This is a genomic window from Egicoccus sp. AB-alg2, from assembly GCF_041821065.1.
GTDB lineage: Bacteria > Actinomycetota > Nitriliruptoria > Nitriliruptorales > Nitriliruptoraceae > Egicoccus.
Genome location: NZ_JBGUAX010000008.1, coordinates 283108 through 340778 on the forward strand (window position 1 = coordinate 283108; position 57671 = coordinate 340778).

Annotated in this window: 47 protein-coding genes and 1 pseudogene (2 of these 48 only partly in view); 31 read left to right on the forward strand and 17 right to left on the reverse strand. The window is 69.7% G+C overall.

Going from position 1 to position 57671, the window contains the following annotated elements:
• From ACERM0_RS17480 to ACERM0_RS17505, 6 genes are all read right to left on the reverse strand, one after another.
• Window positions 1–460: the 5' portion of a hypothetical protein gene (locus tag ACERM0_RS17480; RefSeq protein ID WP_373679900.1), read on the reverse strand. Its footprint begins 173 nt before the window's first position; 460 of the gene's 633 nt are visible here — the first part of the coding sequence; it begins with the start codon at window positions 458–460; its stop codon lies off the left edge, out of view.
• Between the two features lie 451 nt (window positions 461–911).
• Window positions 912–1364, reverse strand: coding sequence for a HepT-like ribonuclease domain-containing protein (locus tag ACERM0_RS17485; RefSeq protein WP_373679901.1), 453 nt, complete (start codon window positions 1362–1364; stop codon window positions 912–914).
• A 2003-nt stretch (window positions 1365–3367) separates the two neighbouring features.
• Complete coding sequence (locus ACERM0_RS17490) at window positions 3368–5053, reverse strand: AAA family ATPase (RefSeq protein ID WP_373679902.1); 1686 nt, start codon at window positions 5051–5053, stop codon at window positions 3368–3370.
• Window positions 5054–5329: 276 nt separating this feature from the next.
• Window positions 5330–5536 (reverse strand): hypothetical protein, encoded by a 207-nt coding sequence (locus ACERM0_RS17495; protein ID WP_373679903.1) that lies wholly within the window; start codon window positions 5534–5536, stop codon window positions 5330–5332.
• Window positions 5533–6525, reverse strand: a complete 993-nt coding sequence (locus ACERM0_RS17500) for a hypothetical protein (RefSeq protein WP_373679904.1) — start codon at window positions 6523–6525, stop codon at window positions 5533–5535. Before ACERM0_RS17500 ends, ACERM0_RS17495 begins: the two co-directional genes overlap by 4 nt.
• A gap of 34 nt (window positions 6526–6559) precedes the next feature.
• Complete coding sequence (locus ACERM0_RS17505; protein ID WP_373679905.1) at window positions 6560–6844, reverse strand: hypothetical protein; 285 nt, start codon at window positions 6842–6844, stop codon at window positions 6560–6562.
• A gap of 297 nt (window positions 6845–7141) precedes the next feature.
• Between ACERM0_RS17505 and ACERM0_RS17510 the strand changes: the two genes are divergently transcribed.
• On the forward strand, window positions 7142–8818 hold the full coding sequence (locus tag ACERM0_RS17510; protein WP_373679906.1) for an NERD domain-containing protein: 1677 nt from the start codon (window positions 7142–7144) through the stop codon (window positions 8816–8818).
• 311 nt (window positions 8819–9129) lie between these two features.
• On the opposite strand, the gene recD is transcribed toward ACERM0_RS17510, so the two are convergent.
• The 4 genes and pseudogenes from recD to recC form a co-directional block, all read right to left on the reverse strand.
• A complete protein-coding gene (gene recD, locus ACERM0_RS17515; RefSeq protein WP_373679907.1) occupies window positions 9130–11046 on the reverse strand; it encodes an exodeoxyribonuclease V subunit alpha in 1917 nt (638 codons plus the stop codon).
• Window positions 11047–11120: 74 nt separating this feature from the next.
• A complete protein-coding gene (locus ACERM0_RS17520) occupies window positions 11121–13634 on the reverse strand; it encodes a 3'-5' exonuclease (protein WP_373679908.1) in 2514 nt (837 codons plus the stop codon).
• A 46-nt stretch (window positions 13635–13680) separates the two neighbouring features.
• Window positions 13681–14574 (reverse strand): annotated as a pseudogene (locus ACERM0_RS17525) (UvrD-helicase domain-containing protein); the annotation flags it as partial.
• On the reverse strand, window positions 14571–18062 hold the full coding sequence (gene recC / locus ACERM0_RS17530) for an exodeoxyribonuclease V subunit gamma (RefSeq protein ID WP_373679954.1): 3492 nt from the start codon (window positions 18060–18062) through the stop codon (window positions 14571–14573). The pseudogene ACERM0_RS17525 and the gene recC, both read right to left, overlap by 4 nt.
• Window positions 18063–20065: 2003 nt before the next feature.
• On the opposite strand from recC, the gene ACERM0_RS17535 reads away from it, so the two are divergent.
• From ACERM0_RS17535 to ACERM0_RS17550, 4 genes are read left to right on the forward strand one after another with little or no spacing between them, the layout of a single operon-like run.
• Window positions 20066–20722: a cysteine hydrolase family protein gene (locus ACERM0_RS17535; protein ID WP_373679909.1), complete on the forward strand. Its 657-nt coding sequence runs from the start codon at window positions 20066–20068 to the stop codon at window positions 20720–20722.
• A 14-nt stretch (window positions 20723–20736) separates the two neighbouring features.
• A complete protein-coding gene (locus tag ACERM0_RS17540; protein ID WP_373679910.1) occupies window positions 20737–21801 on the forward strand; it encodes an ABC transporter substrate-binding protein in 1065 nt (354 codons plus the stop codon).
• A gap of 28 nt (window positions 21802–21829) precedes the next feature.
• Complete coding sequence (locus ACERM0_RS17545; RefSeq protein WP_373679911.1) at window positions 21830–23524, forward strand: thiamine pyrophosphate-dependent enzyme; 1695 nt, start codon at window positions 21830–21832, stop codon at window positions 23522–23524.
• A gap of 39 nt (window positions 23525–23563) precedes the next feature.
• Window positions 23564–23749, forward strand: a complete 186-nt coding sequence (locus tag ACERM0_RS17550; RefSeq protein ID WP_373679912.1) for a twin-arginine translocase TatA/TatE family subunit — start codon at window positions 23564–23566, stop codon at window positions 23747–23749.
• Here the strand turns inward: ACERM0_RS17550 and ACERM0_RS17555 are convergent.
• Window positions 23746–24552 (reverse strand): IclR family transcriptional regulator, encoded by an 807-nt coding sequence (locus tag ACERM0_RS17555; RefSeq protein ID WP_373679913.1) that lies wholly within the window; start codon window positions 24550–24552, stop codon window positions 23746–23748. The genes ACERM0_RS17550 and ACERM0_RS17555 overlap by 4 nt on opposite strands.
• Window positions 24553–24685: 133 nt before the next feature.
• Between ACERM0_RS17555 and ACERM0_RS17560 the strand changes: the two genes are divergently transcribed.
• The 7 genes from ACERM0_RS17560 to ACERM0_RS17590 all read left to right on the forward strand — a co-directional run bounded on the left by ACERM0_RS17560 (window position 24686) and on the right by ACERM0_RS17590 (window position 32387).
• A complete protein-coding gene (locus ACERM0_RS17560) occupies window positions 24686–25498 on the forward strand; it encodes a cyclase family protein (RefSeq protein ID WP_373679955.1) in 813 nt (270 codons plus the stop codon).
• A gap of 16 nt (window positions 25499–25514) precedes the next feature.
• The gene (locus tag ACERM0_RS17565) at window positions 25515–26708 is read left to right on the forward strand and encodes an MFS transporter (RefSeq protein WP_373679914.1); all 1194 of its coding nucleotides are present in this window, start codon (window positions 25515–25517) and stop codon (window positions 26706–26708) included.
• A gap of 142 nt (window positions 26709–26850) precedes the next feature.
• A complete protein-coding gene (locus ACERM0_RS17570; protein ID WP_373679915.1) occupies window positions 26851–28476 on the forward strand; it encodes an ABC transporter substrate-binding protein in 1626 nt (541 codons plus the stop codon).
• 38 nt (window positions 28477–28514) lie between these two features.
• Entirely contained in the window at window positions 28515–29510 is a 996-nt protein-coding gene (locus ACERM0_RS17575; RefSeq protein ID WP_373679956.1) for an ABC transporter permease, read from the forward strand.
• Window positions 29507–30388: an ABC transporter permease gene (locus tag ACERM0_RS17580; protein WP_373679916.1), complete on the forward strand. Its 882-nt coding sequence runs from the start codon at window positions 29507–29509 to the stop codon at window positions 30386–30388. Before ACERM0_RS17575 ends, ACERM0_RS17580 begins: the two co-directional genes overlap by 4 nt.
• Complete coding sequence (locus ACERM0_RS17585) at window positions 30385–31413, forward strand: ABC transporter ATP-binding protein (protein WP_373679917.1); 1029 nt, start codon at window positions 30385–30387, stop codon at window positions 31411–31413. The genes ACERM0_RS17580 and ACERM0_RS17585 overlap by 4 nt, the downstream gene beginning before the upstream one ends.
• Window positions 31413–32387 carry an ABC transporter ATP-binding protein gene (locus tag ACERM0_RS17590; protein ID WP_373679918.1) on the forward strand — a complete coding sequence of 325 codons (975 nt, stop codon included), beginning with the start codon at window positions 31413–31415 and terminating at the stop codon, window positions 32385–32387. Before ACERM0_RS17585 ends, ACERM0_RS17590 begins: the two co-directional genes overlap by 1 nt.
• Window positions 32388–32411: 24 nt before the next feature.
• Here ACERM0_RS17590 and ACERM0_RS17595 read toward each other — a convergent pair whose 3' ends face one another.
• Window positions 32412–33104 carry a hypothetical protein gene (locus ACERM0_RS17595; protein ID WP_373679919.1) on the reverse strand — a complete coding sequence of 231 codons (693 nt, stop codon included), beginning with the start codon at window positions 33102–33104 and terminating at the stop codon, window positions 32412–32414.
• On the opposite strand from ACERM0_RS17595, the gene ACERM0_RS17600 reads away from it, so the two are divergent.
• Window positions 33078–33608, forward strand: coding sequence for a heme-binding protein (locus tag ACERM0_RS17600; RefSeq protein ID WP_373679920.1), 531 nt, complete (start codon window positions 33078–33080; stop codon window positions 33606–33608). The two genes, ACERM0_RS17595 and ACERM0_RS17600, sit on opposite strands and share 27 nt — an antisense overlap.
• A gap of 41 nt (window positions 33609–33649) precedes the next feature.
• Here the strand turns inward: ACERM0_RS17600 and ACERM0_RS17605 are convergent, their stop codons facing one another.
• The 3 genes from ACERM0_RS17605 to ACERM0_RS17615 all read right to left on the reverse strand — a co-directional run bounded on the left by ACERM0_RS17605 (window position 33650) and on the right by ACERM0_RS17615 (window position 37305).
• Complete coding sequence (locus ACERM0_RS17605) at window positions 33650–35083, reverse strand: FAD-dependent oxidoreductase (RefSeq protein WP_373679921.1); 1434 nt, start codon at window positions 35081–35083, stop codon at window positions 33650–33652.
• Window positions 35084–35099: 16 nt separating this feature from the next.
• On the reverse strand, window positions 35100–35909 hold the full coding sequence (locus tag ACERM0_RS17610) for an alpha/beta fold hydrolase (RefSeq protein ID WP_373679922.1): 810 nt from the start codon (window positions 35907–35909) through the stop codon (window positions 35100–35102).
• A gap of 64 nt (window positions 35910–35973) precedes the next feature.
• A complete protein-coding gene (locus ACERM0_RS17615) occupies window positions 35974–37305 on the reverse strand; it encodes an amidohydrolase family protein (protein WP_373679923.1) in 1332 nt (443 codons plus the stop codon).
• A gap of 122 nt (window positions 37306–37427) precedes the next feature.
• On the opposite strand from ACERM0_RS17615, the gene ACERM0_RS17620 reads away from it, so the two are divergent.
• Genes ACERM0_RS17620 through ACERM0_RS17635 form a run of 4 tightly spaced genes read left to right on the forward strand, consistent with a single transcriptional unit; the run spans window position 37428 to window position 41112 of the window.
• Entirely contained in the window at window positions 37428–38528 is a 1101-nt protein-coding gene (locus ACERM0_RS17620) for a class I SAM-dependent methyltransferase (protein ID WP_373679924.1), read from the forward strand.
• Window positions 38525–38848 (forward strand): hypothetical protein, encoded by a 324-nt coding sequence (locus ACERM0_RS17625; RefSeq protein ID WP_373679925.1) that lies wholly within the window; start codon window positions 38525–38527, stop codon window positions 38846–38848. Before ACERM0_RS17620 ends, ACERM0_RS17625 begins: the two co-directional genes overlap by 4 nt.
• Entirely contained in the window at window positions 38841–39680 is an 840-nt protein-coding gene (locus tag ACERM0_RS17630; RefSeq protein ID WP_373679926.1) for a cupin domain-containing protein, read from the forward strand. Before ACERM0_RS17625 ends, ACERM0_RS17630 begins: the two co-directional genes overlap by 8 nt.
• A gap of 25 nt (window positions 39681–39705) precedes the next feature.
• Complete coding sequence (locus tag ACERM0_RS17635; RefSeq protein WP_373679927.1) at window positions 39706–41112, forward strand: aldehyde dehydrogenase family protein; 1407 nt, start codon at window positions 39706–39708, stop codon at window positions 41110–41112.
• A gap of 60 nt (window positions 41113–41172) precedes the next feature.
• Here the strand turns inward: ACERM0_RS17635 and ACERM0_RS17640 are convergent, their stop codons facing one another.
• Window positions 41173–42639 (reverse strand): dihydroorotase family protein, encoded by a 1467-nt coding sequence (locus ACERM0_RS17640; RefSeq protein ID WP_373679928.1) that lies wholly within the window; start codon window positions 42637–42639, stop codon window positions 41173–41175.
• Window positions 42640–42746: 107 nt separating this feature from the next.
• On the opposite strand from ACERM0_RS17640, the gene ACERM0_RS17645 reads away from it, so the two are divergent.
• The 13 genes from ACERM0_RS17645 to ACERM0_RS17705 all read left to right on the forward strand — a co-directional run bounded on the left by ACERM0_RS17645 (window position 42747) and on the right by ACERM0_RS17705 (window position 55964).
• A complete protein-coding gene (locus ACERM0_RS17645) occupies window positions 42747–43721 on the forward strand; it encodes a carbon-nitrogen hydrolase family protein (protein WP_373679929.1) in 975 nt (324 codons plus the stop codon).
• A gap of 81 nt (window positions 43722–43802) precedes the next feature.
• The gene (locus tag ACERM0_RS17650; RefSeq protein WP_373679957.1) at window positions 43803–44999 is read left to right on the forward strand and encodes a CaiB/BaiF CoA transferase family protein; all 1197 of its coding nucleotides are present in this window, start codon (window positions 43803–43805) and stop codon (window positions 44997–44999) included.
• Complete coding sequence (locus ACERM0_RS17655; protein ID WP_373679930.1) at window positions 44908–45876, forward strand: CoA ester lyase; 969 nt, start codon at window positions 44908–44910, stop codon at window positions 45874–45876. The genes ACERM0_RS17650 and ACERM0_RS17655 overlap by 92 nt, the downstream gene beginning before the upstream one ends.
• 33 nt (window positions 45877–45909) lie before the next feature.
• The gene (locus ACERM0_RS17660) at window positions 45910–46962 is read left to right on the forward strand and encodes a class I SAM-dependent methyltransferase (RefSeq protein ID WP_373679931.1); all 1053 of its coding nucleotides are present in this window, start codon (window positions 45910–45912) and stop codon (window positions 46960–46962) included.
• A 41-nt stretch (window positions 46963–47003) separates the two neighbouring features.
• Window positions 47004–47324, forward strand: coding sequence for a hypothetical protein (locus ACERM0_RS17665; protein ID WP_373679932.1), 321 nt, complete (start codon window positions 47004–47006; stop codon window positions 47322–47324).
• Between the two features lie 166 nt (window positions 47325–47490).
• Window positions 47491–48318, forward strand: a complete 828-nt coding sequence (locus ACERM0_RS17670; RefSeq protein ID WP_373679933.1) for an ABC transporter ATP-binding protein — start codon at window positions 47491–47493, stop codon at window positions 48316–48318.
• Window positions 48305–49183 carry an ABC transporter permease gene (locus ACERM0_RS17675; RefSeq protein WP_373679934.1) on the forward strand — a complete coding sequence of 293 codons (879 nt, stop codon included), beginning with the start codon at window positions 48305–48307 and terminating at the stop codon, window positions 49181–49183. The genes ACERM0_RS17670 and ACERM0_RS17675 overlap by 14 nt, the downstream gene beginning before the upstream one ends.
• Window positions 49184–49234: 51 nt before the next feature.
• The gene (locus tag ACERM0_RS17680) at window positions 49235–50347 is read left to right on the forward strand and encodes an ABC transporter substrate-binding protein (protein ID WP_373679935.1); all 1113 of its coding nucleotides are present in this window, start codon (window positions 49235–49237) and stop codon (window positions 50345–50347) included.
• A 113-nt stretch (window positions 50348–50460) separates the two neighbouring features.
• Window positions 50461–51267, forward strand: coding sequence for an LLM class flavin-dependent oxidoreductase (locus tag ACERM0_RS17685; protein WP_373679936.1), 807 nt, complete (start codon window positions 50461–50463; stop codon window positions 51265–51267).
• A 40-nt stretch (window positions 51268–51307) separates the two neighbouring features.
• Window positions 51308–52723 (forward strand): aldehyde dehydrogenase family protein, encoded by a 1416-nt coding sequence (locus ACERM0_RS17690; protein WP_373679937.1) that lies wholly within the window; start codon window positions 51308–51310, stop codon window positions 52721–52723.
• Between the two features lie 10 nt (window positions 52724–52733).
• Complete coding sequence (locus tag ACERM0_RS17695; RefSeq protein WP_373679938.1) at window positions 52734–53954, forward strand: FAD-dependent oxidoreductase; 1221 nt, start codon at window positions 52734–52736, stop codon at window positions 53952–53954.
• Between the two features lie 34 nt (window positions 53955–53988).
• On the forward strand, window positions 53989–54735 hold the full coding sequence (locus ACERM0_RS17700; protein WP_373679939.1) for an arylmalonate decarboxylase: 747 nt from the start codon (window positions 53989–53991) through the stop codon (window positions 54733–54735).
• Window positions 54732–55964 (forward strand): MFS transporter, encoded by a 1233-nt coding sequence (locus tag ACERM0_RS17705; protein WP_373679940.1) that lies wholly within the window; start codon window positions 54732–54734, stop codon window positions 55962–55964. Before ACERM0_RS17700 ends, ACERM0_RS17705 begins: the two co-directional genes overlap by 4 nt.
• On the opposite strand, the gene ACERM0_RS17710 is transcribed toward ACERM0_RS17705, so the two are convergent.
• Window positions 55921–56520, reverse strand: a complete 600-nt coding sequence (locus ACERM0_RS17710; protein WP_373679941.1) for a cysteine hydrolase family protein — start codon at window positions 56518–56520, stop codon at window positions 55921–55923. The genes ACERM0_RS17705 and ACERM0_RS17710 overlap by 44 nt on opposite strands.
• 174 nt (window positions 56521–56694) lie before the next feature.
• Here ACERM0_RS17710 and ACERM0_RS17715 point away from each other — a divergent pair, with 174 nt between their 5' ends.
• Window positions 56695–57671: the 5' portion of an MmgE/PrpD family protein gene (locus ACERM0_RS17715; protein ID WP_373679942.1), read on the forward strand. The gene runs 460 nt beyond the window's last position; the window shows 977 of its 1437 coding nt (coding positions 1–977); the start codon lies at window positions 56695–56697; its stop codon lies off the right edge, out of view.

The window sequence follows — 57671 nt, forward strand, 5'->3', positions numbered from 1 at the left end:
GGGGGGCGGCGACCCCGCCGCCGTAGCGGGCGACGTTGCGGATCAGCCGGTCCTGACGGACGGCGGTCGACAGTGCGGAGCGCAGGGTCTCGCGCATCCGGTTGACGGGGGCGGGGGCGTAGCCGGCGGTGAGCTTGCGGTTCGCGAACGCGTCGAGCTCGCGGACGGTGAGCTGGCCGACCTTGCGGTTTCCGAGTTCGGGGTTGGGGTGGTGCTCGACGACTATCCGGTAGTGAGCCAGCGTGGTCCGGGCGAGCGGCCGGCGGCCGGGCTTGCCCTTCGGCGCTTCGACGGTGCGCCACCAGCGCAGGTAATCAGCGAGCCGCTCGTCAGTGACCGGGTTTGTGAGCTGGCCGTGCTCGAGTTGCTGCGTGGCGATCCAGGCCTCGGCCTGCGCCCGGCTGTCGAAGGTTCTGCTGCGGCGGATGCGTCGGCCGCTGAGGTCGGTGCCGAGGCTCACTTGCGCTTGGAGCCGCCCGCCGCGAGCCGTGATGGTGCCCGTGCCGCGTCGAGCCCGTACCCGTCGTGCAGCTGCCACCTGCCTTCTACCGCTCGCTCGCCTTGACGGTAGGCAGCGGGCCGCAGCGGTAGCCAACCGATAGGCAGCGCGATGCTCCGGCAGCGTCCTCGACGGAACTCCTCGACACCGTGATACGCCGAGAACCGGCCACGATGGGCCGGTTCTCGTGTGTGCGCCGCCAGGGACTCGAACCCCGAACCTGCCGGTTAAGAGGGGGTCGAAGGCGTCCACCGCACACCACGTTCGTCCAGAAAGCCACTCTGACCAGTGCAAGCGCTCGGTCGGGGGTCCACTGATGTCCGCCGTCGTTCATCGAGTTCGCTGGAGTTAGGGCGCAGTTAGGGCACACCCTCCCTCGTTCATCGATCGGCGTCCGCACGCGGTGGTTTCGTCAGCAGAACGTCGAGCAGCGACGGGCGGTCCTCAGTGATGGTCCCCACAGCACGTCGGGGTCGAAGTCGAAGTAGTGGTGTGTGAGCCGGTCTCGCATCCGCGCCGCGCCCGACCACGGCACGGGTGCGCGTTGCGGTCGGTTCGCTGACCCGCTTGGCGGCCTCACCGACGATCTCGACCAGCTTGGTGACGGCCAGCCGCAGGATCTCGTCGCCCTCGAGGCCCTGACGAGAGCTGCCCTGCGAGTAGCGCAGCGCCTTCTCGACGGCGTCGCGCGCGTGACGGATGCGGATCCGGGGATCTGGAGTTCGGCCCGGGCGACGAGGACCGGCGCTTTGTCGCCCGTGATGAGCTGCGGCATCGGCTCGAGCGGTGTCTGGACGCGCGAGGGCGAGTTGCGGGCGGATGCGCAGCTCATGCTGGGCTTTAAGTGGGGATACCTCGCGGACATATCGGAGGTTGGAGCACTACCAGTCGGCAGGGAGGGTTGTATCCTTGCCTTCACAGCATGGACAGTTCACCCAATATGCTGAACTAGAGTTCGCGTCCGGAACGTGGAAGCCCCGCCATCCAAGCTTAATGAGTTCGTGCTTTGTCCCCGCACCGTTGCAGTGGCTGACGACCCAGAACTGACCGCACGGTATGCACTCGTATGGCCGTCCTTTCCCGTGCTGCTTGGGCGTGATCTCGCGACCGGTTACGCGCGAGAACGGGATCACTTCGGCGCCCGGTTGCCCACACGACCAGCATCGGCTGCGCAATCCGGCCTTGTACCCGAAGAGTATCCAGAAAAGTCGTGTTAGTTCTCGCCGTTCCTTATCGTCCGGATGTAAGCGAAGAGCACCGAAGTCGTGTTTCGGCCAGGCGTCGTGTACTTCTCTCGACGTTCGAACTTCGGGGTGGTCTCGGAGCTTCCGTCCTCCTGTTACGGTATACCGGCGGCCCGGCGTGGGGTGGACTATGAAGGATGCCTGAGCGATGATGGCTTTCGACGATTCTGTGAGGTGAGACCGCCGGTACTTCGTGGCGGCGGTTCCTTCTAGAACAAGAAGGAACCACGAATCATCGCAGGCCCCGGCATCTTCGGCGTACTTGCCGGGTGGGGGAAGCTGGTAAGCGTGGTATTTCGCGTCGATAATGCACCGTATCATGCCCTCGTCGGTGGTGATGTCGAGGACTATGTCCGGACGCATGCGCCGCTCGTCCGCAGTCGGGTAGGTGAGCTCGAGCCAAGGTTCATACCAAAGAGATACGCGCACCCCATAGGTATCTTGGAGCTGAATGGGGGGGGCAGACCGCATGCGTTCCGGTTCGAAAAGGTCAGCGTGGTCCATCCCGCGACTCACGACTGCGAATCCACGTTTCAACAGTCCGACGTAGACGGACCAGAGCACCCACCACTCGTACATCTCGCTCGTATGGCGAAGCGAAGCACCTTCTGGCAGAGACCTCTCCCACCCGGGTTTGATGTAAGGGACAACCGCGCGATACTCCCGCAGCGCCTTTCTAAGTAGTGCGCCTCTCGGATTGAAGATCCAATCGTTGGTCTCGCGCGGTGGCCGGACGGTCTCCTTGTAGGGGCCGAGCTTCGTAAGCACAGACTTGATGTCGCCTAGGTCTCCTCGCGCCGTGGATGTGTCGCGCGGTTCCTCGGACCCCCGTATCGCGTTTTTGAAGACGCGAGCTTCAGCGGCGAACTCCTGGAAGGCACTCTCCCGTTGTTCAGCGGCTCGCTGTTGGCGGTTCACCAGTTCCGTAAGGGCGCGCTCCAGTCGGTGGTGCTCACGAGCGACGATGGTGCAGATGTGGTCGATCCACTCCGTGACGGGCGAACTAGGCATCTCGGCCAGACGCGTGACCCGTACGTGGCGATGGCCAGGACGGCGCGCGATGGCGCGTGCCATCCGAGCGTCAGTGGCTCCCCTGTCAGTGGGCACAACGGCGGTCTGTCGCCCGAAACGTCTCGCCGCCGACCGGCGGACTTCACCAGCATGCTGGCCTAGCGCAGTGGCCAGCTTCGCCAGCGCTGCCACCTGCAGCGAGACCGCGTCGCCACGTGTACGAGGCCGCTGCAGGTCTCGCGCCCCTACGCGGTAGACCGATGCGTCGAGTGCCAGCCGACCGAGATCTTCGATCATCGCGTGATAGTCGTCGAGGGGCAGTTGCGAGGCCGCGACGAGAACCGCCGGAGCTAACGGCGGTCCCTCACGAGAGGCGTGCAGGGAGACCCAGCCAGCAGCTGGAGGACCGCCGCGTGGAAGCTGCCACCAACGGCGCTCCGGGTTGTATTCGAGTTCCCGCCAGACATCGCCGTCGCGCACCCAGGGGGGTGACCTATCAAGCTCGTCTTCTCGACGTACGCCCCACTGTCGGTACTGGGACGGGATCTCAACGAAACCCTCAGGACTGAGCTCCAGCGGCCGATCGCTCAAGCAGACCTGAACTTCTTCCACGTCAGTTCAGCCAAGACACTGGTCGCATGCGCCTCTCTGCTCGGCTCTCAAGCGCTTCGAGTTCCTTACCAAGGCTTGTTAGCTTCCAATCGTTCTTGGCCTTCTTCGCAACGTCGCCTACGGCGCTGCTGCCAGGTTCGGCTCTGACAGCGGGTAGAAGCCTCATTATGAGGACGTCTTCGACCGTCACTGCTGCCGGAGCCGGGATGTTCGGAAGCACATGGACCGCTGCGCGCAGAGCGTTATAGAGCCTACGGCTCGGATAGACGTCCACCTGCTCAAGAAGTGAGCTCCCCTCCTTACCGGTGATTATCCTCCAAACCCGTTCAACCTCTTCGACGACCGCTGCCTCGGAGGGTCGAACGGCGTCTCCCCAAGGCGGCTCTTGAGCGCTCGGTTGCTGGACGTCACCGGCGACCGGCGGGAAAACAGCTGCTGGCGGGAGGTGCTCGACGCGGAGGCCCAGGGATCGGTCGAGTACCTTCGGTGAGAGTTCCTTCGTGGTGGCGTCGTCGTTCAAGGTTCCCATCAAGCACAAAGACTTCGGGAGTAGAACGGTCTCGCGAACACGCTCCCGCAGAACCCGCAGCGCCGTCGATTCGGCGCTTCCCGCTCCAGCTGCGAGGGCCCTATCTTCCAGGTGTCGTAGCTGCTCCGGGCTATAGAGACGTATCCTGCCATCTTCCCGGGATTGCTTTGAGCGTTCGAACTCGCCTAAGACGTCCGCCGCGTAGTTCTCTATCCGAGCGATGTTGAGTTCATCAAGCACCACAATCTGCGTAGGGACGCCTTTTCTATCCCCTCTTAAGAGTATGTCGAGAAAATCAGTCGTGCTGTAGATCGCTTGACCTGGCATGAGGAAACCGAGCAGGTCTGCCGTGTCGAGCCACTCCGGACGAACAGCGATCATCTCCGCTGAGCGCCCCGTCAGTCCGTTCGAGAGCGCATTCGCGAGAGTGGACTTCCCCGACCCTGGCGGACCTCCGAACAGTAGAAGCTGGCCAGTCAATCGTGCAATGAGAGTGCCGATTGTTGCACGACGTAGCAGGGCCGGATCGAAGTCCGACTTGAGAGTTGCTGACGAGGAAAACACCTTCTCCAGCGGGGAGTCGGACACGACCTCATGCGATGAGAACGTGATGACGTTTTGTTCCTGGTTTCGTAGACCGAGGAGTTCTACGACTCGCTTCGCTTCAGGGGACTCCACGGCTTCGATCAACTCGTTGAGGCGCGCCTCATGGGCCCGCTGCTCGGAGATGAGGTCACGCAGTTCCGACCGGTCCTCCGCAATCTTCTTCGACTGTGCGGCGAGTTCTTCCTGCTGACCGTGGTACGTCGCCTCGAGCAAGGCCTTGCTGTCCTTGAGTGCAGATCGCACTTCCTCGAGGGCCTCCTTGACCGCTGTGTCAACGACCCCAAAGGACGCCTCGAGGTTGACCCGAGCGAGAAGGAAGTCTTCCCAGCTAGACCCGGGAACCCACTGGCCCTGACCCCGTGAATAGCCCTTGGCTGGCGGAACCAACCCTCTAGCGAGTCCGTACTGGCCCTTTTCCAGCGACTCGACCCTGCCGACGATGAACTCGTCGTACTCAGCGCCGTCCGCTAAGCGGATAGTGACCGGCGACCTCACGATGCAACTGTCCTTGAGGACCTGCTCCACCCAGACGGGCGCCTCAATATCGGACATGAATTTCCCCGTACTTCTGTCGACCCTTCCGCACGTTCATCCTCCCCGCCGGGATACAGCCAACCCCGGAGATGCGCCAACGCCTGCTCAGACCGAGACCGTAGTCGGGCGTCACTTCCGGTGGTGCACCGTCTGGGTTGGTAATGAGCCTGTCGCCCGCAGGGAGGCAACCCTCAGCACCACCTGCCGGTGAAAGCCGCCCCCGTGAGGGATGAGGACAGCGTGCCGCGGCGCCGCCAACCACAAGATGTTGTGGTCAGAACGGCCATTCTCCGGTCACTTGATCCTCCGTGCTCGCAGGCGGGTTATGACCAGCACCGTCAGGACCGTCAGCTTCACGAGGAGAGCGAAGGGTCCGGAGAAGAGGATCAGTAGCAGCACCCACCAGGCCGCGAGGAGCAGGACGATCGCGCCGAGAGCCCAGCCCGCCCATCTGATGGGCTGGGCCCCGCTCCGGCGGTCGTCGCGTGTCGGCTCCGTCATCTGGTCGCCGGCAGGTCGAGGAGCCGTGCCCGGAGCACCCGTTCGCGCTGCGCGGCCTGACGCCAACTGCGCCGGGTGGCCACCGCTGCCTGTGCGGTCCATGCTCCCACGAGGGCGAACGGGATGGCGGAGAGGGTGGACCCGGTTGCCAACGCGGCCAGCTTGCCGCTGGTGGACGCGGCTCCGGCCACGGCCGCGTCACCGGCTCCTAGCGTCCGGACCGTCGCCCGGTCGGCGCCCGCAGCGAGGCGCCGTACGGCCCGGATCCCGACCCCGGTGAACCCGAACCACGGGACGAGCTGCCACAGCGGCGTGGACGCGTCCACCACCGTCCCGGCCAGGGCCCCACGGACCTGCTCGTCGAAGCTGGCAGTCGGTGACCCGAGATCGACGATGACGGGGCCTTCGGCGGGGATGACACCGGAGGGACCGACCACCTCGAAGCCCATCCGAGCGAGCCTCTCGGCAGTGTCCGTGGGCGCATAGACCAGCCGTACGTCCGGGTGGCGTCCGAAGTGGCGGAGGGCCACGTCCGGATCTGCCGCGATCTTGACGTTGGCGGTATCTACGATGGCGCCACCGGCATCGTGGAACGCGAGGTCCACGCCGGGATGGTGGTGCGCGATCAGTTCCGCGTGGACTGCCCTGCCCGGCGCCGGGAGCCTGCCATCGTTGAGCGCTTCGAGGGTGAGGAGCTCCCCGGCGGTGCCGCGCAAGGCGGAGACGAACCCCTGGAGGGCGGGCTCGTCCGCTTCGGTCGCTGCAGCGAGGTCGATATGCGCGCGTGCGGCCGCGGCGGCGAGCTCGTCGGTAGTCAAGACGTCGATGCGCGGCTGACCGCCCAGGACGACCGCGTCGAGGCTGCCGGCGGCCGTCACCGTCAGGGGTGGACGGGCTGCCCACATCGCCCGCCCTGCCGCCGCGCTGATGAGGAGCTTCGCACCCTCGTCACGCAGCGCCCGGCCCCGCTCGCGCGGATCCTTCCCCATCCGACGCACGGGGCGCGGTGCCCGTCGGCTCCGCTCACCCACGGTCGCTCTCCGATCCACCGAGGTCGCCGCGGGTGCCCCCACGCTGGAGCTCGGCGAGCCGCCGGTCCCGCAGCTCGATCTCGCGGGTCGCCCAGGCGAGCTGTTCCTGCAGGACCGTCTGGGTGGCATCGACCTCGTCGAGGTAGCGAACCACCGGACGGCTCCGCCAGCGCTCGATGCTCCGGCCGGCCCACGCCGAAACGCTGGCGACCAGCATCAGCACCGTCAGCGCGACCCAGAAGAGGCCACCGGCCAGGACGACGAGCACGAGCACCACCACAGCGACGGCTCGGAAGCCGCCCGAGGGCCGGCGCCACACGCTCGCGAGGCGCGTCGAGCCCCACCTCACCATCCCCGACCGCTGCATCCGACCCCGCCTCTGACCTCGAACTGCCGGTACCTCTGAACTGCCACCCAGTTTGTCGTTCGGGTGTGACAGCCGTGCTGACACGAAGGGGATGCATCGCTGGTTGGCACACAGGGTCGACGCGTCCCTGATTCGCTGGCCGCCCGCCGCCGTCGTTGGTATCGCTAGCATCCCACGGCGGCGGCTGACCGCGAGCTGAGGAAGAGGGTGGGCACCTCGGTACCGCAGGACCCGCGGTGGGCTCCGGAGTCCTCACCGGCCGAGCAGACGCTGTGGCGCTGGTGCGTGGAGCAACTGCCCGACCGGGTGCTTGTGCTGCCGCAAGTGGTCATGACGGTCGGAGCGAGCGGGCGGCTTGAGGAGGCGGAGGCGGACCTGGTCCTCATCGATCCCGATCATGGTGTCACCGTGGTGGAAGTGAAGGGTGGGACGCTGTCCTACGACGCGACGCGGGCGGTCTGGCGTCGTTTCGAAGGCGGGTCCCGCGAGGTGCGCGATCCGGTTAACCAAGCCAAACGCTCGCGATCGGTTCTGCGGGCGGCTCTGGGTGCGTGCGGGGTCGACACCGCACGCCTGGCGATGCGGTGGCTCGTCGCGATGCCGGAGTGTCGGCTCGCGGCCCCGGGTGAGCCCGTCCTGCGTGAGGGGCAGCTGTGGGATGCCTTGGTCGAGGACCAGCTTGCGGTCCGGTACGCCAGGAGCTGCGGGCCGCTCAGCCAGGGGGAGCAGCCGCTCGGGGAGGCTGGCGCGGCGCGCGTTGCGTCGATCCTGCGCGGGCGGAGCCAGCAGGGTCGGCCGGTCGCTGCGGCGGCGGTCGATGCTCACGAGGCTCAGGTCCGTATCCACACCGAGTCGCACCGCAATATCCTGCGGCGGTTCGTCACTCACCCCCACGTCCTGGTTCGGGGAGCGGCCGGTACTGGCAAGACCATCCTCGCGCTCGAGGCAGCCCTGCAGTTCTCCTCACTCGGCGACCGCGTGCTGCTGACCTGCTGGAACGTGATGCTCGGGCGGTGGCTGCGGGAGTCACTCCGTCAGGAGCTGCACCGGATCGGGAGCCCGGTGGCCGACCAGGTCACCGACGATCCGCGCGGGCAGGTCGTGGTGACCGACATCGCCGACGTCGCACGCCACGGGACTACGGGCGAGGCGGGAGACGATCTCGGCGAGTGGTACTACGAGCGACTCCCGGAGGTGCTGACGCCCGAGATCACCGGCGGCGAGTTCGACGTGGTCGTGCTCAATGAGGCCCAGGACCTCTCCGAGCTGTGGGCCATCGCCATTTCGAGCCTGGTGGCGAGAGACGGCCGTTGGTACGCGTTCGCGGACAGCCAGCAGGACCTGTTCGACGCGTCGGCCGCCTTACCCGACTTTCTCGACGTCCAGCACGAGCTTCGCGAGAACTTCCGCAACTCGCGGTACGTCGCGACCTTCGCGGCCCGGTTCGGCGACCTCGAGCTCGACTGCGTCACTGGCGACGGACCACCGGTGCGGTTCGTCGCCGTACCGGGTGAGCACGTCATCGCCCGGACCGCCGAAGTCGCGAGGAAGCTTCAACGCGACGAACGCATCACCGACGACGAGATCGCGGTGCTGTGGCTGTTCCACAACCCCGCCAAAGGCGCCACCGCTGAGCTCGCGACGGCCGCACTGGCAGGCGAACGGGTGGAAACCAACAGCGCATCGTTCAAAGGGATGGAGCGACCGGTCGTCGTGCTCGGTCTCGACATGGACCCGCAGAAGCCGAAACGGCTCGAAGAGGTGAAGCGGTCCATCTACGTGGCAGCGACCCGCGCACGCTCGCTCCTCGTGGTGGTCGGCGACCCCGACGTCGCCGAGCGGCTTGGGCTCCGCAAGCTTGCCGACGATCTGCGGGGCCGGTAGCCCCCGTCCTAGATTCATCGCACGCGGCGGATGCTCTCAACTCACCACGATCGCGGAGGGCCGACCACCAGCCCGTCCTGATGAACGCATTTACGATCTCAGCCGTGACGTGCCCTATGGATGGCCGCTAGGTCAGCTTCGCGTCGCTCAACTTCATCGCTGAGCCCTGGACACCTAGGGCGCCCGCTTGGGTCGAGCCTTCGGGCGATGGGGCTGTCGTGACGCTTGTCCCCCCGGCTTCCGATGGGGCCGTGGCCGAACGGGAGCGGCTCTCACGCCGCGAGGGCAGATTCCGTCGACGAAGCGAGAGCTCAGGCAGTTGGCCAAAGCGTGGAGCGAAGTCCCGAGGCTCGCGAGACCCGACGTGCGACCGCGCACCGCACCGCCGCCTCGGTCCCCACAAGCGTCACGCCGTCCTCCGCGCGGGTGACAGCCGTGTAGAGCAACTCCCGGGTCAGGACTTGCGAGGTTTTGTCGGGGAGGACTATGACCACGTGCTCGAACTGCGAACCCTGGCTCTTGTGGATGGTCATGGCGTGGACGCTCTCGATGTCCTCGAGCCGGCCCGGGGCGAAGGTCCGCAGGCCATCAACGCCGTGGAAGGCGACGGCCACGCCGTCGCCCGCCCGGACGACCACGCCGACGTCGCCGTTGAACAGGTGCAGGCGCGGCTCGTTACGGGTGACGAGCACCGGACGGCCGACGTAGAACCGTCCCGTGGGGTCGAAGCCGTCGACCGCTCCGGTCAGCCACCGCTCGACGAGCCGCACCCAGCCGGTCACACCCACCAGCCCACGCCGGTGTGCACACAGGACCCGCAGCGTGTCCATTGCCGCCAGCGCCGCGCCCGCGTCCCCATCTCGCGCCGCCCCGACCACGGCCCGCCCCGCTGCGACGACACGATTTCGCACGACTGCGAGCTCGGCAACGTCGCGGGCATCACCCGGCGCTTCGACCCATTCGAGGTCGGCAGGCCCGGACCGCAACACCGTCACCACCGCGTCGGCGTCACCGGCGTGGATCGCGGTCGCCAACCGGGCGATGCCCGAGTTCGCCCCGAACCGCCGCCCGGTTCCGAGCACCAACACCGCATCGTCGATTCCGCCGTCGTCGGCACGTGTGACCACCTCGGCCCCGAGCGGTTCACCAGTGGTCGCCTCCAGCGCCGCACGGTTGTCCTCGCTCATGCATAGCGCCGTCCCTGATGGCCCGACGATGTCGCCAAGGACCGCCCCCGCTTCCACCGACGCCAACTGGTTAGGGTCACCCACCAGCACCAGCCTCGCATCCGGGCGCATCGCCTCCAGCAGCTTGGCCATCAGCGGCAGGTCGACCATCGAGGTCTCGTCGACCACCACGACCTCGTGCGGCAGCTTGTGATGGCGGTCATGCCGGAACCGCGTCGCGCTGCGGGGCGTCCACCCAAGCAGCCGGTGCAGCGTCGAGCCCTGCAGCTCCCCCAGGCGCACCCGTACCTCGTCCGAGACCTGCAGCCCCGGATCCGCCACCGCCTGCCGCAGCGAGGCGGTGAGCCGGTCCGCGGCCTTGCCCGTTGGTGCAGCCACCGCGACCTGCGGCCAGCCATCGCCGGGCGCAAACGCGCCGCCAATACCCGCGAGCTCGTGCAGCAGCGCCAGCAGTCGCGCAACCGTGTGAGTCTTGCCCGTGCCAGGTCCACCGGCGATCACCGTCAATGCCCGGCGGGCGGCAGTGGCCACGGCCAACCGCTGCCGGTCGGGGCGCTCCTCGTCGGGAAGCAGCAGCCGGTCGAGGACCTCGCGGACCCGGGCGAGGTCGACGCCCTCGTCCACCCGCCCCGCCCGTGCGCGCAGGATCGCGGCCACCCGCCGCTCATAGCGCCAGTACCGGTCGAGGTAGAGCCGATCGTCCACCAGCACCAGCGGCCGGTCGAGCTCGGGTTGCAACTGGTCACGTGACGGGGTGCCCTCGGGGCGCACGCGCACCAGGGGGCTGTCCTCGAGCACCGCCCGCCACGCCGCCGGGTCAGGCCACGGCAGCGCGGCGACGTCCCAGTCGGTCTCCTCGCCGGCGGCGATCGTGCCGACCACGTCGTCCAGCTCGACGCACACGTGCCCGTGCTGCGGCGCCCTCACAGCCAGCGCAGCCGCCAACAGCACCTCGGGGCGCCCGTCCCCGCAGACACGGGCCAGCGTCACCGCCCCGTGCACGTCGGCCGGGCTCAGAACTCCGCATCGGTTGAACGCCACCAGCGCGTCCGGGGCACCTGTGGCCAGCCGCACATCGTGCGGATCTCTGTCCAAGCTGGTGGCCTCGGACGCACTCATACCGGCACGCCGTGGAGCAGGTCGCTGGTCGTGGTGATCAGCGAGGTGGGCGGCGACCACGCGAACACCCCGCACGGCCGGCCGTCAGGCGCCGGTGTTTCTGGCCCGGCCATGCCGCGCAGGAACAGATACAGGACGCTTCCGAGGTTGGTTGCCGGGTCGTAGTCCTCGCCCAGCCGCCACCGCAACATCCGGTGCGCCGCCACCGCGTACAGCAGCGCCTGAACCGGGTAGTGGGTGCGGGTCATCGCATCGGCCAGTGCCTCCTGGCGGTAGTCGAAGGCGGTCAGCGGCTCGCCCCACACGCCGAGCCGGTTGGTCTTGTAGTCGATCACGTGGAACACGTCACCGGCGGCGCCCCGGCGGCGCACCACGAGGTCGATGAAACCGCCGAGGAAGCCACGCAGCGGTCGGTCCAGCAGTGAGGTCGGCACCGCGTCCGGGTAGCCGGCCAGCGGGTCGTCGGCGGGTAGGTGCTCGCGCAGCAGCCCCACCAAGTCGCCGACCGTCGCCGGGTCGCCACCCGCGCGGTCCAGCGGCAGCTCGAACGCCATCTCGTCCTGGCGATCCCGCAGCCCCACGTCCCGAAGCGCCAGACCGCCGGCGGAGTCCCCTAGCGGGGTCTCGAGCACCGCCCGCAGTCCTGCGACGAGCAGGCCGGTGTCGAGGTCGAGTCGGCGCCGCCGCAACTGACCCGCGACCGCCTCGCTGAGGGCCGCGTCGAGATCGGCTGCGGCGAAGTCAGTGTGCTCGAGCACCCCGTGCACGAAGGTGCCAACGTGCCGGCCGCCGGGCAGCTCGGCTAGAGGCAGTGTCACCTCGCGTAGGCCGTGTGCGTCGGCCCAGACCGGCTCGCCCGTCGGCACGTGATCCTCCTCGCCCTCGAGGTCCGGGGCGGGTTCGTCGTCCTTGACCCGTTCGTCCGGCTCGGACCCCACGCGCGGGTCGTCAACGTCCAGCGCAGTCAGGGCGCTGTAGGAGGTGCGCCGCCACGTCTGGTCGAGGGTGCGGGTGAAGCGTGCGCGGTCGAGCGCCACCTCGGCGACTGGCTCTTGCTCCCACCGGTCACTCGCCGGTGCCGGCGGCACGGTCTCGACCGCGATCGTCCCGTCGCTGCCGGCGGCCACCGCGTCAAGCGCAGCAAGGATCTCGGCATCGCCCGGCAGGGGGGCGGGCTGATCGCAGTCGGGCACGCCGTCCCCGTCCCGGCAAAGGAGCACCCGCCCCAGCCCCGACCACTCCGGCACACCGGCCGGCGCGTACCACGCCACCACCTGGTGCTTGGCCCGGGTCATCGCCACGTACAGCAGGCGAAGCTCCTCGCCCCGAGCCTCCTCCTCGGCGGTGGCGACGTGGGCGCCGAACGTGTCGTCACCGGAGCCGCCGACATCCAGAAGGCGCGTCCCGTCGGCGTCGTGGAAAACCGGCGTGGCGGAAGCCGACGCACTCGAGGACCACAGGAACGGGCAGAACACGACGGGGAACTCGAGGCCCTTGGAGCCGTGGATCGTCATGATCTGCACGGCGTCGCGGTCGGTCTCGAGCCGTCGGAGCCGGTCGTCGTCGCCCTCGCGCCCCGCCTCGGCGCACCGGTCGCGGAACCACGTGACCAGGCCCGCGGTGCCGAGGTGTTCGCCGGTAGCGGCGGCGTGGGCGAGCTCGGCGATGTGTTCGAGGTCGGCCAGCAGCCGCTCGCCGCCCTCGACGGCCAGCAGCCGTCGGCGCACGTCACGCTGCAGCAGGATCGACCGGAAGGTTGTCGCCACGCCGTAGACGCTCAGTGTGTGTGCCCACCGGTTGACCTCGTCGTGGAGGCGGTCCCAGTCGTTTCCGGATGCCCCCGCGAGCCCGTCGGCGGTCCATCCGACCCACAAGGTCAGCGCAAGCGCGCGCACCCGCGACGCCGCGGCGGGGCGTTCCAGCGCGTCCAGCAGTCGGCGCCAGGCGGTGGCGGCCGGGGTCGCGAACACGCTGCCCGCCCCGCCTACCACGGCGGGGACGCCAATCGTCTGCAGTGTGTCCTGCACCAGGCTGGCCTGCACGTGCGAGCGCACCAGCACCGCGACGTCGCCGGGTACCACCGCCCGCCGGCCGACTTCGCGACCGTCCCGGTCGCGGTCGACCAGCTCGGTGCCGGTCGAGAGCAGCCGCACGACGTCGGCGGCCAGGTCCCGGGCGATGAGGTCGCGCACCTGGTCAGCGTTGGGCTTGTTCTCCCATATGCGGAAGGCGTCATACCGCGGCACCACCCGCAGCCGCAGCGGCTCTGGGTGGTCGGCGACCCGGAAGCGAGGCGCGTCGTGACCCGGGGCGGCGTCGACGGGGCGGTGGGCGATCTCGGGGTGCCCGAACGCGACCCCGTCGAACAGCGCCCTGAACGCCTTCAGCAGCCCCGCGTCGGCGCGCCAGCTCGTGCCCAGCGTGCGGCGCCGCTCGGCGATTCGGACGGCCTGCAGGTAGGCGTGGACGTCGGCGCCCCGGAAGGCGTAGATCGCCCTGCTTTGGGTCACCGATCAGCACCAGTGCCCGGCCAGCGGTGTCGGCGTCGTCCGGGGTGTCGGTGAACGCGCGGGACACGATGCGCCACTGGACCGGGTCGGTGTCCTGAAACTCGTCGATGAGGGCCACCCGGTAGCGCTGGCGCAGCGACGCCCGGGCGGGCTCGCCCTGGTCGGAGTCGTGCAGGGTGGCGTCCAGCCGGGTGAGCAGGTCGTCGTAGGAAAGCAGCCGTCGCTGCCGTGCGCGGCGGGAAACCTCGGCACGGATACGGTGGGCGAGCTCGAGTTGCAGTTTGGCGACCGGGTCGCTCGGGGCGTCGGGCACGAGCGGTGTCGCGGGGCTGGCGACCACGGCACGGCCAAGCCCCAGCAGGGTGTCGCGGTCGATCCGTGGCCGGTCGGATGGGACGACGTACGTGGTGACGAGCAGGTCGTCTACGACCTCCTCAACGAGCTCGGCGACGTCGTCGACCAGCTCGGCATCGCGGTCGAGGTCGCTGGCGATCCCGAGCCCATCGAGCACGTGCTGGCAGAACCCGTGGATGGTGGAGATCGTCGCCATGTCAATATCGGCCAGGGCGCGGATCAGCCGGGCTTGCCGGTGCAGCAGCTCATTGTCGTCGGCGACATCGGCGACTGAGGCAAGCACGGGGTCGTCGCGGTCGGGCTCAATGTCGCGCCGCAGCACCGCCTCGACGTGGTCGGCGGTCTCGACCAGCCGGGAGCGGACCCGGTTGCGCAGCTCGGCGGTGGCTGCCCGGGTGAAGGTCACGACCAGCAGCTGGGAAAGACGCAGGTCGGTCTCGGCGACCCATCGCGTCGCCAGCCCGGCGATGGTGAAGGTCTTACCAGTGCCGGCCGAGGCCTCTAGCACGACCGTGCCCGCCGGCAGGTCACCACGCAGGTCGAACGGCGTCGAGCCGTCGAGCGGGGTGCCTATCGTTACGGTCATGACTGCTGCCGTCGCTGCTCGGCAGCCAAGACCGGTTCCCACAGCCGCCACGCGTACGCGACGAACCGGCGGTGGTCGTCGGCCCAGGATTCCTCTTCGGCGTCGCGGCAGACCTCGGCGAGAAGATCGTCGGTGGCCATCTGCCGGCCGAGCACCAGCAGGTGGTAGGGGTCGAGGTCCTCGCGGGCCAAAGGCGCAAAGGCGTCGGTCTCCCACACCTTGGCCACATACTGCTCGGCGGCCTGCACCCTGTGGAGGTTGTCGGCGACCTTGGCAGACGCCTCGCAGAACAACGGCAGCGGCGACCGCATGCCGCGGTCGTACAGGTCAACCAGGCGACGCAACTGAGTGGTCGCGTAGGCGGCGACGTCCTGGGCATCGTCGGCGGGACGGCGCAACAGCACGGCCTGGGCGGTGTTGCGCTGCCACGGGTGCCGTCCGATCGTGACCGCTCCAACCTCGGCGGTCGGGTCGTGGGCCGACAGCGCCAGCCACCGCGTCCACGCAGCCAGCCGCTGCTTGGGCTTGACCTTCGAGTAGCCGACAGCGGTCAGCATCCGGCTGGCTCCCGTCGCCAATACATCGGGGACGCTGCCCACCAGCAGCCGCCCATCGGGCAGGGTGACCCGGACATCGACGGTGTCCCGGTTGCCGCGCTGCACGCCGATCCTTCCGCACAGGGCGATGATGCGGTCGACGTGCCCACGGATGCGGTCGATGTCGACATCGGCCAGCGCCCCGGGCGGAACCAACCCGCGGGCGCGCACGACCGCGAGGGTCCGCTCGGGGTCGTCGCCGTCGCGCCATCCCTGCACGATCGAGTCGCCGACCTTCCACTCGTCCAAGCCCTCCAACGACGCAACGATCTGGTCCACGGTCGCGTCCTCGCCGGTGGGCAGGGTCACCTCCAGGCGTTGCCGCACGAACGCTTCCGCGGGGTGTTCGAGGAAGGCGACGAGGTCGCCGAGCTCGATCACGTCGATGTCCAGCGGAGGCAGTGGCGTGGCGAGAAACGGTGCGGGGGGAGCAGGTGAGGAGCGGGCGGCCTCGGCGGCGGCGAGTGTGGCGGGGTCGAAGCCCCACGGCCCCGCCTGTTGCAGCAGCGCCCCGGGGGTGAAGTTGCGCTGGTCGTGCTCGGCCAGGGGGTGGCGCACGACCAAGTGGTGGCGCGGCCGGCGGTCGTCGAGCCTGGCGACGGTGCGGTCGATCACGTCAAGCAGCTCGTCGACGGGTACGGCCGGGGAGCGATCAGCGTTGGTGCGCACGTCGCGGCCGGACCAGGTGACCACGAGCGTCTCGGTAGCGGCCAGCAGGGCGTCGAGCAGTAGCTGGCGGTCCTCGGAGTGAGCGTCGTGGTCGCCGACTCGGGGTGCGGCCGCCAGCAGATCATCGCTGTCGGCGACGGTCCTGCGCGGGAACGCCCCGTCGTCGAGCCCGAGCAAGCACACCGCCCGGTGCGGGACCGATCGCATCGGCACGAGCGTGGAGAAAGTGAGATCGCCGGTCCGATGGCTGGAGGTGGTGGGCCGGCCGGTGAGCCGTGCGGCAAGCACGGTGCGAACCTCGGGCAGGGTAAGCGCGACTGGGTTGGGTCGGCCTTCGGTGGAGGCCTCGTCGACAAACTCGTCGAGAATCCGATGTAGCTGCAGCCGCTGCCAGGTCGTGTCGCCGTCGGTGGCAGTGAGTCGGTCCGAGGCTGTCCCCACCGCCTCGCGCCAGCCGTCGACGGGGCGCGGGTCGGCGAGGTCGGCGAGGACGTCCGCGAGCCGGGTGAGCAGTTCGACGAACCGGCCGGCGAGCTCGGTGGCCTGGCCTTCGAGGCCGTCGTAGGGGGCGACGCCGTCAACCAGCCGGAGGTCCTCGTCGGCCATGGCGGCGCCGAGCAGCAGCCGCTCGACCCCGGCCCGCCAAGTGTGGGCGTCCAACGCCGGTAGGCCGTGGCGTTCGCGATGGGCGGCGTCGAAGCCCCAGCGGATTCGCAGGTCGCCGACCCAGGCTTCAAGAGTGCCGAGGTCGTCCTCGGCGAACCCGAACCGGCGACGCACCGGCTCGCTGGCCAGGAGGTCGAGCACGTCCGAAGCGGTCACACGCCCGTCGGCGAGTTCCAGCACCTGCGAGACCACCTCGAGCACAGGGTTGGTGCCGCGCAGGGACCGGTCGGCCAACCGAACCCGCAAGCTTGGCGGGGCGTCGGGCGGGGACGCGTTAGGTGCGGTGCGGTCGTCGACGATCGCGTCGGCGCCGAACACGGCGGTGATCAGCGGCGCGAACGTCTCGATGTCGGGGCACATGACGATCACGTCGCGCAGCTCAGGGCCGTCGTCGTCATCGAGCAGGTGCAGGATCACGTCGCGTAGCACCTCGACCTGCCGCAGGCGACCATGGCAGTCATGCAACTGCACCGACCGGTCCTGCGGGTCCAGCAGCGGCTTGTCGCCGCCGGTCGGGGCGCCGGGGTGAATGTCGTCGCGGACGGCGGCCTGCAGCCTTTCGAGCAGCGTCGGACCGCGGCCGCCCGGCGGGGCGTCCGGGTCGTCCTGGGTAAGGTCGTGGTGCGTGACGGTGGCGTCGGCCGGCAGCGGGGACGTGAGCTGCAGTTCGCGGACATCGCGGCCCCAGGACCGCAGCAGCGGGTTGCGTGGTAGGTCGGCAGTCGCGTCGGCGTCGCGGAGTGGGAGGATCTGGCCGCTGCCGCGGTCGGAGGCGGTGAGGTCGTGGATGCGGTCCCAGAGGTTGCGGGAGGGGTGCAGGACCAGTAGGTGCAGGTCGCGATGAACGCCGAGCGCGGCGACGACCTCGAGGAAGGTGGCGGGGAGAGCGGTCAGTCCGAACATCGCGAGCCGCGGCGGCAAGTCGAGCAGGCTCGGATCGTCGCGGAGGGCGGCCAGCGCGGCGGCGTGCCGTTCGGCGAAGCTCGGCAGGTCGAGTCGGTACCTGACGGCCCGCCACAGCTGCGGTTGCCAGTGATGCCGGGAGGCTAATGGGGTGCCGTCGGGTCCTACGTCGTCGCCGTCGCGCCAGCGGCAGATCATGGCGGGGCGGTGCACGCCGTAGTGGTCGAACAGGTCGGCCAGGCGCCGAACCGCGCTGAGCCGCCGGGCCAATCCAGTGCCGTCGTCGTCCTGCCCTCCAACATGAGCGCGCAGAGGCCCAAGCATGGGGGCGGTTCGGTCACCGTCAACGATGGCGAGCAGCGGCCAGGTGAGCCGCTCGGGCAGCCAGGGGTCTCGGTCAGGGTTGATGCCGGAGCCGACGGCGACCGCCTCACGGATCAGCCGTCCCGGGAACGGAAACTCAACGTTGGCGCACACCCCGTCCGAGCCGAGGTTGCCGGTGCCGAGCCTGGCGGACAACTCCTGCGAGATCCACCGCTCGATGCCGCGCGACGGGACCGCGACGACCTCGGGCACGAGCGGTTCGGCCATGGGTACCGCGATCGCCTCCGCGAGCGCCCCCACGAGCCGATCCGCGCGTGGGGCGCGATGCACGTGCAGCAAGTCCGAACCGTCCCCGACGATGTGGGCAGCTGGGTTCCCAGGCCCTCACAAATGAGGCTAGCCATACGGTGCGATAGGAGACAGGAATCGTGCGGGGTAGGGAACCGCCGGGCGTGGTGACGCCGCGTCGACAGCTTGCCTGAGAGCGACTCTGGTCGCCGAGCTTCCTATGCCGACAAGCTCGCGAAGAAGGTGCACAGTCTCGGGAACGTGCGTCGGGGCGTCTTGCAGCACTTCGGGCTGGAGGTGGATGAGCGGGATGCCGAGGGGTGGACCACCGCCGGGCTCTTCGTTACGCGTTACCCAGCAGTGAGCGCCTACTATCGCGCCGCCGCCTTCCCGGTCGTCAGAATCGATGAACTACGATCCTGGCTGAGTCGTTCGGTCTAGTGTCCCAATCCTCCTCTGCGATCTCGGTCGTCGTTCAGTCATGCCGACGGCGTCGGGGTCCGCCGGCTGGATGGTCAGGGCCGGAGCGCGTTGGTGAGTCGCAGTGCCGTGCGGCGATTCGACTAGTGCGCTCCCGGAGAAACGCCCGCGTATTTCAGAACGCACTCGCCCTAGGCTCAGTAGCACTGGCCCGAGCGCATACCGACACGCGAGATTGATGGTGGTGCGTTCGTTATAGTGCCGCCTCTCGCTAGTCGCGTGGCCATGTGGACTCTCGAGCGGCCAACCGAGCCCGAGCGCTAACGCCCTCATGGTTGTGTGGGGGTCGGGACGCAGGCCCGCGACCTAGCGTCTCGAGGCTCCCGGTGGGATGACTCGATAACGCCCTGTCGCCTTTCTCGGCTGACTTGATCCCGAGCCGTCGTCCGCCGATTGCTGGACCATCCCGGAACAGGGCAAAGGAAGCCCCTTTTTTTTAAGCTGCGAGCGGCTCTCCCACCGGTGCAGCAATTGCGCTGAACCTGCTCATCAAGAGCATCAGGACGGTTCGTTCGGACTCCGCAACCTCGCCAACTACCGCAGCCGCTGCACTGCTGGCTAGGATGCAACGAACCCGCCACCGTCCGAGTCCGAGGCTGCGCTCCCTCGGTCGCTGCGTAGGGCCAGTTTTTCGGAGGGAGTTTAGGGGTGTCCCGAGGCACCGGACACTAGGCCCTGACTCGATCATCAATCCGCGGGGTGCGTACGATGTTCATCGGTATGGCCGCCCTCTTCACCCTCTACCTGTTCCTTTTTTGCACATCATTAAAACGGGCGCGGGGAGGCATGACGCCGGGGGGCGGTCGACCGGGAGACTACGAGACACCTCCGCCGTACTAACGGTGTAGGTCGGCGCTGTCTGGCTTTCGTGACCAACGGCAACCAGTGCGCTCGTTGGCTGGGTTCGTCCTCGTCCGAGCGTATGGGCCGCTCCGGGTTGTCGATCATGTTGCCAATTAATGAATCGCATGGCGGCGCCTACGTCCCGCATGCGGGTGCTCCCACGTCTTTGCGCATTCTGCCTAGTGCGAATCGTCGGCTTAGCCGTCGCACCGGTAGGCGCAGATCATTGAGTGGCACCAGCGTTGGCCTGGATTCCGTGGCTTGGTGATTGTCGGCACTCAAATACGGCACATCGCAAGAAAAGGATTCTATGGCCATGAGAGTCCCCGCTGTGGCGGGTCAGCCGGCCTCGCATTCGAGCCACGGCCGACTACACACCTCCGGGTGGAAGATGCGCGTCGGTTCGCTGACTTGCCTGGCGGCCTCCCCGACGATCTCGACCGGCTCTAGCGTGGAATAGGCCGATGGTTTGGGCAAACGGTCGTCGCGGCTCCCGCGCCGTACCGTCCTCTTTCCGACCTTTCCCAAGTCTGATGTCCGCTCCCCGTCCCCCCAGCGCCGGAAGCGGGGCTCCGTCGGTCCGTGCATCAGCTTGCTGACTGTCGCCCCCGTGGCCATGCGGGCGCGCCCATCAGGGCGAGTGGTCCTCCGAGGTGCCCGCAGGAGTTGCACGGCTCCGAAAGACCTCCTATGTTCCGGTCAAAGGGAATGGGTTCCGGTGGATGGAACAAGATGTGGGTGGGCTTGGGAGCGACGTCCCGCCGACGTTGTCGGCTGACCGCGTTGTGTTGCTACTAGTTGATCTGCAGAACGACTTTCTGCACCCCGACGGTGCTTCGGGTCGCTTGGGCCGCTTGGCGCCAGACATCCGTGACGTCCTCGCACCGCTTAAGGACTTCGTCGGCGTACGTCGCGATCAGGGGATCCCGGTCGTCTACACCCGACGCTTCATGCGCCCCGGCGAAGCCACGACCTCGACCGCGGCCCTCGCAGAACAGCGCCACACCTACTGCTTGCCGGGGAGTTGGGGCGCCGACATCGTCGACGACCTGCCGCCCGAACCCGGTGATCTCGTCGTGGACAAGCCCGGCGCTAGTGCCTTCCTGCGGACTTCGCTGACCAAGCACCTTCGAAACCTCGGTCGATCTCACGTGCTCGTCGCCGGAGTGACCCTCGAGGTGTGCGTCGAGTCGACGGTCCGCGACGCGCAGGACCTCGGCTTCTCGCCCGTGCTGCTGCGTGACCTGACCTGGCCGAACAGGGGCGCCCAGGCCGAAGCGACCCACGCGCGTCTGGAGCGCCACTTCTGCGCCGTCGTCGAGGCCGTCGACGTCGACCGGCAACTCGCCGGTCAGGCTACGCCAGCGACGTCTCAGTGAAGAGGGAGCTTTCCATGAACGAGCCGAGCACCATCAGCCGCCGCACGTTCCTGCGACGTGCGGGCGGAACCGCCCTGTTGCTGCCGATGTCCTCGGGCGCGCTCGGCACGGTCCTGTCGGCGTGCAGCGGGGGAGCGCCACAGGAGACGGCCGAGCTGTCGACGGCCTACATGACCGCCCTCGGGCTGGGCACCAACTTCCTCGAGGTGATGGTCGCCGCCGAACGCGGCTTCTTCGCCGACGAAGGGCTCGAGGTCGACATCATGGGCGGCCAGGGCAGCGGCCCAGCCATCCAGTCCGTGCTCGCCCGGTCGGCCGAGCTCGCACGCACCGACCCGATCAACTCGATCCCGGCGGTGATCAACGAAGGTGCCGAGCTCACCAACATCGCCACCGTGCAACAGGTGTCACCCTTCGAGATCGCCTCGCTGCCCGAGGCGCCCATCACCGACCCGGCCGACCTCGACGGCAAGACGATCGGCATCGTGTCGGCGGGCGGCGGGACCGACACGCTGCTCGACCTGCTGCTCATCTCGGCCGGCCTTACACCGGACACCGTCAGCCGCCCGGTCGTCGGCGTCGGATTCGCGCCGTACGAGCTCGCCCGCAACGGCGAGATCGACGGCTGGGTGGCGCAGTCGACGGCCCGTGCCCTCATCGAACGCGAAGAGAGCGTGCAACTCCCGGTGATCCTGCCCAACGACCACGTCTCGTTGCCGTCGAGCTCCTACATCCTCTCGCGCCAGCAGACCGACGTCGACAGCGAGGTGCCGGTCCGCTTCCTTGCCGGTGTGCTGCGCGCGATGGAGTGGATGCTCGACGAGAGCAACCACGAACAGGCTGTGGCCGACCTGCGCGTCTACAACCCCGACATCGACCCGGAGCAGGCCGCATTCGAGCTTCCACTGCTGGTCGAGTCGTGGACGGCTGGGCGCGGCGCCGACGCGCTGCTCGAACTCGACACCGACGAGTGGGACCAGGCCCAGGCGGGGCTGCAGGGGGCCGGCCTGGTCGAGACCACCGTCGACCTCGACCAGCTGCTCGACACGCGCTACCTCGACCAGGTGAAGGGTCGCTGAGCAGACCGCGTCGCCAATCGGAGCCACGATGACCTCGTCCGGCCAGCCCGGCACGATCGCCGCCGACCTGCTCGCCGCCGCCGCACAGGGCGGCGTCCGCAACCTCTGGATGACCACGGGTTCCGACCTGACGTCGTTCCAGGAAGCGGTCGCGGCGTTGCGTGCGGCCGGCGTGCCGACCCCGGGCATCCTCACCGCCCCCCACGAGCACGTCGGCCTCTCTGCCGCGATCGGCGAGACGATGGTCACCGGCGGGCCGAGCATGACGGCCGTCCACGCCGACCTCGGCCTGCTGCATCACGGTGGCGCGATCCACAACGCGCTCATGGGCCAGGCGCCGGTGCTGATGATGAGCGGCTATCCGCCCGTGACCGACGCGCGCCGCACGGCGCCGGTCTACTGGTACCAGCAGCGCTTCGACCAAGGCGAGATCGTCCGCCAGTACGTCCGCTGGGACTACAAGCTCTCGACCCTCGACGATGCGGGCCGCGTGGCCGCCCGGGCGCTGCAGGTCGCCCGCTCGGCACCGACCGGCCCGGTCTACCTCGCCGTGCCGGACGAGGTCGGACGTGCCCCCCTGCCCGCCGGGCGCTGCCCGGGTGGCCCGGCCGAGGCGTTGCCGCCGGCCCGGCTGGGCGCCGGGCCCGAGGATCTCGTCTCCGAGGTCGCCCGTCGCCTGCTGGCTGCGGAGCGGCCGCTGTTCGTCACCGAGCGTTCCGGCCGCGATCCCGCGACCGTGGCCGTGCTCTCGCGCCTGCTCGACCGGTTCGCCATCGGGGTCGTCAACGGCCGCTTCCGCGTCAACGTCGAGGACGGTCACGGCAGCCTGCTCGCGGCCGACGCACTCGGGACCGCCGACGTGGTCGTCGCGCTCGAGAGTCCCGTGCCCTGGATCCCCGCGGCGGGCTCGCCCGACCCGCAGGCCTGGGTGGCGCTGGTCGGCAGCGACCCGCTCAACCGCGACATCCCGCTCGGCGACTTCCCGGCAGCCGCTCTCGCGCAGGCCGACCCTCACGCCTTCCTGCTCGCACTCGAGGAGGCGCTGGCGCAGGCATGCGACGGGAACGACCGCGAACGCATCGACCGCCGACGGCGCGGCTGGCTCGCACCGCCCGCCGAGGCCGCCGCCACCCCGTCATCCGGTGCGCTCAGCCCGGCGCTTGTGGCCGCCACGCTCGACGAGGTGATGGACGAGACCGACTTGCTCGTGTCCGAGGTCTTCGACACCAGCCCGATCCGACGCACCCGGCCCGGCACGATGTTCGAGAAGGGCGCGTCCAGCCTCGGCTGGGCCCAGGCCGCCGCGGTCGGCGCCCGCTACGCCTCGGGTGACACCCCGACCGTCGCCGTGACCGGCGACGGCTCGTATCTGTTCGGCGCGCCGACCTCGGCGTTGTGGCTGCAGGAGGCCATCGACACGCCGGTGCTCACGGTCGTGCTCAACAACGGCGGCTACCGGACCGGCACGACCACGCTGCGTGCCCACTATCCGGACGGTCACGCGATGCGCGCCCGTGACCTCAGCGGCGGCACGCTCGACGCCCCCCGGTTCGACTTCGCCTCGCAGGCCGCCGGATCCGGTGCGCACGGCGTCGTCGTCGAGTCCCCGGCCGACCTCGTCGACGCGCTGCGCAGGGCTCGCAAGGTCGTCGAGGACGCACGGGTGCCGGCCGTCGTCGACGTCCACCTGCCCACCCACCGCGACCAGCTCGGCCTGACCTGACCACGCGCGGCGTCAGCCGTGCCCGATACCGGAGTCCACATGCCCACGCTTCCCGGCGGGTTCGAACTCGTCGTCATCCTCTTCGTCGTGCTGCTGCTCTTCGGCGCTCGGAAGCTGCCGGCCTTGGCCGGATCGATCGGCACCAGCATGCGCGAGTTCCGTCGCGCCGCGCAGGAAGAGGCCGCAAACGGCAAGGCCGGCGAGTCCGCGAAGGACGCCGACTAGACCGACGCGACCTCTGGTTCGGCGGGCGACGAGGTGTGACCGAGTCGGTGCGAGAGGTCGGCCGTCGTCGACAGCAGCACGGCGACGACGTCATCGACCTCGTCGCGGAGCCGCTCAAGCGGGCCGCAGACGGAGATGACCGCGACCGGCCGGCCGCGGTGGTCGATAACCGGGCTCGCGATGCTCCCGGCGCCAGCCTGACGCTCCCCGAACGACAGCGCGTACCCCCGTGCCCGCACCTCGCGGAGTTCGCGGCGCAGCGCATCGGGGTCCACGATCGTGCGGTCGGTCAGCGCCGACAACTTGCGGCCGGCGATGTACTCCTCCTGCTCAACCTCGGGCAGAAAGGCCAGGAATGCCTTCGACGAGCCGCCGGCGTGGAGGGGGAAGGGTCGTCCGAGCGCCACGGTCATCTTGACCTCGCGGTCGGGCGTCACCTGGTCGACGTACATCCGCTCCCAGCCGTAGCGCAGCGACAGCGTGGCGGTCTCGTTGGTGGCCTCGGACAAGCGGTGCAGGGCGGGCGCCGCGAGTGCGCGCACGTCGATGCGGTCGAGGTAGGCGACGCCCAAACTCAGGACCGCCGGCCCGAGCCGGTAGCGACGTGAGTCCTCCACCACCTCGACGAACCCCTTGGCGGTCAGGGTGGTCAGTACGCGGTGCACAACCGCCTTCGACAACCCCAGCTCGCGTGAGATCTCGGTGACCCCGAGGTCGGCCTGGTCGGCCGTAGCGAACAGCATGAGCACGTCGGCGGCCCGCTCGATTGTCGTGATGAGGCGACGTGGCTCGGCCTCGCTCATGGTTGCTCCCCAGCGTTTCTCTTGCGACCGGCGCCACGCTACTACAGGCCAACGGGAGCGCCGCGGATCGGTCGTGTATGCTTCTCGTGGAATATCGTTCCTGCTAGCGGAACACTTTACCGGGAGATGGCAATTGGCTGATGCACTTCTGGACGCCGTGCGCACGGGCGTGCGGGTCTATGATCTTTCGCGCCCGTACGCCATCGGGATGCCGCAGTCACCCAATCATCCGGTCTACTGGCACTCGCTGCCGCGCCGGCACGGCGACAAGGTCCGCGAAGACGGCGGGTCCGCGGCCAACGACATCATCGTGCTCGGCACCCACGTCGGCACTCACATCGACGCGCTCGCCCACGTATCCCACGAAGGCCAACTCCACGGCGGTGTCGACGCTGGCGACGCGCAGGTCGGCGGGCGTTTCCCCGTCCACGGGATCGACCAGGTGGCGCCGGGTGTGTTCGGCGGCATCCTCCTCGACGTCCCGGTCGCGCTCGGCCTCGATACGTGCGATCCCGGCTACGAGATCACGCCCGCCGACCTCGATGCCGCGCTCGAGCGCAGCGGCGCGATCCCGCAGCCCGGCGACATCCTCCTTGTCCGCTCCGGGTGGGGCGCCCGGTGGGATGAAGGTGCCGCCTACATCGGGACCGACTCCGGTGTCCCCGGTGTCGGTGAGGCCGGCGCGCGCTGGCTGGCGGCGCACCGCCCCCGCGCCGTCGGCGCCGACACCATCGCCTTCGAGCACCTCGCACCGGGCAAGGGGCACGCGGTCCTGCCGGCGCACCGCGTCCTGCTCGTCGAGGAGGGCATCAACATCATCGAGACTATGAACCTCGAGGAAATAGCCGCCGCCTCGCTCACCGAGTTCACACTGGCGCTCGCCCCGCTGCCGCTGGTTGGCGCCACCGGTTCGCCGTTGCGGCCTCTCGCGCTCACGTCTGCCTGACCGCGGGCGCGACGAGGTGCCCGGCGAGGCACGCAGCTACCGCCGACTCCTGCTCGACCGACAGTTCGGCCCCTTCGTCGGGGCGGCGCTGCTGTCCAACATCGGCAACTGGTTCCACGTCGTCACGTCGGTGATCGTGGTGCACGAGCTGACCGGGTCGGCCTTCATGGTCGGGCTGATCAGCTTCGCCAACTTCGCGGCCTTCCTCGTGCTGACGCCCCTGGCAGGCGTCGTCACCGACCGCACGTCGCGGCGACGTGTCTTGGTGCTCGCCCAGAGCGGCTCGGCACTCGCCGCCGCCGGTCTGGCCATCACCTTCCTCATCGGACATGGCAGCGCAGTCGGCGTCTTGGTCGCCAGTCTGCTGCTGGGCGTCGGCTCGGTCTTCAGCATCCCGGCCACGCTCTCGGTCGTGCCCGAACTCGTCCCACCAGCGGACCACGGCGCCGGTCTTGCACTCAACACGATCTCCATCAACGTCGCCCGCATGGTCGGCCCCGTCTTGGGCGCGTTCGTCCTCACCCAGGCGGGCGCCGGTCCGGCCTTCGCGGTCAACGCGGCCTCATTCGCGGTCTACGCGCTGGTGTGCCGCCGGTTACCCATCCCGGCGGCGGTCGCGACGACGACCCGCGTCGACGGGCGGTACCGGGTCGCCCTGCGTGCCGTCCGCTGCAACCGCGAACTGCGCGCCGCATTCGGCTGCGTGGTCGTCGTGGGCGTGCTGCTCGAACCCAACACGACCCTCGCCCCCGCCCTGGCAGAGGCGGTCGGGTCGAGCGAGTCGCTCGTCGGCTTCGTCGTCGGCGCTTTCGGTGCCGGGGCTCTACTCGGCGCCCCGATGGCGAAGCGGCCGCGGATCCTGTGCATGCCCACCGCGCGGGCCGGGTTCGCATTCGCGGCGGGCGGCACGGCCGCGATCATGCTCGCGCCCCACCCGGCGGCCCTGCTGGCCGGTTTCGGATTGCTCGGCGCCGGCTACCTGGCGGCAGTGACGGCCCTGACCACGCAGATCCAAGTCGCGGTGCCCATCGTGCTCCGTGGACGCGTCATGGCACTGTGGTCTCAGTTGCTCCTCGGCGTGCGCCCGATCTCGTCCGTCGTGCTCGGCGGCCTGACCGACCTCGCCTCGGTGCGCGTCGCCTCCGCGGCATTACTGGTGCTCGCTGTGGTGGGCTGGTCCCTGGCGGGGCGGCCCCCGCGCGCTCTCTGAGCGCCCCGCACTGGGGGTTGCCCATCCTCCTACCCGTTCCTAAGCTGTACCGGCATGCGGTATTGTGTTCCATTCAGGGAAACCGCAAGCCGGGCCGCACGGGGGAGGGCCGGCGCATGGGACATCAGGAGAGGGAACTGCCATGAGGATCCACCGTGGCAAGCGTCGACCGCTGATCGTGGTCCTGGCACTTGCGATGATGCTTGCCGCGTGTGGCGGCGGGCAGAGCGACGAACTCGGCACCGGTGAGGAGGCCGGCACCACCGAAGATCCCCAAGAGGAGGCCGACGCGGAGGCAGAGGCCGACGCGGGCGAGACGGCCGGTGGCGAGGTGGCCGAGCAGGTCAGCGTCGCCGTCGCCAACTTCCCGCCGTCCGCCGAGCCGTGGACGGGTGTCGGCTCGCCGGGCCAGTTCATGTGGAGCGCCGTTTTCGACGCGCTCACCGTGATCGACGACTCCGGTACGCCCCAGCCCGCACTGGCCGAGTCATGGGAGGCCGTGGACGACACCACGTGGCACTTCGTGCTGCGTGATGGCGTCGAGTTTCACAACGGCGACCCGTTGACCGTCGAGGACGTGGTCGGCACCTTCGAACTGCTGCTCTCCGAGGAGGGTGCGGCGTCTTACGGCTCGCACGTGGGCAACTACTCGTTCATCGAGTCCGTGAGCGCGGTCGACGACACGACCGTCGAGATCACCACCAGCCGTCCTGCTGTACTCCTGCCTGCCTCCATCTCCATCGTCTACGTCGTCCCAATCGCCCACTTCGAAGAGGTCGGCGCCGGCTCGTTCGCGACGGAACCGGTCGGCACCGGTCCCTACCAGTCGGTGACGTGGTCGAGCGATCGCATTGAGCTCGAACGCTACGAGGACAGCTGGCGCGACGCGCAGGTGGCCAACCTCGAGTTCGTCAACCTCAACGATCCGGCTGCCCGCAACCAGGCGCTGCAATCCGGGCAGGTCGACGTGATCCTCGCGAGTGGCGCGGACGCGGTGATCGAGCTCGAGTCCGCCGGCTTCGAGTCCTATGTCGCCCGCAGTGGCCGTGTCATGAGCGTGGCCTTCATCACCAACGACGGCGGACCGCTTGCCGACCAGACGGTCCGGCAGGCGCTCAACTACGCCGTCGACAGCGACGCGATCGCGGAAGCGCTCGTCGGTGGCCTCACCGAGGCCAGCGCGTGGCCACCCGAAGGCGTCAACGGCTACGACCCGGCCCGTGACCCCTACCCCTACGACCCCGAACTCGCGCGGCAGATGCTCGAGGAAGCCGGCTATGGCGACGGCTTCGACATCTCGGCCGAGGTCACACTCGGCGCCTTCCCGGCCGACCGCGAGATCTACGAGTCCGTCGCCTCCTACCTCGGTGAGGTGGGCGTGAACCTCGAGCTCATCCAAGTCGACTTCGCGCAGGAATGGCTGCCGAAGTACACCGGTGCCGGTGGCGCTGACTGGTCGGGCGAGGCGTTCGGCAGCACCTGGGTGTCGCCGCCGGTCCTCGACGCGGTCCGGCCGCTGACCCAGTACCGCTGTGACTGGTCGAACCCTTGGTTCTGCGACGCCGACCTCGATGCGATGCTCGACGACGTCGATGGCGAGTTCGACGCCGATGCGCGCAACGACAAGCTCGGTGAGCTGCTCGACTACGTCCGCGAGCACGCCCCCGTACTGTGGCTGATCGAGACGGTCGACCTGTGGGTCACCGCCCCAGACGTCGACGGTTGGGAAGTCCATTCCTTCAACCCCACGTATGAGCAGCTGAGCTGACCGACGACGGAGCCTTCGTGTCCGACGCACCTACCGACGTGGCCTCTCCCGAACAGGGAGGGGCCACGCCCCCACCGGCAACCACGTCCTCCCACGGATTCGGTTGGTACGTCCTGCGCCAACTCGGGGTACGGCTGCGGCAACTGATCGTGTTGCTGCTGGTCGTCTCCACGGTCCTGTTCATGCTCCTGCGCTCGACTGGGAACCCGGCCCTGGTCATGGCGGGGGAGAACGCCACCCCGCAACAGATCGCGGAGATCGAAGCGTTCTACGGCTTGGATCGGCCGCTCCCCGTCCAGTACGTGACGTTCTTGTCCCAACTCGCCCGCGCGGACTTCGGCACGTCGTTCAGCTCGAACCGGGTCGCGCTCGAACTCGTGCTCGAGCGGATACCGGCCACCATCCAGCTCGCCGTCGTGGCCATCGCGCTCAACCTCCTGCTCAGCCTGTTCATCGGCGGCTTCCTCGGCGCCCGCCCATGGCGGCCCGAACGGCGCGCCACGCTCGTCGCTGTGCTGATCATGCAGGGCATCCCGGCGTTCGTGATCGGCCTCCTGCTGATCCAGATTTTCGCCGTGCAACTCGGGTGGCTGCCGAGCATCGGCAACCAACACCCGCTGGCCGCCCTTCTGCCCGCCCTCACGCTCGCCTCTTTCCTGCTGCCCCGCACGATCCGGCTGACCGCAGCCAACGTCGAAGACGCGATGTCGCAACAGTACGTGCGCACGGCCCGTGCCGGCGGTGCGCCCGGCGCCGTCGTGCTGTGGCGCCATGCGATGCCCAACGCCCTGCTCGGCACCCTCGCCCTAGTCGGGGTCCAGTTCGGGTTCTTGATGGGAGGATCCCTGATCGTCGAGACGATCTTCGCCTGGCCCGGACTCGGCCTGCTGCTCGTGCAGGGCGTGCGCTCGACCGACTTCCCCGTCATCCAGGCGTCGGTCTTCGTAATCGCGACCCTCGTGTACGTCATCAATGCGGTGGTGGACATCCTGTTTCCCCTCATCGACCCTCGGCTCAAGGCGCGCTGGTCATGACCGCAGCCACCGAACCGACCGCGCTGGCCCCGCCGGCCGTCTCGAAGCGGCGCAAGGCGCGCCGACCGGTTCCGGCCATGCTGGTCGTCGGCGCCATCGGCCTGTTCATCCTCGTCGCGATCTTCCTCTTCGGGGAACAGATCGCCGGCTACACCTCCACCCACCAGGCACTCACAGACCGACTGCTGCCGCCGATGACCGACGGGCACCTGCTCGGCACCGACCAACTCGGTCGCGACGTGTTCGCGCGCGTCGCCGCCGGCTTCCGCTGGTCGTTGCCGGTGGGCTTCCTCGCCGCGACCATGGCCACCACCATCGGCACCATCCTCGGCGTCGCCGCGGGCTGGTCCGAGGGGATCGTGCGCAACGTCATCACCCGTGTGATCGACATGGCGATCTCGTTCCCCTACTTCGTGCTCGCCACCGCAATAATCGCGGTGGTGGGCCGCGGCTTCACGACCCTGATCATCGTGCTCGGCTCCGTCGCCTGGGTGTCGGTCGCCCGGGTCGTCTACGCCGAGACCCGCGCGCTCAAGGAACGCGAGTACATCCTCGCGGCCCGGCTCATCGGCGTCCCGCCGGCCCGGATCCTGTTCACGTACGTGCTGCGAGGTCTGCGTGCGCGCGTGACCGTCATGTTCGCGTTCCTATTCGCCGACCTGCTCGTTGCCGAAGCCGCGCTGTCCTACCTCGGGATCGGCGCGCCGGTCGGGGCGCCCTCCTGGGGCAACATGCTCTTCGCTGCCCGCGACGGCATCTTTACCGCCCCGTGGCTGCTGTGGGGGCCCGCCGCCGCGGTCGTGCTGGCGGTCATCACGGCGAACATGCTCGGGGACGGACTGAACCAGCGCTGGAACGTGGGGGTCGAGCAGGAATGACGAATCGCGTCGAAGAGCCCACCCCTGTCAAGGCCACTCCCGCCGCCGCAGACACGCCCCTGCTCGAAGTCGACGAGCTCACCGTGGAGTTCCCGGTCGGGGGTGGGCGGTGGCTGCCGATCGTCGATCGGGTGTCGTTCTCGCTCCATCGCGGTGAGGCGCTCGGTTTCGTCGGCGAGTCCGGGTCCGGCAAGACCATGAGCGCCCGGGCACTGCTCGGTCTGGTGCCGCGGCCCGGCCGCGTTCGCGGCTCGGTCCGTCTGCGTGGCCGTGAGGTCGTCGGGCTGGGCGACCGCGAGTGGACCAAGATCCGGTCGCGCGAGATAGGGATGGTCTTCCAGGACGCGATGAGCGGCCTGAACCCGGTTCGCACTGTGGGCAGCACCCTCATCGAGGTCGCGCGCCGCACCGGGATCGGGCGCAAGGAAGCACGTGCCCGGGCCATTGAGGTGCTTGACGCCGTCGGGATCCCGTCACCGGTGGAACGACTCGACGTGTACCCCCACCAGCTTTCCGGTGGTCTGCGCCAGCGCATCATGATCGCCCTGGCCATCATCAACGAGCCGAGCATCATCATCGCCGACGAGCCGACGACGGCCCTCGACGCGACGATCCAGGCGCAGATCATGGAACGCCTGCGGGCCCTGCTGGGGGACCGGGCACTGATGCTGATCACCCACGATATGGGTGTGGCGGCGTCACTGTGCGATCGCATCCAGGTCATCTACGCCGGTCGGATGGCCGAGGCCGGTACGGCCCGCCAGGTGATGCAGACCCCACGGCACCCCTACACCGCCGGGCTCCTGCGCGCCGTGCCGAAGTTTGACCGCTCCCGCACTCCTTTGGTTCCCATCCCCGGGGTGCCGCCGCGCGCCGGCACGGTCGGCGACGCCTGCGCCTTCGCGCCGCGGTGCGCCAACGCCACGGACGCCTGCCGCGACCAGCAGCCGCCCTTCGCCCCGGTCGACGGCCGCCTGCTTGCCTGCTACCACCCCTGGGGCCTGTCAAACGGGAGCGAGGCGTGATGGCACCCTTCGTCGACGTCCAGCAACTCAGCGTGCACTTCCGCGTCGGGCGGCATCAGGCGCTGCAGGCGGTGCGGTCCGTCGACCTCGCGATCCAGCGGGGTGAGACCGTCGGCCTGGTCGGCGAGAGCGGTTCGGGCAAGTCGACGTTGGCCCGCACGATCGTGCGGGCCGAGCGGCCAGCCGCCGGCAGCATCCTGTTCGACGGTCAAGACCTCGCCCCGCTGTCCGACCGTCAGCTGCGGCCGTACCGCAGCCGTATGCAGATGATCTTCCAGGACCCGTTCGGCAGCCTCGATCCGCGGATGCGCGTCGGCGACGTCATCGGCGAGCCGCTGCGCGTGCACCGGCGCGGCAACCGCAACTGGATCCGCGGCCGCGTCGCCGAACTGCTCGAAGTCGTCGGCCTGGATGCGTCGGCGGCCGAGAGATCACCGGCACAGTTCTCGGGGGGCCAGCGCCAGCGCATCTCGGTCGCCCGCGCGCTCGCCCTCGAACCGCAGCTGCTGGTCGCGGACGAGCCGGTCTCGGCGCTCGACGTCTCCATCCAGGCGCAGATCATCTCGTTGCTCAATCGGGTGCAGGACGACCTCGGCCTCACGACCCTGGTGATCGCCCACGACCTGGCGCTCGTCCATCAGATCTCGGACCGCATCGCGGTCATGTACCTCGGCGAGATCGTCGAAGAGGGCACGGCCGACGAGGTCGTGTTCGCCCCCCAACACCCCTACACGGCCTCGCTGCTATCGGCCACGCCCGTGGCGGATCCCGACGCCGAGGCGGGCCGCGAACGGATCGTGCTCAGCGGCGAACAGCCCTCGCCCTTGCAGCCGCCGACGGGCTGCTCGTTCCACACGCGCTGCCCTATCGCCCGCCCACACTGCGCCACCGACGCGCCGCCGCTGGTCGAGGTCGGCGGGCGCCGCGTGGCCTGCCACTACGCCGGCGAGATCGCCCCCGTCATCGTCGCCTGAGTCGGGCGGCTTGCCGCGGCGAGCTCAGCCGAGGGTCGGGCGGAACACCGCGACGAAGGTCATGACGACGAGGCCGCCCCAGATGTAGAGCACGGCGGGGTACACGCGACGCATCGCCTGGTCCATGACGACGAGCTGCTCCTCGGCCTCGCCCTCCTCGACCACCGAGCGCAGCGCCGGCGTGAAGGGTGCCGCGGCGCTGCGGATGCGCAGCCCGGCCAGGATCAGCGTGCCAAACATGACCGCCTTGATGGCGACGAAGTCGGCTGGGAACACGTCGCTGGCCCCGACCAGGCTGGCGGCGCCGAACCCCATGAAGCCGGCGACCGCGACCAGACGCAGCCACAGGTCCAGCTTGCGGAACCAACCCGCCGGCGCCCTCCCGGGATCCGGGCTACCGAGCACGGCCAGGCGGCGGAACGACCACACCGACAGGCCGGCCCACGCGATCCCAATGATGGTGACCGGTGCGAGCACCCAGGTCGGCACCTGGGCGTACCCGCCCACGTCGGCCAGCCCGAGCCCCACCGGGATCATCAAGACGAGCGACAGGCGCGGCGCCAGATCGAGCCCGCGCATCAGGCGGCGCAGCTCCACCCGCGCGTCGCCGGACAGCCCGCGTCGCCGGATGAAGAAGCTGGACGTGAACACGCCGACGTCAATCCCGAGCCACGCGACCAGCAACAAAATATGGAGAACGAGGAGGAAGTTGCGCACCATTGTTCCTTCAGGCGTAACGCTGTTTCGTGTAGCGTAATACGCGCCGTGTTCGTCGGTTGCATCGGAGACGTCATGTCCGTGCCCTTCGCGCCAGCCCTGGCTGCTGAGGTCGTCCGCGTCGGCATCGAGATCGCGGAGGCGATCGGTTCGCCAATGGCCGTGGCGTTCGTGGACGGCGGCGCGCGCCTGGTCGCGTTCGCGCGCACGACCGATGCGACCCCGGCCGCCGTCGACGCGGCACCGGCGAAGGCGCGGACCGCACTGTGGTTCGGCCGCCCGACGGCCGACACGCTCGATATGGCCGAACGACGTCCGGTCGTGTACGAGACGCTGCTCGGGACCAGCCCACACCCGCTCGTGCTGTCTATGGGCGGGCTGTGCCTGCAGGTGGACGGGCACACCGTCGGCGCGATAGGCGCCGCCGGCGCGAGGCTGGGGGCGACGGACGTCGAGGTCGCGCAGGCGATGCTGCGGACCTGGGTGGCCGGCCGTGACGTGTGAGTTCTCGCCGCCCCGGCACCGCTGGCGCCAGAACGGGGGAGTCAGTCCCAGTCGCCTTCGGCGAAGCGCTCCACGGCCCAACGGCCCAGCGACAGCGCCGGCCCGATGCTCATGCCGCCGGCGAACGCGTCGCCCGAGAACTGGCTCATGCCGAGCACCTCGCCGGCGAGGCGGATGCCCTCGACGGGGTGCCCGTCGCCGTCTAGCGGCCGTAGCTGCTCGTCGACCTCGGGACCACCGCGTGTGAGCAACATCCCGCCACGGCTGAACACGCCGTAGAAGGGCGGCTCGCTGATCGTCGCCGGCCGGTGCTCGCGGCCCAGCGGGTCCGGCTCCCCGGCCGCCACCGCCCGGTTATAGGCGTCGACCGTCGCTGCGAGCCCGTCGGCGTCGACGTCGAGCTTGGCGGCCAGCTCGGCCAGGGAGTCGGCCCGGTGCAGCCATGCGCCCCGCTCGGCCTCCTCGAGTTCGCGTTCGCGGGTCCAGTCGGGCCCGATCGCGGGTGGCCCCTCGCGCACGGCGTGCTGGTCCCAGATCGCGGCGATGGCCATGTCGGGCTGGTCCAGCAGCCGCTGTTCGCGCTGGTGTGGCGAGCGTACGTCCTCGGCCACGAAGCGTTCGCCGCGCCGGTTGACCCACAGCTCCCAGGGCAGCCGCGAGTTCGCATCGACGATGAGGCGCTGGTCGTGGAGGCGGAACCCGAACAGCGGCCGGTCGGGGTCCTCGATCAGGCCCATGGTCGGGATGTATTCCTCGCCCCGGATCAGGCGGGTCCCGAATCGGCGTCGCAGAATCTCGTGACCGTCGCCGGTCGCGTGGTCGCGACAACCGACCAGGGCGCTGGGCCAGCGCGGCTGCTGTTCGGCCAGCAGCGCGCGGTTGGCCGCATACCCGCCCGTGGTGAGCAGCGTGGCCCGCGCACGGATCTCGAACTCGCCGTCGGCGGATGCGACCCTGGCCCCGACGACCGCGCCGTCCTCGACTAGCAGGTCGGTGACGCGATGCCCCAGCCGCACGTCGATGCCGTCGCCGACGCGGGGCCGCAGCGTCCGCAGGATCGCCAGGCCGCCCTCGGTGCGGGGACCGGCGCCCCAGTAGGTCCGCGGCCTGGAATAGACCTCGTGGCCGTAGACCAGCGCGGGGCTCTCGGGCGCGAAGGGGAAGCCCAGCGACTCGAGCCAGTCGACCATGGGGCCGGCCCGGTCAACCGCCAGCCGCACCAGGTGCGGGGTCGCGAGCTCGTGGCCGATGCGCATCACGTCGGCGTAGTGCTCGTCGGGCGTGTCCTCGATCCCGCGCTCGCGCTGCAGCAGTGTCCCCGCAGCACTGAACTGCCCGAAGGACCAATGGAGTTGGCCGCCGAGATCGTCGGTCTTCTCTACGACGGTCGCGGCGATCCCGAGTTCGCTGGCCGTCACGGCGGCGGCCAGGCCGGCCGTGCCACCGCCGATGATGAGCAGGTCCGTGCGTGCCAAGGCGAGCCCTTCGCGGTCAGGCGCGAACGCGCGCGACGAGTTCGGCGATCGGTTCGGCCATCCGTTCCGGGTGCTCGTACGAGACCCAAGACGTGCCCGCGATCGAGACCGGTTCGACACCGAAACGAGCGGCAACGGCCGCGGCAAAGCCCCGGAGCGGGTCGCGGTCGGCGGTGAGGATGCTGGTCGGCCGCGACGGCGCCACGGTGGCGGCGCGGTCGAGGATGGCCGGCAGGTCCGCGCCCAGCAGCTGGACGTAGCCGGTGAACCACTGCCGGCCGGCGCGTAGGCGGTCGGCCATGATGGTCAGCGCGACGTCGGGGTCCGGGTCGTCCTCCAGCGGGCCGGTCACGTAGCGCCAGATGTCGAGCAGTTCGGTGCCCTCGCGGGAGATGTCGGCCGGCCGCAGCGCCGGTCCCAGGCGCGAGAACTTGGTCTGCCAGTCCGGGTAGTACGGGTAGCCCGACAGCATCAGGCCTCGGACGAGGTCGGGCTCGCTGGCCGCGACCTGCGCCGCGAGCACGGCGCCGGTGTGATGGCCGACGACGACCAGCGGGCCGTCGGTGACGTCGCGGATCGCGGCGACCACGTGCTCGGCGTGCTCCTCGAGCGACAACTGCCACTGTGGCGGGTCGGACTCGCCGTAGCCGAACAGGTCGATCGCGCAGGTGCGGATCTCCGGCGCGAGCTGCTCCATCACCGGCAGCCACATCCGGCCGGACGAGGGGCTCTGGTGGATGAAGGCCACCGTCGGTCGTCTCTCCGGATCGCCGGCCAGGCGCAGGTGCAGATAGCCGGGCGGCCTGGAGGCCAGTGCGCGTTCCACGAGCAAACTCCTGTACCACTATTTATGACACTGTTTCACACAGGGAAATACCGCGGCAAGCTGCTCAGCGCGCCGCGGCGGCGAGCAGGGCATCCTGCGCCGCGACGGCGTCGCGCCGGATCGCGTCCTCGTCGCTGCCAACGACTGCCCCGTCGCGCACGAGCCACCGGCCCTCGGCGACGACGTCGGAGACGTGCTCGCGGGCGCCCGCCATGACCACGCGTTCAGCGATCCTGCCCACGGTGAGGACCGGTGGCAGCAGGCCGGCCAGCACGACGACGTCCGCCGCGTAACCCACGGCAAGACGCCCGACCCGGCCCTCGAGTCCCAGCGCCGCCGCGCCCCCGACAGTCAGTGCCTCGAGGCTGTCCAGGGCGGTCCAGGCGTCCGGGTCGCCCGCCGCGGACCGCTGGGCGATCGTCGCCACCTTGGCGTTCTGCAGCACGTCGTGGTTGCCGTTGGGATGGTCGAGCCCGAGACCGAGGGTGAGGCCGGCGGCACGCAGCGGGCGCAGGTCGGGGATCTCGAGCCCCATGTGCAGGTTGCTGACCGGGCAGTACGCCGTACCGGCGCCCGCCTGCCCCAGCAGGCGCAGTTCGTTGGCGTCGAGGTGGACCGGATGGGCGAACAACCACCCGGCATCGAGTACACCGAGATGGTCGAGGTGTTCGACGGCCCGCCGGCCGAGCGTCTCGTCGGCCCATCGCTCGAAAGCGCGGGAGTAGGTCAGATGCATGGCGGCTCGGCGGTGCCGGGCGCCGTGCAGCGCCCGAACGAGGTCGTCGGTGGCGCGGGGGAGCGAGAGCGGCTCGCCTTCGATCTCGAGGCGGTCGCCCGCGAAGAGGTTCCGGAGCCGGTCGAGTTCCTGCACGGCGCCGTCGGGCGTGTGCTGCTGTTGGGGTGGGATCAACTCGGTGCGGTCGAGGAACGCGGCCGAGAAGTGCACCCGCAGCCCACTGCTCGCAGCCGCCTCGATGGCCCCGTCGACGCGACGGTCGCCCTTCCATGCGGCCTGGGAATCCGTCGTCGTGGTCACGCCGGCGCGCGCCAGTTCGAGGAAGCCCAACGCGGCGAGTGCCCGGGACCGGTCCTGGTCGATCGCGGCGACGAACCGACGTCGTGCCTCGGGCGGCGCGGCGCCGAGCCCCGGCTGGGCCTCGGGTTCCACGCCGGTGAGCCCGGCACTGGTGACGTGGTGGTGGACGTTGACGAATCCCGGCAGGACGAGGGCGTCGTGCCGGTCGTGCACCCCGTCGGCATCGAGGTCGCCGGACCGCGGTGGGCGGATCTCGACCAGGGTCCCGCCGTCCCAGCCGACGTAGGCCGGGGAGAGCAGCGGCTGGTCGGGGTCCATCGTGCAGGCCGCGCCAGCGACCAGTCCGCCCTTGCGCGCCATGCCCGGCTCCTCTTGCCGCTCTGCCCCCGAACCGTCTACGCTGACGGTACAGCGTACCGCCCTGCGGAACGATCTGCGCATCCGGGATCGTGCACGGGCGTGCCGGGAGGAATGGAGGACCTGTGGTCGCCGAATCATCCGCCGCCGCGCCGGTGCGACTCGATGTCGTCGAGCCGGCGCGACTCGACGTCGCCGAACAGGCGCGACTCGACTTCGTCCTGCGCCTGCGCCAACGGTGGGGGGACACGCTCTACCCCGCCCTCGTCGCATCCGCCCGCACCGCCGACCCCGAGGTCGCCGGCCGCCCCGTCGACGAGGTCGCGCCGGTCGTGCACGCGCAGCCGCAGTATCCGTGGTTCGCCTGGGGCGAACGCGGCGTGCAGAAGATGATGTGGCGCGCCATCACCGACGTGGTCCGCCGGCAGCGTCTGGCGCTCCCGGAACCCGACGACGCGCCGGGCAGCCTGGAACTCGACCCCGATCTGGTGCCGCCGGCGTACTACACCGAGTACGACATCCACATCCAGCCCGGCGGTCTGTGGGACAACGAGGAGGCGGCGCTCGTCTACGAGATGGGCGCCAAGATCGTCATGATGGGGGGCAACGACGACTACCTATTCCACGACTTGCTGACGCGCACGGCCACCCCGGCGCGCGAGCCGCGGCGGATCGTCGATCTCGGTTGCGGGTTCGGCAAGAGCACCCGACCCTTCGCCCGCGTCTACCCCCAGGCCGAGGTGATCGGGGTCGACCTCGCCGCGCCGGTGCTCCGGCTCGCCCACGCGCAGGCGGCCGCACACGGCCTGCCGATCCGTTTCGTCCAGGCCGATGCCGCCGCGACGCCCTTCCAGGACGGCTCGGTCGACCTGGTCACTGCCACCATGCTGATCCACGAGATCCCGCCTGCCGACCTGGCCGAGGTGTTCAGCGAGATCGCACGCATCCTCGCTCCCGGCGGCTCGGTCCGGATCCTCGACTTCCAGCCCACCGGCGACGGCCCCCGCGATCTCGCCATGCGCGAGCACGGCGCCCGCAACAACGAACCGTTCATGCCGATGCTGTTCGACACCGACATCGTCGGCATGTGCCGCGAGCGCGGTCTCGAGGCCCGCTGGGTCGCCTTCGACGAACGCGGCGAGGGCCGCCTCGACGGGTTGGCGTGGCCGGAGCGCAAGGAATGGCACTTCCCCTGGGCGGTACTCGAAGCGGAGACGGTGGCATGAGCGACGACGGCGTGGTGAACGACCTGCGGTTCTTCTCCGAAGCCGACCTCGACACGGTCGTCGGCCTCGTGATGGAGCTCGCCGCGCAGCTGCACGAGGAACGGGCGCAGCGCATCGCCCTCGAGGTCGCACTCGAGCGCAGCGGTGTCCTCGATCCCGGTGCGACGCGGACGACCGACCCGGAGGTCCGCGAGCGGGCCAGTGCCGCCCTCGACGACGCGATGGCCGGCCTTATGCGGCTGATGGCCGAGAGCGGGCCACCCCAACACCCGATCCGCAACGAAGCCCGCGACGACGCATGGGCAGTGCAGCATGGCTAGAGCGTTCACCGAGTTCCTCCAGTCCCAGCTGCTCGGCTGGCAACAGGGGTTGTACGGCGGCGGCTTCGGCGACGTCGAGAGCAAGCTGCTCAGCCTCGACGAGGAGACCGGCGCGTCCAGCACGCTGGTCCGCTTCCCGGCCGGCTACGACCGCCGGGAGCCGTTCCACGTCATGGCCGACCAGGAACTGTTCGTCCTCGGCGGCGACCTGGTCATCGACGGGCAGGAACACCGCCGCTACACCTACGCGCACCTGCCGGCGGGATGGCAGCACGAACGGATCACGTCCCGTGGCGGCGCCGTGGTGCTCGCGTTCTACTCCGGTGAGCCCCGCCTCGTGGGGGGTTCCGCCCCCGAAGGCCTGCTCGACGAGGCCCGCGCGGTGCCGTTCGTCGACGCGTTCGACGGTGAATGGGGCGCCAACTTCCACCCGAAGTTCCCGCCCGGCGCCGGCCGCAAGTTCCTGCGGCAGGACCCGCACGACGGCGAACAGACCTGGGTGCTCGGCACCATGCCGCTGCGCTGGGGCCGCCGCCGCGAGAAGCACCCCGTGGTCGAGGAGATGTATCTGCTGTCGGGCGAACTGGTGGGCCACCGCGGCCGGATGCACGCCGGGGCCTACTTCTGGCGTCCGCCCGAGGAATGGCACGGGCCGTTCGGTTCGCCGACGGGCAACCTGATGATCTTCCGCACCAAGGGCGGCCCCCTCTCGACGGTCTACGAGGAGGACCTGGTGCCGTTCGACTGGAACGAGCCCTACGACCCGATCCTGCCGGACCAGCTCGACTCCCTGCGCGCTACACCGTACGAGGGCGCCTGCCTCTGCTACTGACCGACCACCCGGATCGGAGCCAGCAATGACGACCGTGTTCGATCCGGTGAGCGGCCGGAGCATCGAAGACGTCCCCGACACCCCCCTCGCCGAACTCGACGGGATCCTTGAGCGTGGCCGCAAGGCCGGACGCGGCTGGGCGACGGTCGCCGCCTCCGAGCGCGGCCGGCGCCTGCAGCGCGTCGCCGCCCTGCTGCGTGAGCACCTCGACGAGTTGGCCATGCTCGAGACGCGCAACACCGGGCGTCCCCTGCACAACACGCGGGGCGAGTCGAGCCGCGCGGCCGCCGCCTTCGAGTATTACGCCGGTTTCGCCGACAAGGTGGTGGGGACCACGGTGCCCGTTGGTGGTGGCTACCACACCTACACGCTGCGGGAGCCGCGGGGCCTGGCGCTGGGGATCATCCCTTGGAACGCGCCCTACGTGTTCGCCGCGCTCAAGGTGGCTCCGGCCCTGGCGTTCGGGAACTCGCTCGTGCTCAAGCCGGCGCAGGAGACCCCGTTGACGGCGCTGCGCCTGGCGGAACTGGTCGCCGAGGCCGGGGTCGACGACGACGTCCTCCAGGTGGTGACCGGTGGTGCGGACGTTGGCGCCGCCCTGACCGACGACCCGCGTCCCGACGTGATCGCCTTCACCGGGCATCACGCGACGGGCAAGGCCGTGGCCGAGGCGGCGGCCAGGAACCTGACCCCGGTCAGCCTGGAGCTGGGTGGCAAGAGCCCACAGCTGATCTTCGCCGACGCGGACCTCGACGCCGCGCTCGACGCGGTGCTGCTCGGCATCTTCGGCCAGACCGGCCAGATGTGCATCGCCGGTTCGCGGATCTACGTGCAACGGCAGGTCTTCGACGAGTTCGCCCGTAGGCTGCGTGACCGCGTCATGGCGCTGCGTGTCGGCGACCCGCGCGAGGACGGCGTCAACGTCGGGCCGCAGACCACCGCGCGCCAGCGCGACAAGACCCTGGCGATGATCGATGCCGGGGTGGCCTCGGGTGCGACGATCGCGGCGCAGGCGCCGGTGCCCGACGACCCGGCGTTGCGCAACGGCTACTTCACCCCGCCGACGGTGTTCACCGACGTGGACCCCCGGATGCCGATCATGGCCGAGGAGATCTTTGGTCCGGTCGCCTGCCTCGCCCCGTTCACCGACGACGAGGACGCGCTGCGGCTCGCGCACGAGACCGACTTCGGCCTCGCGGCCGGCGTCTGGACCGCCGACGTCGGCCGCGCGCACCGGCTCGCGCGGGACCTGCGCGTGGGCACGGTGTGGATCAACACCTACCGGGTGCTGTCGGTCGGGGTCCCGTTCGGTGGTGTGGCCCTGTCCGGGTACGGGCGGGAGGGCGGCGAGGCGGCCATCGACCTCTACACCCAGGTCAAGAGCGTGTGGACGTCGCTGACACCGGGCATGCCTCCCGGCTACCGCCTCTGACACTACGCGAAATAGTCCGGCCCCGAGGGGCCGGACCATTCGTGTGCGGGGCGGGCGAGCTCAGTAGCGGGTGGTCGGGCGGTGCTGGAAGCGGCCGTGCGGCTGCCCGACCACGTTGCCGTCCTCGACGATGCGCTGACCACGCAGGAACACGTCCGTGACGGTGGCGCCGATCTCGACGCCCTCGAGCGCGCTGTACTCCTGCGTGGACTCGGAGTCCTCGGCGCGGACCACGAAGCTGCGGCTCGGGTCGACCAGCGCGACGTCGGCGTCGTAACCGGGGGCGAGGGTGCCCTTGGTCCCCAGGCCGTAGCGCTGGGCCGGGTTCCAGCTGGTCAGCCGCGCGATGTCGGGCAGCGACAGGCCGCGCCGGGTGCCTTCGCCGACCATGCCGGGCAGCAGGTACTCGGCGCCGCCGAAGCCCGACTTGGCCAGGAACACATCGTCGCGGTCCTCTCCGAACTTGATCTCGTCGCGGCAGCAGGCGTGGTCGGAGACGACCCAGTCGAGGTTGCCGGCGAGCACGTGCTCCCACAGGGCCTCGACGTCCTCGCGCGGGCGGATCGGCGGATTGACCTTCGCGCCGATGTTGCCGCTCGAGATGTCGGTGACCAGGTGGGCGAGCGTGACCTCGCGCCGGAAGTCGATGTGGGGGAACGCGTCGCGCATCCGCATCGCGGCGTCGAGCGCCTTGGCCGAGGTGAGGTGGAGCAGGTTGATGTTGGCCAGGTTGGTCTCGTGCGCGAGGTAGCTCGCGATCGTGATGGCCAGGCCCTCGGAGTGGGGCGGACGCGACAGGTGGTAGGCCTCGAGGCCCTTGGCCGTGCCCTGCTCCTCGACGATGCGCGTGTACGCCGACATGATCTCGGCGGTCTCACAGTGCAGCGACAGCGAGATCCGGTCGGCGAGGTCGGGGTGCTGCTCGCGGACGCGCTGCACGCCGCGCATCACGAACTCGAAGTGGGCGTAGTCGTAGCGTTCGTCGGGCGGGGTCATCAGGAACGACGACTGGTCGTCGGACCGGCCATGCAGCCCGTGCGAGCCGTAGAACATGAAGATCTTGAACGAGCTGACGCCGTGGTCGAGGACCAGCGACTCAAGCTCGTCGATGTGCTGCTTCATCATGGGGGCGACGTGGAAGGCGTAGTCGACGTGGGCCTTGCCGTCGGTCAGTGCCCGCACCTCGGGGAAGAACTCCGCGTAGGGGCCGCCCTTGTTGAGGTAGTACCTCCCGGTGCGGATGTAGGTGATGCCGGTGGTCACGCCGCCCTGGGCCGCGGCACGCGACTCGGAACCGGCGTCGACGTCCAGCGGGTTGTAGATACCCCAGTGCTGGTGAGCGTCGACCGCGCCGGGGAACGCGAGCCGGCCCTTGCCGTCCACGACCTCGGCAGCCGCCGTGCCGTCGAGCGAGGAGCCGATCTCGGCGATCCGGCCGCCCGCGATCGCGAGGTCACCGTCGATGACCTCGTTGGTGTCGGGACGCACGATGCGGACGTTGGTGATGATCAGGTCGTGACCTGCCATGGGGACCTCCCGGGACGCGAACCCACAGCATAGGCTGGTGTTCCTCTAGCAACAACGTCGTTCCGCTTTGCGCAACAGCGTCGCGGGTTGTTCCCAGGGAGGGGAGCATGAGTGCCAGCAATCGGGTCACCGTGGCAGCCGTCCAGGCGGCACCGGTGTTCATGGACCGCGCCGCGACGGTCGAAAAGACCGCAGCGCTCGTCGACGAGGCCGCCGCCCGCGGTGCCAGGCTGATCGTGTTCCCCGAGTCGTTCGTGCCGGGATTCCCGTACTGGCCGCGCGCCTACCCGTTGCCCGAGCGTGGGCGTTCGCTCGATGCGCTGGCATACCTGCGGGCCGGCGCGGTCGACCTGGCCCGTGACGAACTGGGCCCCGTGCGCGAGGCAGCGGCGCGCAACGACGCGATGGTCGTGCTCGGCGTGACCGAGCGAGGTGGTCCCGGCGACCTGCTGCACAACTCGTTGGTCCACATCGACGTGCAGGGGCAGGTCGTTCACGTCCACCGGAAGCTGCAGGCGACCTTCGACGAGCGCTGTGTCTGGTCCGACGGGGACGCGACCGGGCTCGCGGTGCACGATTCGCCGGCGGGACGCCTCGGGGGGCTGATCTGCGGCAACAACTCGATGACCCTGGCGAAGGCCGCCCTGCTGTTGGCGGGGGAACAGGTCCACTGCGCGGTCTGGCCCGGTTACGACTGGATGTTTCCGAACGCCGAGATCGTCTGCCGCGGGTACGCGGTCGAAGGACGCTGTTTCGTTGTCGTCGCCGCCAGCTTCCTCCCCGAGGCGCACGTCCCCGACGACTTCCCGCTGCGCGACGACACCTCGTGGCGGATCGACGGTGGGTCAGGGGTGATCGGCCCTGACGGCTCGTGGCTGGGCGGGCCGCTTCTCGGCGAGGAGGGCATCGTCACCGCCGAGGTCGAGCTCGACCAGCTCGAGCGCCAGCGTGCGGTGCGGGACGCCGTCGACGCCTACGGCCGCCCCGACCTGTTCCGCCTGCTGGTCAACGTCGCCCCGCAACGGCTTCGCGGCGAGCCGGCCGAGCGCGTACTGGGCGCGGAGTGGCGGGTCTATTCGTGAGAGGTTGACACCCGAGCGGTTCCACTGGCAGAATCTTCGTTCCTTCAAGTGGAACAAAGGGAGGGCGTGGCAGCCGATCAGGTGGGAGGGCCTCTCGCCGGCCTGCGGGTCGTGGACTGTTCCACGATTCTGGCGGGACCGTTGATCGCCCAGATCCTGGGTGACTTCGGGGCGGACGTCGTCAAAGTCGAGCATCCGCGACGACCCGACGGGATGCGTGGCCACGGTGTCGCCGTCGACGGCGAGGGGCTGTGGTGGAAGGAGATCGCTCGGAACAAGCGCACGGTCGGCCTCTACCTCGGTGACCCCGACGGGGCCGAGGTGCTGCTCGACCTGGTGCAGCACTCGGACGTGCTGATCGAGAACTTCCGTCCCGGCACGCTTGAGAAGTGGGGACTCGGCTGGGACGTGCTGCACGAGGCCAATCCGCGTCTGGTGCTGGTGCGCGTGACCGGATTCGGTCAGGACGGCCCGTACGCCGGTCGGCCCGCGTTCGGCACCCTGGTCGAGGCCATGAGCGGCTTCGCCCACCTCACCGGCCAACCCGATGGTCCCCCGACGCTGCCGGCGTTCGGTCTGGCCGACTCGATCGCCGGGATCGGCGGTGTCGGCGCCGTAATGATGGCGCTCTACCACCGCGACGCGCGCGGCGGTCGCGGCCAGGTCGTCGACCTGAGCCTGCTCGAGCCGATCATGACCGCGGTCGGGCCTGCGCCCACCGTCTACGACAAGCTCGGCATCGAACAGCGTCGACAGGGAAACCGGTCCACGAACAACGCGCCGCGCAACCTCTACCGCACCTCGGACGGGCATTGGCTCGCGATCTCGACCAGCGCCGACGCCGTGGCTGAGCGCGTCATGCGCCTCGTCGGGCATCCCGAAGTGGTCGACGAGCCCTGGTTCGCCACGGGTGCGACCCGGGCCGAACACGCCGACCTCCTCGACGGCTACGTGTCCTCGTGGATCGCCGAGCGCACCCGCGACGAGGTCATGGACATCTTCGTCGAGGCCGGCGCCGCGGTCGCGCCCGTCTATGGTCCGGCCGACCTCGTCGCCGACCCCCAGGTCCAGGCTCGCCAGATGCTCACGCGGGTGGAGGACCCGAGCCTAGGGAGCCTGCTGCAGCACAACGTGCTGTTCCGCCTGTCGGAGACCGCCGGCGGGATCCGGTTCACCGGGCGGCCGCATGCGGCGGACACCGACGAGGTGCTCGTGCAGGATCTGGGGATGGACCCGCAGTTGGTCGCCGAACTCCGGGAGCGTGGCATTGTCGCGTGATCACCGCCTTCACCGCAGCTATCTCTACGCGCCGGGGTCGAACCCTGACGTGATGCGCAAGGCGCTGCGAGCCGGCGCGGACGCGGTGATCCTCGACCTCGAGGACGCCGTGGCGCCGTCCGCCAAGGAGGGTGCGCGGGCCGCGGTCGCCGACCTGCTCGACGAGATCGCGGGCCAGGACACCGCCTGCGACGTCCACGTGCGGGTCAACGCCGGCCCGGACGGGGTGGACGTCGACGACCTGGCGGCGGTCGTGCGGCCCGCACTTCGTGCCGTCCGGATCCCGAAGGTCGAGTCGGCTGCAGCGATCCGCGAGCTCGCGGCCACACTCGACGACCTCGAGGCCCGGGCCGGGCTGCCGGTGGGCGATGTCGGGATCTACCCGACCATCGAGTCGGCGGCGGCCGTCGTCGCACTGGCCGAGATCTGTGGAGCGTCCGCCCGCATCGTGCGTTGCGCGCTGGGCAGTTCGGACCTGCTGGCCGACCTCGCTGCCAGCGGCGACGACGACACCGCGACCCTGTATGCGCGGTCGGCACTGGTCGTGCATTCGCGGGCTGCCGGCATCGGGCCGCCGGTCGACAGCGTGCACACCGACCTCCAGGACGAGCCCGGCCTGAAGCGGAGCGCGCAGCGCGGTCGGTCACTCGGCTTCCACGGCAAGTCGGTGATCCACCCGCGGCAACTGCCGGCCGTGCACGAGGTGTTCACGCCCGGCGGGGGCGAGGTCGCTGCGGCGCGCGAGATCGTGGCGGCGGCCGATGCGGCCGACCGCGCGGGCGTCGGTGCGACCCGCATCGGCGCGGCCTTCGTCGACCCGGCGATCGTGGCCCGTGCCCGGGCGCTGCTCGGGCTCGTCGACACCGAACAGGACTGACAGGGTGGACGTCGCGATCACGAGGTGGAGATCATGACACAGGGAACCTTCCGGCCGAGCGCGTCGACGCTGGCGGACCACGACTACCTCGACTACGTCGAGGGGGTGCGCAAGTTCGCCAAGTCGGCGATGGACGCGGCTGCGCGCGCGGTGGTCGAGGACGTCCTAGCCGAACACGGCGAGCCCGTCCGTGACGTGCCGACGCTGCGCGCACTGATCGACCCGTCGCCCGTAGTCGGCCTGCGCAATCGCTTGCTGCGCTCGCAGCAGGAGATGATGTGGCGCCGGATCCACCAGACCCTCGACGCCCGGCGTGGGGAACTGCTCGCCGAACTCGAGGCCGCCGAGCAGCGGGGGCCCGGCAGCGTCCACTGGGATCCGGACCTCGCCTACCCGGAGTACTTCACGAGCGCGGACATCCACCTGCAGCCCGAGAGCTACGAAGGTGACGACCTCGCCGGCTACATCTACCACTACGGCACCAACATCTTCTACGTCGGTCGCAACGACGACGACCGGGCCAAGCAGGGCACCGTCGACCGCCTGCCGCTGCCGGAGGGGCCCACCGAGGCCGTACTCGACCTGGCGTGCTCCATCGGGCAGTCGACGACGGCGCTCAAGAAGCGCCTGCCCGAAGCCCGCGTCACCGGCATCGACCTGGCCGCACCGATGGTGCGTTACGCCCATCTGCGGGCGTCTACGCTCGGCATCGACGTCGATTTCCGCCAGGAGTCCGCAGCCGACCTGTCGTTCGAGGACGGCACCTTCGACCTCGTCTACTGCAACATCCTGTTCCACGAGGTCCCCCGCGAGACGGCGGAGCAGGTCGTGGCCGAGGCGCACCGCGTCCTGCGCAACGGCGGCATGTTCATCGTCCAGGACTTCGGCAACCGCTCGCCGGACGGTCCGATGACGATGCAGGACTACACCCGCAACATCGACACCAACTTCAACGGCGAACCGTTCGCTAGCCGCTTCGTCTACTCGGACTTCCTCGATCTGCTCCGAGCCACCTTCGCCGACGTGGACCCGGACGCGAGCCCGGACCCGTCGGGCATCCGTCAGATGCGGGTGTGTCGCAAGTGAGCGCCCCAGCGATCGAGCCAGCGACCAGGAGGCCGACCACCATGACCCAGCCCAGCCCGACGCCCGCGGCGGCCGTGTCCGTCGACCAACGCCACCCGTACTTCCTCGACGACCCGGTCGTGGACGCCCTCGTCGAGGTGTGTCTCGAACTCGGCGGCGAGCTGTGGGCCACACGCTCGCGGGTCGCCCGGCTCGAGGGGCTGCTCGAGGTCGGGGGCCGGCCAGTGGCCGAGCTCCTCGAGGAACAGGGCGGCGCCGAGGAGGGCCGCGCGGCCTGGACCGCCGAACGCGACCAGTTCGTCGAGCGCCTGTTCGGCGTCCTCGCCCGGCGCGACCACGTGCCGGCGAGCGAGATCGTCTGACGCACAAACTGCCCCTTATACGGGAAGGCGCCGGCACCTGCCGGCGCCTTCTTCCGTTCCGCGGCCGTCGGCGCGGATATCGGACCAGGGGTTGACGGCCCATGAGGCCGGCTCCTAGTGTTCCATGTGGGAGCATAATGTTTCGACATGTGGAACGGGAGTGGGCATGGCCGACGTTCGGGTCGCCGAGCGGGCGATCGAGGTTCACCACGTCTCGAAGACCTTCCGGGTCAACCGAAATGACCATGTTCAGGCGTTACGGGACGTGCACTTCGGGATCGACGAGGGCGAGTTCGTGGTCCTGCTCGGCCCGTCCGGCTGCGGGAAGACCACGCTGCTGCGCATCATGGGTGGCCTCGAACCGGCCACCGAGGGTGGCATCAGCTTCCCGGGCGGTTCGGGCGGCGTGGGTGACATCGGGTTCGTGTTCCAGGACGCGACCCTGATGCCGTGGCGATCAGCACAGCGCAACGTCGAGGTCCCGCTCGAGATCGCCGGCATCGACCGGGCCGCCCGTCGGCAGCGTGCTGCCGAGTTGCTCGAACTGGTGGGGCTGAGGGGCTTCGAGAAGAAGCTGCCCACGCAACTGTCGGGCGGGATGCGCCAGCGCGTGTCCATCGCCCGCGCCCTCGCCCACGACCCGCCGGTCCTGCTCATGGACGAGCCGTTCGGGGCGCTCGATGCGCAGACCCGCGAGTCGATGAACGTCGAGCTCCAGCGAATCTGGATGGAGAGCGCGAAGACGGTGGTGTTCGTGACCCATTCGGTCGAGGAAGCCATCTTCATGGCCGACCGCATCGTGCTGCTCGACACGCACCCCGGACGCATCCACTCGATCACCCCCGTCACCTTCCCCCGGCCCCGCCAGCCCGAGTTGATCCGCTCCGCGCCGTTCCAGGACCTCGTTTCCGAGATCCGCGACGCCATCGCCGTGGTCGGCAGCGGCAACAACGACCTGCAGCCGGTCGAAGGGAGCGACGATGTCGCCCACTGACGCGATCCGGGCGGACGCCCACCCCGAAACCGTGCCGGCGGACCTGCCCGTCGACCCGGGCCCCAACCTCGTCACGCGGCTCGGCCAGAGCCGCTGGCTGTCGCTGTGGACGACGCCGTTGATCCTGGCCGTCGTGCTCATCACCTGGGAGACCTACGTCGCGGTGACGGGGATCTCCCGGTTCGTCCTGCCGGCGCCGTCGGCGGTCGCAGCCGCGTTCGCCGAGCAGATCACCGACCCGTTCGTATGGCGCAACCACATTTGGACGACCTTCTACCAGGTCATGTGGGGGCTCGGCTTCGCGATCCTGCTGGGTGTCGGGCTCGGGTTCGCAGTCGGCAAGTCGCAGGTGGTCGACAAGATCATCAGGCCCTTCCTGGTCGCGACCCAAGTCGTGCCCAAGGTCGCGCTGGTGCCGCTGTTCATCCTGTGGTTCGGGTTCGGCCCCACGTCCAAGATCGTGATCGCCGCCCTCCTTGCGTTCTTCCCGCTGCTGATCAACACCGCGTTCGGCGTCCGCTCGGTCCCGCAGTCGATGCACGACCTGATGACCACGCTCGGCGCGAGCCGGTGGCAGCGGTTCTGGAAGGCCGAGTTCCCCCACACCCTGGCCTACATCCTGGCCGGCATGGAGCTCGCGGTCGTGCAGGCCACGATCGGGGCGATCGTTGGCGAGTACCTCGGCGGCGACCGGGGCCTGGGTCGCTACGCGGTCAACCTCCAGATGCAGTTGCAGGTGGACAAGCTGTTCGGCGCGATCTTGATGATGACGATCTTCGGATTCCTGCTGTATTCGCTGGTGATGGGGACGCGTCGCTACTTCATCCCCTGGCACGAATCGGCCAAGCCGCGTCGCCGCCTGTGACAACAGGTGGTGTCAAACCACGGGGAACCAACCGGGTTAGAGGGAGCCTCCATGCAGAGCAACAACACGACAGGACCGGCGAACATCAGCCGCCGTTCGTTCCTCCGCGGCAGCGCCGCCACCATGATGGTGCCGCTCGTCGGCGGCGGGCTCGGTGCCCTGCTGTCTGCCTGCAGCGACGGCCAGGCCCAGCCGGCCGCCAACGGAACCGAGGGCGAGGCCGCCAACGGGTCGGACACGCTATCGGGCCGCTACATGACAGCACTCGGTTTCTCACTGAGCTTCATCGAGACGGTGATCGCCAAGGAGCAGGGCTTCTTCGACGAGCAGGGGCTGTTCCTCGAGATCCTCGGCGGCCAGGGCACCGCGACCGCGCTGCAGTCGGTGTTGGGAGGCACCACGCAACTGTCGCGCGCGAATGCCATCAACGGCATCATCGCCATCGCGAACGAGCAGGCGCCGATCATCAACATCGGCACGGTGCGGCAGCGCGGGCAGTTCGAACTGGTCTCGCTGCCTGACTCGCCGATCAACTCGCCCGACGACCTCAGCGAGGGTCTGACCATCGGCATCGTCTCGGCCGCCGGTGCGACCGAGAACCTGCTCGACCTGATCCTCAGCAACCAGGGCATCGACCTCGGCAGCATCCAGCGACCCGTGACCGGCGTCGGCCCGGCCGGGTACGAGCTCGCCCGTGACGGCTCGGTGGACGCCTGGATCTCGGTCAACACCGACCGCCAGACCCTCGAGGACGACGGCAACGACCTGGTGTCGTTCAACATCTACGACCACGTCGACCTGCCGTCGGACACCTACTGCTGCGCGCTCGAACTGGTCGAGAACGACGATGACCGGCCGGCGCGGTTCCTCGCCGGCGTCCTGCAGGCCATGGACTGGGCCACCGACGAGTCGAACTGGGAGCAGGCCGTCGAGCATCTGCGGGTCTACAACAACGAGATCGACACCGAGGCCGCACTCGTCGAGTTCCCGCTCATGGTCGAGGACTGGAACGCCAACGGTGAGGACGGTCGACTCGCACTCGTCGAGCAGAAGTGGAGCGGCGGCCAAGAGGCCCTCACATCGGTCGGCCTCGTCAACGAGACCGTCGAACTCGACAAGCTGATCTACCCCGACTACCTCGAGCAGGCACGCGAGCGGATCTGATCTCGTTGCCAACGACCACGTCGACCACGTCGGGAGAGGGGAGGGCCGTCGCGCCGCCCCCTCTCCCGACGTGGTCGTTCAAGACCCGGCAGCAGTACGGCACGTGGCCGGAGTTGCGCGAGTTCTGGCGCGCCGCGGACGACCTCGGGGTGTTTCGCGGTGGCTGGGTCTACGACCACCTGTTGCCGATCTTCACCGACGGTGCCGGCGGCCCGGTCCTCGAGTCGTGGACGCTGCTGACCGCCCTCGGGGCGAGCACGACCCGCCTGCGCCTCGGCGTCATGGTCTCTGGCAACGTCTACCGGAACCCGGCCCTGCTGATGAAGATGGCGACCTCGATCGACGTGATCAGCGACGGGCGGGTCGACCTCGGCCTGGGCGCCGGCTGGAACGCCGAGGAGTACCAGCGCTTCGGGTTCGGTGACGTTGCGGCGCCCGGCCTCCCTCCGGTCCGCGAACGCATGGACCGGCTCGACGAGGCCTGTGCCGTCGTGACCGCGATGCGCCGGTCGCCCGACGGGGCGACGGTGCAGGGTCGCTACCACGGCGTCGACCGCGCGGTGCTCGACCCGGCCCCCCTGGGCCCCCTGCCGCTGTACATCGGCGGCCGCGGCGAGCGTCGCACGTTGCGCACGGCCGCCCGCTTCGCCGACGGCTGGAACCTGCCGGCCGGCGACGCGGCCGTGCTCGCGCACAAGCGTGGCGTGCTCGAACGGCACTGCGCTGACCTCGGCCGCGACCCCGCCGAGGTCGAGGTCTCGGCCCAGGTGGTCGTCGACGCCGGCATCGACGCCGCGGTCGACAAGGCCCAGGCGTTACGCGCCGCCGGGGCCGGCCACGTCGTGTTCGTCTTCGACCCGCCCCTGCGGACCGTGGACCTCCAGGCGCTCGCGACACGCCTCGATGAGCACACCGCCTGACCCCGGCAGCCGCCGTCCGACCTATTCGAGGAGTTCGTCCGTGGAAGTCATCAGCCCGATCGACGGCGCCGTGTTCGCCACGGTTGGCGAGCACACGGTCGCCGACGCCGAACGTGCCCTGGCCACCGCCGCCGCGGCACAACCGGCGTGGGCGGCGACGGCGGCCGGCGAGCGCGGTCGTCTGCTGCACCGCGTGGCCGACCTCATCCGGCGCGACCGGGAGAGCCTCGCCGAACTCGAGTCACGCAACACCGGCAAGCTGTTGGCCGACACGCGGCGCGAGGTCGAGCGTGCCGCGGACTGCTTCACCTACTACGCCGGCTGGGCCGACAAGGTGCTCGGCCGCACGATCCCGGTCCCCGGCGACTTCCACACCTACACCGAGCGGGTGCCCTTCGGGGTCGCGCTCGGCATCATCCCGTGGAACGTGCCACTGTTCTTCGCGGCAAAGAAGATGGCACCGGCGCTCGCCTTCGGCAACGCGACAGTGGTCAAGCCGGCGCCAGAGACGCCCTTGACGGCCATGGCGCTTCGTGACCTCGTCATCGAGGCCGGGATCGACGAGGACCTGGTCCACGTCGTGGTCGGCGGTCGCGAGGTCGGTGCCGCCCTCGTTACCTCACCGGACAGCCACCTCGTCGTCGTCACCGGGCACCCGGACACCGGCCGGGCCATCGCCCGTGCCGCCGCCGACACGCTGACGCCCGTCGGGCTCGAACTCGGTGGCAAGTCGCCGCAACTGGTCTTCACCGACGCGGACCTCGACGCCGCTGCCGACGCCATCTCGCTGGGCGTGTTCGCCACCGCCGGCCAGATGTGCATCGCCGGTTCGCGCCTGCTCGTCCACGAGCAGGTCCACGAACCGCTGCTGGAACGGCTGGCCGATCGGGTCACCCGCCTACGCGTCGGTGACCCCTTCTCGCCGGACAGTGACCTCGGACCGCAGATCACCTCCGCCCAGCGCGACAAGACGCTCTCGTTCATCGAGGGCGCGGCCGGCGAGGGCGCCCGCCTGGTCGGGCAGGCGTCCCTGCCCGACGACCCGCGGCTCGCCGACGGCTACTTCGTGCCGCCGTCACTGTTCGACCAGGTCCATCCCGACTCGACGCTAGCCCAGGAAGAGGTGTTCGGGCCCGTCCTCGGCATCACGACCTTCCGGGACGAGGCCGACGCGGTGCGTCTGGCCAACCACACCCGCTTCGGACTCGCTGCCGGGGTGTGGACCTCCGACGTCGGCCGCGCCCACGCGATCAGCCGGCAGCTGCGCGTCGGCAACGTGTGGATCAACACCTACCGGGTCCTTTCCGACCTCGTCCCGTTCGGGGGCTTCGGCGACTCCGGCTACGGCCGCGAGAACGGCGAGGACGCCGTCAATCTCTACACCACCACCCGCGCGACGTGGACGTCGCTGCGCGCGGGTGTCCCGACCCTGTTCAGCCAGGCCCGATCCCAGTAGGAGCACTCCCATGTCCGCATCCGCAGCGCCGGAGAAGCGCGTTCTCGTCACGGGCGCCGGTCCCGTCGGCCTGACCATGGCCGCACTGCTCGCCTACCGGGGCATCCCCACGCTCCTCGTCGAGGAGCGGGCCGAGGTCGACCCCGAACCCAAGGCCTCGACGTTCCACGCGCCGACGTTGGAACTGCTCGACGTGCTCGGGGTGACCGAGGCACTGGTCGGCAAGGGCCTGATCGCCGACAAGTACCAGAACCGCGACCGCGAGAAGGGCGTCGTGGCCGAGTTCGACTTCGGCCTGCTCAAGGACGACACCCGCTACCCGTTCCGGCTGCAGTGCGAACAGCAGCGGCTATGTGAACTGCTGCTCGACCGCCTCGCGGACGAACCGCTGGTCGAGATTCGCTTCTCCACGCGACTGGACGCGTTCGTGGACGACGGCGACGGGGTCACGGTGACGCTGGTCACCGACGCGGGCGAGAGCGTCCAGGAGCGGGCCAGCCTGCTCATCGCGGCCGACGGCGCGTCGAGCACGGTCCGCGAGCAGCTCGGCGTCGAGTTCCCCGGGACCACCTACGAGGACCGCTACCTGGTCTTCCTCACCGACTTCGCGTTCGAGGACGTGCTCGACGACCTCGTGCTCGTCAACTACATCTCCGACCCCAACGAGTTCGTGGTACTGCTGCGGGCGCCGCAGGCCTGGCGCGTGCTGTTCCGTGCCGAGCCCGAGCTGACCGAGGAGCAGGCCTTCGACCCGGTGCTCGCTCAGCGCCGGCTGCAGGGCGTGGTCCCGCGCGACGAGGACTACAACGTCGTGCACACCCAGCTCTACCGCATCCACCAGCGGGTGGCGGAGAGGTTCCGGGTCGGGCGCACGCTGCTGATCGGTGACGCCGCCCACCTCAACAGCCCGATCGGTGGCATGGGCATGAACAACGGCATCCACGATGCTTTCGATCTCGCCCGGTCGCTGCCGGACGTGGTCGCCGGCCGAGCGACGGTCGACTCCCTCGACGACTGGGCCCGCCGTCGCCGCGACATCGCGCTCGAGTACGTGCAACTGATCACCGACCGCAACAGCAAGGCCCTCGCCGAACGGGACGAAGCCGCGCGCCAGGCGACGCAGGAACAGCTGCGCGCGACGGCCAGCGACCCCGTCAAAGCCCGCGAGTGGCTGCTGTCGTCATCGATGCTCAAGGCCGTCAACGCCCAGCGGCTGCTGCCCTACGCCTGAGCGAGCCGGCAGACCTGCGCCGAAGGAACCATCCATGCCTGATGTCATCGGCTACCGCGCCAACGTCGCCGTGCTCATCCCGTCGACCAACACCGTCGTCGAGGCCGAGTACAACATGATGGCACCGCACGGGGTCACTATCCATGCCGGCCGTATGTATGTCGGACGTCCGCAGTTGCACTCCGACGAGGCCACCGTCCAGCTCCTCGACGACGTGCGTGCGGACGTTCCCAACGCCGTCCGCGACGTGGTCACCCTGCAGCCCGATCAGATCGTCATGGGGATGTCCGCGCCCACGTTCTACGGCGGGCTCGAGGGCTGCCGGCAGTACGAACGCGAGATCACCGAGCTCGCTGGCGGCGTCCCGGTGACCAGTGGTCCGGCTTCCCTCGTGCGGGCCCTCGACGCGCTGGAGGCTCGCACGATCGGCGTGCTCAGTCCCTACCAGCCGGTCAACGACAAGCAGGTCGTCAACTACTTCGAGGAGGCGGGACGCAGCATCACGGGCTATCTCGGGATGCGCACCGGGTCGGCGACCGGGATCGCCGAGCTGACCGAGGACGAGGTCCGGCCCAAGCTCACCGAACTGGCGGCGTCCAAGCCGGACGCGATCGTGCAGGTCGGTACGAACCTGGCCATGGTGCGCCTGGCCGGCGAGGCCGAGCGCTGGCTGGGCCTTCCGGTGCTGGCGATCAACGCGACGTCGATGTGGTCGGCGCTGCGCGACCTCGGCATCGATGACGGCATCCGCGGCTTCGGCTGCCTGCTCCGGGACCATTGACGACCGACGCGGCCCCGATCGAGCCGCCGGCGCGCCGGGCGGGCAAGCTGCTGCTCGATCGGGGCTTCGGACCGTTCTTCCTCGGCAACCTGGTGTCCAACAGTGGCACCTGGTTCCAGAACATCGCCGCCGTCCTGCTCATCCACCAACTGACCGGCTCGGCGACCTACGTCGGGCTGGTCAGCGCGATGCAGTTCGGTATGACGCTGCTGTGGAGCCCGTGGGCCGGGACCTGGGCCGACCGGGTCGACCGACGGTGGCTGATGCTGTTCGGCCAGGCGCTCGGGCTGACGTCGGCGGTGTCGCTGGCGCTGCTGGCCCGCGGCCCGCTCTCGCCGGTCGCGATCCTCTCGCTCGTCGCGCTCGCCGGATGCGGGCACGCGATCAGCAGTCCGGCGATGCAGGCCTCCATCCCCAACCTGGTGCGGCCTTCGGAGGTGGCGCAGGCCGTCGCGCTGCAGTCGTTGACGTTCAACCTTGCCCGCGCCGTCGGACCCGCGGCCGGCGCCTTCGTCTACGCACGCCACGGGCCCTCGGTCTCGTTCGCCGTCAACGCCGCGAGCTACGGGCTGTTCATCCTGCTGCTGCTCGGCCTGCGGCTGCGTCGGCACCACGCGTTGCGGACCGCGGACCGCTCGGTGCTGGCCGGGCTGCGGTTCGTGCGGCAGCGGCCGGCCCTGGTCGCCGCGCTCGCCGGGGTCGGCGCGCTCGGCTTTGTCATGGACCCGGTCAACACGCTCACGCCCTCGCTGGCCGGGCTGCTCGGCCGCGGTGACGAGGTCGTCGGGATCATGGTCACCACGTTCGGCATCGGTGCGGTCGCGGTCGTGCCGTTCATCTCGCGCCTGCGTGGCGATCGCGCCCCTGGGACCAGCGGCGCCCGGGCACTGATGGTCCTCGCCGCGAGCCAGGCGCTGCTCGGGCTGAGCCCCAACCTCGGGATCGCACTTGTCGCCCTGCTGGTCGGCGGGGCGGGCTTCCTGTTCGGTGTCGCCGACCTCACGGCCGTGATCCATGCGCGCGTCAACGAGCACCTCAAGGGACGCGTGATGGCCATCTGGGGCATGGCGTTCCTCGGCAGCCGCCCGGCCGCAGCCGTGTTCCACGGCTCGCTCGCCGACGCGACCAACCCGAGGGTCACGACGATCGTGACCGCGACGCTCGGTGTCGCTGCGGCGGTGGCCGTCAGGCGCCGGCTGGCTGCAGCTGACCGTGCCGTACCGCGCTGAGCAGATCGTCGGCGTCCATGAGCGTGGCGAAGTGGCGGCCGAGGTTGTCGATGGCAGGGCGCCCGAGCCGTTGGTCGGTCCACCCGACCAGTTCTGGCACGACGATTACCTCGAAATCGCGCATGAACGCGTCGCGGACGGTCGAGTCGACACACACGTTGGCGGCGGTCCCGACCACGATGATCCCGTCAGCGCGGGCACTGCGGAGCAGCAGCGGGAGCGCTGTGTCCACGAAAGCGCTGTACCGGTGCTTTTCGATCACCTGGTCGGCGTCCGAGAAGCCGGCCCCAGGGTGCAGTTCGGCGCCCCACGAACCCTCAGCGCAAACCGCCAGCGGGTCGCGCCCGAGGGCGGCCATGCGGCGACGGCGCGCCGGACTCGTGGTCCGTAGCGAGGTGACCTGCCGGACCGCCGTGATGCCGAAGCCGACCTCGCGCAACCCGGGCAGGGTCCGTGCGAGTGCATCGACCATGGCCTCGTTGGCCGAGACGTCGGCGCCCAGGCGCGCCAGCGCCCCGGAGGGGTCGCAGAAGTCGTTCTGGACGTCGATGGCCACCACGTGCCAGCGAATCGAAGCATCGAGCACCGCCGCCTCCCACCGCTTGTGCCGCTCCCGCGACCACGTTAAGGTACACCGTTCCACTAGACGATACAACGTTTCTGTCATGTGCCCCGGGGGCTGGGGGAGACCGCCCGCCCCCGGCGGACGCCCGTTCGCGCGGAGATCTCTATGGCCCAGACCACGCTGCCCTCGGCTGGCACCGACACGATCACCCTCAGCCAGTCGCTGGCCCGGTTCGCGGCCGAAGCGACCTACGACGCGCTGCCGGACGAGGTCCGGGCCAGCGTGCGGCAGCGACTGCTCGACACCCTCGGCATCGCCCTCGCGGCGACGAACCTCGACTCGAGCCAGGGCGTCCTCGACCACCTCGTCGCGCAGGGTGGCCGGCCCGATGCGCAAGTGATCGGCCTCGCGAACCGGCTCCCCGCAGCGCAGGCAGCGTTCGCCAACGGCGTCCTCGCGCACTCGCTCGACTACGACGACACCCACTTGCCGTCGATCCTGCACCCCAGCGCCACCGTGGTGCCTGCCGCGCTCGCCGCTGCCGAGGCCGCCGACGCCACCGGCGCACAGCTCGTCGCCGCCATCGCCGTCGGGCTCGAGGTGTGCGTCCGCGTCGGGATGGCAGGCTACGACCGTGAAGCACGCAACTCGCTCTACTTCGACCGGGGCCAGCACGCCACGTCCATGTGTGGTGCGCTCGGCGGTGCGGTGGCCGCGGGCCTGCTGCTCGGCGGGACCGAGTCGCAGATCGCCGACAGCCTCGGGGTCGCCGCGTCCATGGCGTCCGGGATCATCGAAGCCAACCGGACCGGCGGCACCGTCAAACGCATCCACTGCGGCTGGGCCGCTCACGCTGCGGTCAACGCTGCGGAACTCGTCCGCGCGGGCATCAGCGGGCCGCCGACGGTCTTCGAGGGCCGCTTCGGCTTCTTCCAGTGCTTCCTCGACGGCAACTACTCCCCCGACGAGATCACCGACGGGCTCGGTGTCGACTGGGCAGCTCCCGGCATCCACTTCAAGCCCTACCCGGCGAACCACTTCACCCACACCGCCATCGACGCCGGTCTGCAGCTGCGCGAGCGTGGTGTCAACCCCGAGGACATCGCCAGCATCGAGCTCGGCGTCGCCGGTCCGACGGTGCG

Coding starts and splice junctions, on each gene's coding strand:
- ACERM0_RS17490 (WP_373679902.1), bottom strand. CDS start 5,053: ATGTCCGATATTGAGGCGCCCGTCTGGGTGGAGCAGGTCCTCAAGGAC.
- ACERM0_RS17695 (WP_373679938.1), top strand. CDS start 52,734: ATGTCCGCATCCGCAGCGCCGGAGAAGCGCGTTCTCGTCACGGGCGCC.
- ACERM0_RS17700 (WP_373679939.1), top strand. CDS start 53,989: ATGCCTGATGTCATCGGCTACCGCGCCAACGTCGCCGTGCTCATCCCG.
- ACERM0_RS17495 (WP_373679903.1), bottom strand. CDS start 5,536: ATGACGGAGCCGACACGCGACGACCGCCGGAGCGGGGCCCAGCCCATC.
- ACERM0_RS17555 (WP_373679913.1), bottom strand. CDS start 24,552: ATGAGCGAGGCCGAGCCACGTCGCCTCATCACGACAATCGAGCGGGCC.
- ACERM0_RS17600 (WP_373679920.1), top strand. CDS start 33,078: ATGGAGAACGAGGAGGAAGTTGCGCACCATTGTTCCTTCAGGCGTAAC.
- ACERM0_RS17585 (WP_373679917.1), top strand. CDS start 30,385: ATGACGAATCGCGTCGAAGAGCCCACCCCTGTCAAGGCCACTCCCGCC.
- ACERM0_RS17535 (WP_373679909.1), top strand. CDS start 20,066: ATGGAACAAGATGTGGGTGGGCTTGGGAGCGACGTCCCGCCGACGTTG.
- ACERM0_RS17485 (WP_373679901.1), bottom strand. CDS start 1,364: ATGTCCGCGAGGTATCCCCACTTAAAGCCCAGCATGAGCTGCGCATCC.
- ACERM0_RS17625 (WP_373679925.1), top strand. CDS start 38,525: ATGAGCGACGACGGCGTGGTGAACGACCTGCGGTTCTTCTCCGAAGCC.
- ACERM0_RS17640 (WP_373679928.1), bottom strand. CDS start 42,639: ATGGCAGGTCACGACCTGATCATCACCAACGTCCGCATCGTGCGTCCC.
- ACERM0_RS17500 (WP_373679904.1), bottom strand. CDS start 6,525: ATGGGGAAGGATCCGCGCGAGCGGGGCCGGGCGCTGCGTGACGAGGGT.
- ACERM0_RS17675 (WP_373679934.1), top strand. CDS start 48,305: ATGTCGCCCACTGACGCGATCCGGGCGGACGCCCACCCCGAAACCGTG.
- ACERM0_RS17545 (WP_373679911.1), top strand. CDS start 21,830: ATGACCTCGTCCGGCCAGCCCGGCACGATCGCCGCCGACCTGCTCGCC.
- ACERM0_RS17665 (WP_373679932.1), top strand. CDS start 47,004: ATGACCCAGCCCAGCCCGACGCCCGCGGCGGCCGTGTCCGTCGACCAA.
- ACERM0_RS17615 (WP_373679923.1), bottom strand. CDS start 37,305: ATGGCGCGCAAGGGCGGACTGGTCGCTGGCGCGGCCTGCACGATGGAC.
- ACERM0_RS17645 (WP_373679929.1), top strand. CDS start 42,747: ATGAGTGCCAGCAATCGGGTCACCGTGGCAGCCGTCCAGGCGGCACCG.
- ACERM0_RS17655 (WP_373679930.1), top strand. CDS start 44,908: ATGCGGCGGACACCGACGAGGTGCTCGTGCAGGATCTGGGGATGGACC.
- ACERM0_RS17540 (WP_373679910.1), top strand. CDS start 20,737: ATGAACGAGCCGAGCACCATCAGCCGCCGCACGTTCCTGCGACGTGCG.
- ACERM0_RS17670 (WP_373679933.1), top strand. CDS start 47,491: ATGGCCGACGTTCGGGTCGCCGAGCGGGCGATCGAGGTTCACCACGTC.
- ACERM0_RS17680 (WP_373679935.1), top strand. CDS start 49,235: ATGCAGAGCAACAACACGACAGGACCGGCGAACATCAGCCGCCGTTCG.
- ACERM0_RS17580 (WP_373679916.1), top strand. CDS start 29,507: ATGACCGCAGCCACCGAACCGACCGCGCTGGCCCCGCCGGCCGTCTCG.
- ACERM0_RS17550 (WP_373679912.1), top strand. CDS start 23,564: ATGCCCACGCTTCCCGGCGGGTTCGAACTCGTCGTCATCCTCTTCGTC.
- ACERM0_RS17635 (WP_373679927.1), top strand. CDS start 39,706: ATGACGACCGTGTTCGATCCGGTGAGCGGCCGGAGCATCGAAGACGTC.
- ACERM0_RS17630 (WP_373679926.1), top strand. CDS start 38,841: ATGGCTAGAGCGTTCACCGAGTTCCTCCAGTCCCAGCTGCTCGGCTGG.
- ACERM0_RS17660 (WP_373679931.1), top strand. CDS start 45,910: ATGACACAGGGAACCTTCCGGCCGAGCGCGTCGACGCTGGCGGACCAC.
- ACERM0_RS17570 (WP_373679915.1), top strand. CDS start 26,851: ATGAGGATCCACCGTGGCAAGCGTCGACCGCTGATCGTGGTCCTGGCA.
- ACERM0_RS17590 (WP_373679918.1), top strand. CDS start 31,413: ATGGCACCCTTCGTCGACGTCCAGCAACTCAGCGTGCACTTCCGCGTC.